The sequence below is a fragment of the Devosia sp. genome, from assembly GCF_030689745.1.
In the GTDB taxonomy this organism is placed as follows: Bacteria; Pseudomonadota; Alphaproteobacteria; order Rhizobiales; family Devosiaceae; genus Devosia; species Devosia alba.
On sequence record NZ_JAUYGL010000212.1, the window covers coordinates 1 to 48997 of the forward strand.

Below are 48997 nucleotides of genomic sequence, written 5' to 3' on the forward strand. Positions count from 1 at the left end.
TCGGCGAACTGCGCGCGCAGCAAGGCCTCGGTATAGAGATTTTCAGCCTGCGGCGGCCCGCCCGTGCCATGCGCCAATTGTTCGGGCCGGTAGCCTTCGAGCAACAGCAACCCGCCCGGTTTGAGCGTCCGCACCATGCCGGCGAACATCGCGTCGCGCAGCGCCGGCGGGGCAAACTGGACAAAAATCGCCACCACCACGTCGAACTGCGCCGCCGGCCAGTCATAGCTGCCAATGTCCAGGCAATGCGTGGTCAGCCGCACGCCACGTTTCCTGGCCAGCTGGTCAGCCTTGACCAGCCCGACCGGCGAGGCATCAATCGCCAGCACGTCCAGCCCCTGCTCGGCCAGAAACACCCCGTTGCGCCCCTCGCCATCGGCCACCGCCAGCGCTGTCTGATAGCCCTTCAACCGGTGCGCATTGGCAGCCAGAAAGGCGTTGGGGGCCTCGCCAAAGACATAGTCAGGCCGGTCATACCGTTCATCCCAAAAGCTCATCATGCCCTCGACTGACCGTGCTGGCCTAATAATCCCGCTCGTAATAGACGCCGACGCTGGAATCGCCATCCTGTGCCGCCGACCCGGTCAGCTTGAGGTCGCTGGTGACATCAAGGTTGATCGTCACCTTGCTTTGCCCGCCAGCCCCGGCCTGCACGCCCAGATATACATTGTCCTGCAGATAGGTACCCGCCTGCACCGCCACATTGCCCTGGCTGTCGGTGACGATATCGAGATCGTCCAGCCCGGCGGCGCTGCGCAGATTGTCCACCAGCCCATTGCCGCTCCCGCCACCCACCAGTTCGGCGGCCGCTCCGGCCAGCTTGGCCAGCTGCAGCGGCGACAAATCGCTGATCGAGCGCTTGAAGATCAGCTGGCTGAGCACTTCGTCCTGCGGCAGGGCCGGGCTCGAACTGAAGCTCACATCAATATTGGAAGCACGGCCCGAAACGGTGACGAACACGGTAATACCCTCACCCTCGGTGCGCGCCACCAGGTTCAGCACCGGGTCCAGATCGCCCACCAGTGTCACCGTACCGCTGTCAAAGGTCACCCGCTGGCCCAGGATCGCCAATCGGCCCCGATTGAGCGAGAACGCACCTACCGGCTGGATATCGCCGATCGGCCCGGTGATCCGCACTGAACCGCCCAATTCGGCATCCAGCCCGCGGCCGCGCACGAAAATCTGGTTGGGCGCGTTCACCGTGATATCGAGCACCACCCCGCTCGGTCGCTGCTGCGGGATCGGCGCACCGCTTCTGTCGTCAATCTTGGCACGCACCAGTGTCTGCGCCACCGCGGCGGGCTCATGGATATGCTCGACATCGATCAGAACGGCGCCACCGCCGAAATTCTCCGGCACCGTGATATTGGCCCGCTCCACCTGTACCGTGCCGGCCAGCAGTGGCGAGCCGGTCAGATTGCCGGTCAGCGCCAGATCGCCCGATACGGTCGCCACAAACAGATTGCCATCGGCATAGCGCACCGCATTGAGCGCCACCCGCAGATCCGCCGGGAACCCGCCACTCAGCCCGACTGAGCCGGAGGCCGAAGCCGAGCCGCCCCGCGCCAGATTGGTCGACAATTGCTCGATGACCAGCCGGTCGCCATCGAGGCGCGCCGAGCCGGCAATCCCCTGCAGCCGCACATTCAGTTCAGGATCGATATAGCCAGCCCCGCTGGTTGAGACCCGGCCGCCGAATTGCGGGTTGCTCAGGCTACCACTCACCTGCGCATCCAGTGTAATCAGGCCGGTCATCTGGCCGCCACGATCGGCAACAAACCGGTTGGCCAGCACCAGTGGCGCCGAGCCGGTCACGGCAACATTGAGCCCATTGCCACTCAGCGGCACCGTACCGGACCCGTTGATCGTCAATCCGCCCGCCCCGTCGGCACTGAACGACGCTAGGGTGGCAGTGCCATCAGCAAAGCTGCCAGCAGCGTTCACGCTGAGCGGGGTAATGCCAAATGGGTTGATTGCTGTCGCGGCAACTCCCTGCGCCTGAGCGGTAAAACTCACCTGCGGATCGGCGCTACTTCCCGCGATCTGCGCCTGCCCGCTCAGCGTGCCCGCCAGACCCAGATCGGGCGCCACCGCATTGGCGATCGACAGCGGGAGCGCGGTGATGTCGAGAACGATATCCAGCACGTCGCCTGCCGAGCCGCTGGCCGTAATCGAGCCCGAGCCGACATCAAACCGCACCGAATCCAGCGTCACGTCCGACCCCACAACCTGCAATACACTGGGCTGGGCCAGCCGTGCCGACAGCGTCCCCTGCTGCAACTGGGCGCGGTCCAGCGCCAGCCGATAGCCTTGCTCGACCGGGGTCAGCGATCCGGCGAGATCGATATCGGTGCCGGTCGCCAGCGCCGCCTGCGCATCAAACGCCGTCGTCTCGCCCGTCTGCGTTGCCCGGGCATTCAGCGTCTCGATATCGATGCCCGCCGCCGAGACGGCGCTGGCGTTGATCGTTCCGTTGATTGCCGGCACGCCGAACAGATCGGCCACGCTGGCGCTGATATCGGCCGCGCCGATCCTGATATCATTCACACTCAGCGCCCGCACATCGCTGCGCAGGCTGGCACTCTGTTTGGCATCGACCGGGGTCAGTTTGACCTCGGCATTGATCGCGCCCGAAGCATCGAGCAGGGCCAGCGCGGCCGCCACCGACACATCCGGCGACACCACGCTCAGCCCGCCATTGATCAGCCCGGTCAGCATGGTCCGGGTCAGCCCGCCACTGATCCGCGTCCCGGCAGCCTGAAAATCAATATTGTCCAGCGCCTGTTCGGATGGCGTCACAGCGACATCGGCCGCCAGCGTGGTGCGATGGCCGTCCAGTTCTGCCGCGCCGGCAATCTTGCCGCTCAACTGGTCGCCGGCATATTGCCCGGCAAAACCCAGCGTGCCGTTGCGCAATGGGCGATCCACCAGCTGGCCACTGGCCACACTGGCCTGCAAGTCCAGCCCGATCACGTCGTCCGCACCCTTGGCCGTGCCTACCACCCTGAGCGGGCCGCTGGCCTGGTCAGACAGCAGGGCCAAATCACTGAGGTCGAGATCGAAGGCAAAATCGGCCAGCGTGCTGGAATAGGTGCCGTCCGCCAGCAACTGCATCTGCGTATTGGCAATGGCGAACTGGTCCGCCGTCAGCCCGGTCGTGTCACGTGCTACCCGTCCCGACAGTTTGACCTCGCCTGCCAGGAGCCCATCGGCAATTTCGTCGTCGATCCGCAGATCGCGCCCGGTACCGTCCAGCGTCAGGTCAAACCCGCCGGTCAGTGGCTTGATGCTGCCATTGGCCTTTAGCGCCAGCCCACCCGACAGGCTACGCCCGGCCAGTCCGGAGAACGGCGCGATGCTGGAGGTATCCAGCCCGATGTCGCCAGTGAAATCCAGCCCATCCAGTTGCCCGGACAAGGCCGCCGTCAGCGCCGCGCCAACCACGCGCAATTGCGCCAGCTGTACCGGCTGCCCGGCCTTATATACCCCGGCGATGCCGACCCCTATTTCATCGCCCAGCGCCGCTTCGATCCCCGGATCAGCCGAGATGCCGCTCAACGCGCCATCGCCATTGAAGGTCACCATGCGGCTGGCCGGATCATCCAGTGCCGTCGCCACCCCATCCACGGTCAGCACCAGCGCATCGGCACTCAGCCCCGGCTGCGCAAAGCCGCTGACATTGAGATTGGCGCGCCAGTTCTGCGGCGCCGCGCCGCCCACAGCGCCGCCAAAATCCACCATCAACTGGCCCGCATTGACCCGCGTTGAGGCCCCCGGCACCGGCAACGTCACGGTCCCACCGGCCGGATCGCTCACCATGGCATTCAGGCTCAACTGGCGCAGGAAATTATCCGCTGTCGTCTCGGCCGCCGCTTCGAGCTGCAATTGTCCGCCGCTCAGCTTGAGTCCGCTGATCGACAGGCCACCCGCCTGGCGCACCAGAGCCCGGGCGGTCAGTGCCGTTTCCGGGCCAAAGAATGGGCGATAGGCCTCCGCCATCAGCGTCGACAGCGGTCCGCGCAGATCGGCGTCAATGGCGAAGCCATCGGCCTGCTGGCGCACCGTGGCCACGCCGCCCAGCGCGGTCTGGCCATTGGCCTGCAATTCCAGCGTGGTGCGCAGATCGCTCACCGGACCCGTGCCCGCCAGTGTCAGCGTTACCGCGGGACGGTTCTCGATATTGAGCAGATTGGCGAGCACGCCATCGGCGGGCTCCACCAGCGCCAGACCCAGATCGATACTGTTATCGCCCCTTGTATAGGCCAGATCGAGATTGAGGGTGCCGCCCGGCCCATCGAGCCGGACAATATCCAGATTGGTGTTCAGATTGCCGCCATCAAGACTGAACGCCCCGTCCACCGACACTTCCGAGCCCAGACCAAATACGCCTTCGCCAAAGCTGACCTTGGGCACACTCAACTGATCGAGCTGGATCGCGACCGGAAACTCCGGCACCGTAAAACTGCCTGCTTCCGCTGGCGGCAGGTCCAAATCGTCATTGGGCACTGCATTGCGGATATACTCGATGCTGTCGGCACTCAGTGTGCGCACTTCCAGCCGACCCAGGAACAGTGCTCCCTGGTTCCAGTTCAACTGCGCATTGTTGACCCGCAGCCAGACCCCCTCGGCATCCGAAATGGTGATCTCGCGCACCGACACATCCGAGCCCAGCGCCCCATCAATATTGGAGAGCCGGATCTGCCGCTCGGGCGTCGACAGCTGATCCTGCACAAAGCTGGTCAACCAGTCCTTCTGCTGTTCCTCGCTCATGCTCAGCACGTCCTGCGCCAGCAGGGTGGCGGGCACGCCGAGCCCGACCAGCAACAGCAGTATGACAAGTAAGCGCCGCATCAGAACGCCTGCCCGATGCCGACATAGACGGCATAATTGGCGTCGCCCGGCTTCTTGTTGAGAGGAACCGCCACATCGAGCCGCAATGGTCCCAGACTGGTATAATAGCGCAGACCCGCGCCCGCACCGATCCGCAATTCATCAAGCCCGGGAAACACATCTGCCGCCACATAGCCGCCATCGATGAAACCGACCACGCCAATGGTCTCTGTCACCTTGGCGCGCGCCTCCAGCGAGGCTTCCAGCAGATAGCGCCCTCCGGTCACCTTGCCCGCACCATCATCAACACCGATCGATTTGTAGCCATAGCCGCGCACCGAGCCGCCGCCCCCGGCAAAGAACAGCTTGTCGGGCGAAATTTCCGCCAGGCTCGGTCCGACCACCGCCCCGGCTTTGATGCGGCCCGCCAGCACGAATGGCTCGTCCTCGCCAAAGCCAAAATAGGTCCGCCCCTCAAGGGTGACCCTGGCGCCGGGATTGGCAAATTTGAACTCGTAGAAGGGCTCAAGACTGGCTTTGGCGTACCAGCCACTGGTGGCGTCGACCGCATCATCGCGGAAATCCAGTGTCGCCCCCGTATAGAGACCGGCCGTGGTAAAATCGCGCGACCCGAACGCATCCTCAAACCAACTGCGCTGCAGCGTGGCGCCGCCCTCGAAGGTTATCTCGTCGGAATAAATGTGGGTCAGCCCGACTTTGCCATTCGCCGAGGTCTCGGTATAGGTCGGGTAAATTGTCCGTTCGGCCGATATCGCCGCCACCAGATCTGTGTCGGGCGTAATGATGCCGGGCTTGGTGAAGGTGCCACCAAAGAAATAGTCGAACTGCGCCGTGTCGACCGGATAGGCAATGCTGGCCACCCTTGCATCGAGCCGCAGCCGCTCGGCCTGGCCGAACAGATTGCGCCACAGGTGGAACGCCTCCACGCCCAGCCCGTCAAGGCTCGAATAATTGGCGCCCACGCCAAAGCGCGCGCCCGGCAGTTCCTGCACGATCAGGCCATAGGGCAACAGCCCGTCACTGCCGATCGATTCAGCCGCTTCCAGCCGGGCAGCCCGAAACACTTCGAGCCGGTCCAGCCGCTTCTGCGCCCGCGTCACGGCATCGGGATCATATTCCTCGCCGACCACCAATCCCGTCTGGCGCCGCACGAACTCGGGATCCATCCGCTCGGTGCCGCTGACCGTTACCGCGCCAAACGCCGCCTGCCGGCCGGGATTGACCGTGATGGTCACTTCCACCGTTGAATTGGCATGATCAGCCACCACATCGCGGCTGGCGATCACCGCCTTGGCAAAACCCTGCTGCCGCCAGGCCTCCAGCGCCAGCGCTTCAGCCTTGATGATGGCGCCCGATCTGGCAATTTCGCCGCGGTTCAGCCCGCGGCTTTCCGGCGGCGGCACAAAGTCATCAGGATCACTGGTGAGGGGTGCCGAATTGGCGATAGTGACGCTGCTGAAGCGGAACAGCGGACCGGGCTCGACGCTGAGCACCACATCCACCGGATCGGGCAGATCGACATCCGGCGCCAGCTTGGCCGCTTCCTGCCCGCCGACGCGAATGCTCACCACACCGCCATAATAGCCTTCGCCATAGAGAGCGGCGACAATACGGCGATAATCGCCGCGCGCCTTGGCCAGCAGCCCCGCCGCGCCTGACGCCGGCTGATCGGCATCGGCCACCAGCGCGGAGGCATTGCGCACCACATCGTCCAGCGCCCCATCCCCATTCACCGCCACCACCACGCTATAGGGCTGCGGGTCGGCAATCACTGCTGTCGCATCCACCGCATTGGGGTCTTCAAACAGCTTGAGGCCAAAAATTTCAAACGCAGCAACGGGCGCACCAGCCATGCCCAATGCGCTGGCTGCCACGCACATGGCGCAAAAACTCAATACTCGACGCGCTCTACGCAGTGAACTCATCCCGCCAATTACGCTACAACCAGAAAGGCAGAAGTCCAGAATGTCACAGCGATCACAAGATTGCGTTAAGCAATCCCTGCCCGTTCCGACCCGTCCACCTGCCCGCGTTTTCCCGGCCATTTTAACGTCTGCCGCCCGGCGCACAAGCTCTGGCTGCATTTGATCCAAATCGTGATCAATGTGGCCTCCCCAGCGCCCGCTATTCTCGCCTCAGCGGCGCCACCCGCCCTTCAGCGCCGAGAGCGGCCAGCCCCCCTGTTGACGACGCCCGTCTCGGCGGTCCAACCTGCGGCACGATCGTTTATTCCCAGGACATAGCCATGTACCAGCTGCTTGATGCCAGCCGCTTCGTCGTTTTCATCACCGGGGCCACTTCCGGCTTTGGCGAAGCTGCCGCGCGGCGCTATGCCGCCGCCGGTGGCAAGGTGATCGCCACTGGCCGCCGCTGGGATCGTCTGGTCGATCTGCAGATCGATCTGGGCGCCGAGAACTGCCACATCATCGCGCTCGACGTGCAGGATCGCGCGGCCATCGAGGCCGCCATTGCCGACCTGCCGCCGCCCTTTGCCGGCGTCAATATCGTGCTGGCCAATGCCGGTCTGGCACTCGGCCTGCAGCCGGCCGCCGAGGCCGACATCACTGACTGGGAGACCATGATTGCCACCAATATCACCGGCTTGACCTATACCGTGCGCGCCCTGCTGCCCGGCATGATCAAGCGCGGCGGCGGTCACATCGTGACGCTGGGGTCGGTCGCCGGCGATTATCCCTATCCCGGTGGTTCGGTCTATGGCGCCAGCAAGGCCTTCGTGAAGCAGTTCGCCCTCAATCTGCGTTCAGACCTGCAGGGCAAGAATGTGCGCGTCACCAATATCGAGCCGGGCCTCACCGAAACCGAGTTCTCGCTGGTCCGCTTCAAGGGTGATGAAGACAAGGCCGCCAAGCCCTATGCCGGCACCAAGGCCATGAACGCCGAAGACATTGCCGAAACCATCTTCTGGAGCACCACGCTGCCGGCCCATGTCAACGTCAACCGCCTGCAGGTCATGGCCACCACCCAGGCCTTCGGTCCCTTCGACATCTATCGCGAAGACTGATCTGAAACGCAGCCGGAGCCGCGACATCTGATTCTGCCCATATCTGCCACCGCGTGGTTTTTGTTGTGCAAGGGAAACCACGTGGTCGGGCGCATAGGCCGCTACAATCCCAGAAACCGCGCTGTATCGGGATCCGCCGGCACGCCCTCGGCCTGCCGCTGCGCCAAGATGGCCCATTCCCGGTCGCCCGGCGCCATCACCCGCTCGCCACCCGGACGCACCTGGGCGGCGCGCAGATTGGCCAGATAGCGCGTTATCATCATGCCGAATATCTCACGCCCGACGAACTTGTCGGGGTCAACCACCAGCACGAAATGCCCCATATTGCGCGGTGTCGACCTGTCATCGCCGCCATACATCGGGATGAAATCGCTATCCAGCGTAGTGCCGGTCAGCAGGGCGGAAAACAACGTTGCCACCCCGGCCAGCCCGGCGCCCTTGTAACCATAATCCGCCCCGCCCAGCGGCAGCAGCATATCGGCAAACTCCGGGTCGCTGGTCGGCAGTCCCTGCTGGTTCGCCGCCACCCCTTCGGGCAATTCCAGTCCCAGCGAGCGATGCAGCAGCACCCGGTTCATCGGGATCGAGGAGGTCGCCATGTCCAGCAGCCAGGGCTGGCTATCCGGCACCGGCGCCGCAAAGGCCAGCGGATTGGTGCCATGAAACCGCGCCGCGCCGTCAAACAGCGTCACCATGGAATCGGTATTGGTAGTGGCAAAGGTCACAAAACCCTGCTCGGCTCCGGCCAGCGCATAGGCGCCTGCCGCCCCCAGATGGGAGGAATGATCGATTCCCACCGCTCCCACCCCGGCCTCCCGCGCCAGCGCGATCCCCACCTCGACCGCCTTGTAGGCTGCATAATGGCCCAGCCCGTCATCGCCATGCACCATGGCGCTGCCAGAGCCGCGCTGCTCGACCACCAATTGCGGGTCCTTGTTCAGCCGCCCGCCCGCCAGCATGTTGCAGTAGTGCTCGGTCAGCCGCACACCATGGCTGTCCACGCCCAGCATCGAGGCATGCATCATGGCCCTGGTGGCTGCCGCCAGCGAAGATTCGCTCGCCCCTGCCGCCCGCAATGCCGCTGCGACCTTGCCTTCCAGCACTTCTGCCGCAAAGCGTGTGACCTGTGCTTCCATGCCTGTCTCCCTCAAGCCGGCTAAACTATCCACCACGTCATGGCGGCATTCGGGCTCGGGTCAACCGATCGCGAACCAGCCGCAGTTCACACCGTGTCGTCCGCCTCGGGCGGATAGCGATGGGTCTGACCCTGCCAGTCGCGCACGCTGTAGTGCCCTTCGTCTCCGACGATTGTCGCAGCACCAATATCGGCCTTGCCATGCCCACCCGGAATATCGAGGACATAGACCGGCTGGCACAGGCCCGAAATCCGCCCGCGCAACGCGCTGACCAGCGCCTGCCCCTTGGCAATGCTGACCCGGAAATGGCTGGTCCCCGGCGCCAGATCTGGGTGATGCAGATAATAGGGCTGCACCCGGTTCTCGACAAAACCCTGCATCAGTGCCGCCAGCGTCTCGACGTCGTCATTGACCCCGGCCAGCAGCACCGATTGGCTGACCAACGCGATGCCGGCATCGGCAATGCGCGCCATCGCCGCCCGCGCTGCCGGGGTAAATTCGCGCGGGTGATTGGCATGCACGGCCAGATAGGTGGTCTTGCCGCTGGCCTTGAGCGCCCCAATCATCGCCGCATCGACCCGCTCTGGCTCCACCACGGGCACCCGCGTATGAAAGCGCACGATCCTGACATGGGCGATCCCGGCCAGCCGCGCCATCATCTCGGCCAAGCGCCGCGGCGAGAGCACCAGCGGATCGCCGCCGGTCAGGATCACTTCCCAGATATCGTCATGGCTGGCGATATAGTCCACCGCTGCATCCAGTTGTGCCGGTGTCAGCGTGCCCAGCCCCTGCGGCCCCACCATTTCGCGACGGAAGCAGAACCGGCAGTAGACCGGACACACGTGCACCGCCTTGAGCAGCACCCGGTCGGGATAGCGATGCACAATCCCCTCCACCGGAGAATGGCTGAGATCGCCGATCGGGTCAGCACGCTCCTCCAGCGTCGTCTCCAGTTCGGCTGGCGTCGGCACGAACTGCCGCGCCATCGGATCATTGGGGTCATTGGCATCGATCAGCGCCAGTACCGCCGGCGTGATCCCGATGACGTACTTCGCCGCCACCGCATCGAGCGCGGCATCGTCATCCACCAGCCCAGCCGCCACCAGCCCTTCTACGGTCCTTATGTGCACCTTTTGGCCTCCCCACGGAGCGGCACCTCTCCCCTGAGGGAAGATCTGATCGCGCGCCGAGCCGTCATTCCGCCACCGGCGCCCACAGCACCGCCTCGATCCTGGGCGCCGCCGTCGCCAGCATCACCAGCCGGTCAAAGCCCAGCGCCACGCCACTGGCTTGCGGCATCAATGCCAGCGCCCTCAGAAAATCCTCGTCAATCGGATAGCGCTCGCCATAGATCCGTTGTTTTTCATCCATCTCGGCGACAAACCTTCGGCGCTGCTCATCGGCATCGGTCAATTCGCCAAACCCGTTGGCCAGTTCCACGCCGCAGGCATAGAGCTCGAACCGCTCGCTGACGCGCCGGTCATCGGGCGCCCGCCGCGCCAGTGCCGCCTCGGCGGCCGGATAGCGGTCAAGCACGGTGATCGCCCCCATGCCCAGGTGCGGCTCCACTTTCTCGGTCAGAATCAGGCTGAACAGATAGCTCCAACTGGTATCCGCCGGCACCGCCATACCCAGCGCCGCCATCTGCCGCGCCAGCTCCTTGCCATCCGTTACCCCCTCGCCATCCATGCTGGCGAACAGATCAATCCCCGCATAGCGCGCAAAGGCCTCCACCACGCTCAACCGTTCCGGTTGCGCGAAAGGGTCACAGCGCCGCTTCTTGTAGATCAGTGCCTTGACCCCGGTGGTCACCGCCGCCAGCCGCAACAGGGCCACGCAATCGGCGATGATCGCCTCATAGCTATCCCCGGCCCGGTACCATTCCAGCAGGGTAAATTCAGGGTGGTGCAGCGCGCTGCGCTCGCGATTGCGCCACACATGGCCCAGGCTGGCAATCCGCGTCTCACCCGCCGCCAGGAGCTTTTTCATGCTGAATTCCGGCGAGGTGTGCAGATACATTGTCTGCCCCACACCGTCATTGCCGATCATCTGGGTGCCGAATGCATGCAGATGGGCCTCATTGCCCGGCGAGCGCTGCAGCCCCGGCGGATCTACCAGCAAAAACGCCTCGGCCGCCAGATAGCCCCGCACCGCCGCCTCGATCCGGTTGCGCGCCACAAGGATCGGCCGCCGATCCGCATGTACCGACGGGGTCCACCAGGGCGAGGCTGACAGGGGGTGGGGTGAGCTCATGGGACCTTTATGACGGCAAGGCTGGAGATTTGCGCCAAGATAGGATAGTTGGCGCACGAAAGTACATTTCCGCGCGCGGACGGCTCTGCCTCTACGACGCGCCTCCGTTACGAACAAGGAAGAATAATGGTCAAGGTCATCGCCTCTTCGCTGCGCAAGGGCAATGTCGTCGAACAGGACGGCGCATTGCATGTCGTCCTGACGGCAGAGAACGTCCACCCCGGCAAGGGCAACTCCATCACCAACGTCAACATGCGCCGCATTTCCGATGGCGTGAAGGTCGTCGGCCGCTGGCGCACCGTCGAAATGGTCGAGAAGGCCGATGTCGATGACCGCGAATACGATTATCTGTATTCCGATGGCGAAGGCCATCACTTCATGGAGCCGGTCAGCTTCGAGCAGATCACCGTCCGCGATGACGTGATCGGCGATCAGGCCGCCTATCTCACCGACGGCATGAAGGTGCATCTCAAGACCTTTGAAGGCAACGCCCTGTCAATGGAACTGCCCCAGCGCATGACCGTCGAGATCGCCGAGACCGAGCCGGTGGTCAAGGGCCAGACGGCGTCCTCGTCCTACAAGCCAGCTCTGCTCACCAATGGTCTGAAATGCATGGTCCCGCCCCATATCGGCCCCGGCATCCGAATTGTTATCAACACCGAAGATAACTCCTATGTCGAGCGCGCCAAGGACTGATCGCCAGGCCGCCTTCTCGCCAAGCGCGCAGGGCTCATAGCCGCAAGGTGCGCAAAAAACGGGCCCATCTGGGCCCGTTTTCAACTCTCATCGATCCGCCCGGCCGCGGCATTCCAGTGCGCCTCGGCGCGGTCGACAGGGGTGCCTTCCGCCAGCCAGCGGTCATAGGCCATTTGGCGCTGGTGCATATGCTGGGCGCGCAGCCAATGATCGAGGGCGCGACCATGCGGCTGGCCCTCCTGCTGCCACAGAAAATATGCCGTTCGCCGGATTGCCTCGGCCAGTTCGGCGTTCTCGTGCATTGTCTCGCCAGTGCCAGACTGGGCGCGAACCAAGGGGCCCACGCCCAATGCGGTTAGGCTGCCTTCTGATTGACGTCGCTGGTGGCCAACTGGCTCAGCGTCTTGTCGGTGGCCATTTCTTCCTGGAGCGTAGCATCGAGCAACTTGACGGCGTCCGCCATGCCCAACTGGCCGGCCCAGGTCTTGAGCGTGCCATAGCGGGCAATCTCATAGTGTTCCACCGCCTGGGCAGCCGACACCAGACCGGCATCCAGCGCCACGGTGCCCTTGTACTCTTCCATGATCTCCTTGCCTTCATCGATGATGCCCAAAATGGCATCACAGGTCTTGCCGCGCGGCGCCTTGCCCAGCATTTCGAAGATCTGCTCGAGGCGTTCAACCTGGCCATGGGTCTCTTCGAGATGCTTCTCGAAGCCTGCCTTGAGCTCGGGAGAGCTGGCGGCCTTGGCCATTTTCGGCAAGGTCTTCACGATCTGGCGTTCGGCATAGTAGATGTCCTTGAGCGTATCAAGAAACAGGTCATTGAGAGTCTTTTCGGTAGCCATGTGCTTGTCTCCATGCAGGGGTTACGACGCTGGCCGGAGAACGTGCCAGATCGCTCCGGGTTCCCGGCAATCTCGCTCTTGTCGCTACCCTCAAGGATGAAAACGCTGGCTCAGCCAGTTCATTTGCGCCCGGTCCTGAAATGGCCCGCCGCCCTCATGATTGTTGAACTCATATTCCACTATGGTCTTGTCCGACCCGGCATAGGCATTGAATGCGCCGTAGACGGTTGAGGGCGGGCAGGTCTCGTCCATCAGCGCCACGGAGAACAGCGCTGCAGCCCTGGCCTGCCGCGCAAAGCACACGCCGTCAAAATAGCGTAGCGTCTCAAACACCTGGTTTTTCTTGTCGCGATGCTGGGCCAGAAAGCGCACGATCTCGCCATAGGGGTCGCGCAGCGCCTTGGCCACCGCCCGCGGATAATCGCACAGGAACGGCACGTCGGGCATCACCGCCTTGACCCGGCCATCAATCCCGGCCACCGCCAATGCAATGCCGCCACCCTGGCTGCCGCCGCACACCGCGATACGCTCGGCATCAACAAAATCCTGCGCCACCAGCGCATCGATTGCCCGCACGCCATCGGTGAACAGCCGCCGATAGTAGTAGTCGTTCTTGTCCAGCACGCCCTTGGTCATCACGCCCGGGCCGGAAGCGGTCGATCCGACCGGATCGGCCGTCTCACCCATGCTCCAGCCACTGCCCTGCCCGCGCGAATCCATGCGGAAATAGGCGTAGCCCGAGGCCGCCCAGTGCAATTGCTCGTGCGGAAATCCCCGCCCGCCGCCATAGCCCAGATAGTGCACCACCAGCGGCAGTTTTCCGCTGCGCTGGGTCGGCAGCACCAGCCAGCCCCTGATAGGATGCCCGCCAAAGCCGGGAAATGTCACATCAAAAGCCTCGACAGCCTTTAGCGTTGTCGCCACCGGCACCATACTCACCGCGCCGCCGATCGCCCGCGCGTCGGCCAGCGTGCTCTGCCAGAATGTCGAAAAATCCTCGGGCGTCGGCACCCCGCTGGTATAGGCGCCAAGTTCAGGTTGGATCAGATCAGGAAACGGCATTGCATACCCCACAATTCACATGATCGGCACCATGCACCGACCGCCCCTACCATACCAGATCGATCCTTCAGCTTCACACATCCCGATGCAGCCAGCAGGCGACTTAGTACGCCAGAGGTCAACGCCAACTGGCAGTCAGTGACATGCCAACTGCAGGCAGCGCATGGCTGGCCTGTGCAATCGGCCCTAGTACAACCATCGCTGCGGGCCCATTTACCTAATCATGAAAGCGACCCGGCAATTCGGTCTGGTCTTTTGAGGAACTGGAAAATGAGCACCCCACGCAAGTCCATTTTTGCGACACTTGGTACCTTCGTCGAAGTATTTGGCAGCGCTGCTGCTGTTTCGAACGCGGTCGAGAGCGGGCGTACTCCCCACGCCAGGCACCTCAAGAACCTTGGTATCGATGTCGACGCATTCCGTTCGATCGGCAAGCGCTAAACCTGCCGCAGCGCCGCTTCCCCCTGTAAGCGGCGCGCGCAGTGCAGTCGATTGAGCGTCAGAAAGCCCGGATGCCCTAATGGGGTGTCCGGGCTTTTATTTTTGTGCGGCCACAAAGTAGGCGGTGTGGCTAAGCAGCCTTTTTGAGGGCCGCAGGCAGTGGCCATTGCCACACCCGAAAGGGCACCGGCTTGCGGTCTGACTGGCTGTCGATCTGCGCTTTCGTCAGGCCATAGATGCATCGCCATCCGTCATCGCTGATCCGGAAGTCATCGCGCCTTTGGTCGGTTCTGGACGGCACCTTGGTGGCAAGGGCCAGCCGGAGCAAGGCATCGAGATGCACCTTGCTGAAACCGCGATTGCCATCGTCATGGGCGGGGACCTGCTCCTGCTGTGACAGGGTCAGCAAGGCGGCGCGTTCATATTGATTCAGTGCATATGGCTGGGTCATGGTGCACGAAGTGTCACCGCTTGAGGTTAACAAGGCGTTATGACCCGCGTCGTCAGGCGCCGTCGCCAAATCCGGCCGGAGAGCGCAACATTCTCTCCCTGGCTGTCGCCACGCGTGCTTGGCAAACTGTCGCCTTTGCTCTGCACGCATCAATTCCTCGATCTCAAGAACGGCAAACACCACGTCCCGCGGATTGCCTTGTCCTCGATCGGCTGTTGATCGCAGCGGTTGAGATAGTCCTGCGTCTTGAGGCCGACGCCTGAGGGCTCCTGCAACGTCACTAGCGCACCCGGCTCGATGGTCAGCGGCAAATCCTTGTTGGCGGTGAAACTGCCTCCCGCGATACCGCCCGGGCGAATTGGCTGGGCGGCTGGCCGACTTCGCGACTGAATGCCGTGCTGAATGCGCTGGCCGACTGGTAGCCAAGCCGCACAGCGACTTTCTCCAGCGGCACCAAATCGCGGCGCAGCATGTCCTTGGCCAGCGCGATGCGCCACCGAAGGACATACTCCATTGGGGGGATGCCGACCTTGCGTGCAAAGCGGTCGCTGAACACGGAACGTGAAAGCCCGGCACGGCGCGCGAGGTCAGCCACTGTCCATTGATTTGCGGCGTCGGCGTGGATACAGCGGAGCGCCGCGGCAATATGCGGATCAGACATGCCCTGCAACAGCCCCGGTAGCGGGCGAATGCCTGGCTCCTCGCCGGCGAGGCGCAGCGCCTCGACCAGCATGATCTCAACCAGCCGGCTGACAATCAGGTCACACCCGGGCCGTTGGTTCGTGGCTTCGTCGACCAGCAGCTCAATCGTGGCTAGCAGTCGCTGAGAATGAACATCCGCGTTGCGCACGCAAAGAAGTTCCGGAAGCAAATGGGGGAGCAGCGAGGCATTGGTCTGATCGAACCAGAAGTACCCGCCGAGGAGTTTGAACTCCGGATCGGTGTCCGGACGGCCGTGATGCCGCGGCACTGGCGCCTCCTCGATTGACTGAGCGACGAATGGAACGCACTCGGCGTTCGGATCGCTGCTGATGGAGAATTCCGGGCAAGGTGGCATCAGGACGAAGTCGCCCTTCTGCAGTCGGATATGCGGTCCTCCCACGCTCAAATGGCAGTCACCGGCGAGGACGAGGCCGAATCCGGTGGTCTCAATGCGCCCATAGCGCGCACCCCAGCTACCAGACCCCGTGATCAGCTTGGTGTGTACGGCACGTGGGCGGAGCATCGAAACGAGCGACGACAAGGATTCCATTTTCAGGTCCGCTTCCCAGGTCATCTCAATGTGACCGAGTACCGCTCTCTTGCCAACCATCTTCGATTGCCGCTTCTCTCGACATCCCGGATGAATCCCCACCGTTACCCTCAGCCGCACTTCTCACGAAAGTTGGGCCGGCGTGTGACTTTGATTCACGGGCCAGTCTCTGGCAGTCAGAGGTTCCAGACTCCAGGCCCATCCGCCTTGCGGTCCCATGGCAGATGGCGCCCATTTTCACGGCAGAGACAACGAGACTCGCTCTTCCCGGCTCTTCACTCGGCCAACCGGGCACTTCCCGCCATTGGCAGCACGTCCGTACCAAGATGACGGCCCCGCTGCATTCAGCTTTTCCCGACTAAAGTAGGATCATGCAAGTTTCCGGGAGTTTGTTGATAACGCTCGGTGCTGCCGCAGTGTTTAGGTGGCCCCAAGGCGGTCAAGGATCGCTCTAAACTCAAAGGGAAAACACCATGAAGACCGTCATGATTACCGGCTGCTCGTCGGGTTACGGACTTGAAACCGCCCGTCACTTTCTCGCCCAGGGGTGGAACGTCGTCGCCACCATGCGCGCACCGCGTGAAGATCTCCTGCCCCGCTCCGAGCATCTCCGTGTTGTCGCGCTCGACGTTACCGATCCAAAGAGCATAGATGCAGCCTTGGGATCGAGTGGCCGCATTGACGTGCTTGTCAACAATGCGGGGATCGGGGTGGTCGGCGCTTTCGAAGCAACTCCCATGAGCTATATCCGCAAGGTATTTGACACCAACACCTTTGGCGTCATGGCCATGACCCAAGCCGTTGTGCCCCTATTCCGGGAGCAGAACGCGGGCGTTCTGGTCAACGTCACATCAAGCGTTACGCTTGCCCCCATGCCGCTGGCCGCCGCGTACACCGCAAGCAAGATGGCGATCGAGGGGTTCACCGGTTCGCTGGCCCACGAACTTGCGGCATTCAATATCCGGGTGAAGCTTGTCGAGCCCGGCTATGCGCCCACAACTCGCTTTGGCGCGAACACCGAACTGGATATCAGCGATCTGATTCCTCCGGCATACCAGCCTTTTGCCCAGCCGATCTTTGAGGGATTTGCCAAGCCCGCTCTTACAACAAAAGAAAGCGATGTTGCCGAAGCCGTGTGGGCTGCCGCCAATGACCTGTCGGATCGATTGCGTTTCCCGGCGGGGCCGGACGCCGTCGCACTGGCCATGGCGGGCTGACATACGCCTCGTAAACTCAACAAATTCGGGTGCGTGGTGCGCACCCGGATTTCGCGTGAGATCAGGCGCCGGAGACGACCAGCCCTCGACCACTTGCACAATTCTGCTTTCAGTGAGAGGTATTGTGGTTCAAGATCGTGCAATTGCTGCGACTGCCTAACTGATTGGAGTGGAACATTGGGCATACCTATTGAGGAGATCCGGCACCTAATCGACCGGCACGCCAGATCGGACATGGGAACGCCTATTCCCGGCATCATGCTTGCGCGACACGACATATCGGCGCACGAACAATCGATGTCGGGTACGGTGATGGCGCTTGTGGCCCAGGGCACCAAGCGCATCGCCCTTGGCGACAGGGTCTATGAATATGGCCCGGGGCAGTATCTGGTCGCCTCGATAGACCTGCCCGTAACCGGCCAGTTTCTGGATGCCAGTCCAGATCATCCTGCGCTTGGATTTGGATTCGTGCTTGATCCCATGCTGGTGGCTGAACTGCTGCTTCAGGCAGGTTCTGACCGGGTCCGGCACGGCTATGGGCCGCCGCCTTCCAGTATGCTGGTCAGCAACGCACCCGCAGCGATGACAGACGCGGTATTGCGTCTGCTGCGTTTGCTGGATTCCCCAAGTGACATCGCGGTTTTGGCTCCTCTTATCAAGCGAGAAATCCTCTGGTGGCTCATTGTCGGAGAGCAAGGCAGTGCGGTGCGCCAGCTGGGGCTCGCTGACAGCCACCTCAGCCATATCTCCCGTGCTGTTCGCTGGATCCGCGAACACCATGCGAGATCCTTCAAGGTGGAAGATGTGGCTGAGTTTGTGGGCATGAGCGCCTCCGCGTTCTACCGCAACTTCCAGGCAGTTACGGCCATGAGCCCGATCCAGTTCCAGAAGCAAATTCGATTGCAGGAGGCGAGGCTGCTGCTTGCAACGCACCCCAACGAAGTGACCTGGGTCGGCTTCAAAGTGGGCTACGAGAGCGCTTCACAGTTCAGCCGAGAATATCGCCGTCACTTCGGTACCGCGCCGAGTCAGGATGCGCTTGCTCTGCGGAGCAGGTCGACGCCGGGGGGCACTATGCTCGTCTGAGGACCAATCCCAGAAAAGCGCGGGCAATCGGATAGCTTTCATCTTGAGCCTGAGCTGGTCACATCGACCATGCGCAGTCTTGCAGCGAGGTGCTTGGATGGGCCTGCGAGCCAGACGCGAAGCTTGCCAGCCTCAACGATTGATATCGCTGGGAACGTCAATATCGGCAAGTTCAGAAGGCTTGGCAAACACCACCTCGCCAGCGCTGAGGAGTTTGCGAGCGCCGAGGTCGCCTTCCAGCGAGCGCAACTCAGAGAAATAGCGACCCGAGAATGCGGCTGGGGGACACCGCACGAGGTCATGCCCAGCGGAAGATGAGACGATACCGGCCGGCCCGAGAGCCTCAACCACTTTCAGCAGGTGCTGTTCTGTTACAAACGGCATGTCTGCAAGGCACACTAGGATGGCAGAAGTGTCGCCTGCAGCCGCTAGCCCGGTCAGAATGGAACTGGAAATGCCGCGCTCGGGCACGGCGTTAACGGCGATCTCGTACCCCTCGGTCGCCAGGAGGCGTGCAACCCCGCCGTCGGATTCGCGACAGACAGCGATATGCTTGGCGCAAGAAAGCCGACGTAAAGTTCTTGCAGCGTGCAAAGCGAGAGGCTGCCCTGCCAAGCCTGTGAGCAGCTTGTTCGCCCCGAAGCGCCGGGACATGCCCGCCGCGAGAAAGATGGCAGTCGTGGAACTCAGGTCGGACATTGCTCGTGCTTCACTATTGCGGACTCGGGCCAGTGTGCGTCGAGGCTTGCCTCCCGTTTCGCTTATATTGCCCGTGGCACCGGGATCGAAGGTCACCAAATTCGCTACCCTCGAAAGGCCCCGGTTGCAACGAGGTGAGCGCCGGCCATCGACAAAGACGGACGGTCAAGCACGTTTTTCGGACACCGGCGTATGGCTGGCTGATTGATTTGAGCGGTAGCGTCTGGGACCCAGAGAAGTGGATCTCCAGATGAAACCGTCCGACATCAAAGTTTCAAGACGCACCGTCCTCATCGGCACCGCAGCGACCGCGGCCATTGCATCCGTGAGGCCCTCCTTGGGGGCCACCGGCGATGAAGTCGCTGCAGCCAGGATGCCGCTCTCACTTTCCATCAATCGGCGCAGCTATGACGTGGAGGTCGATCCGCGCACTACTTTGCTCGACTTGCTCCGAGAAAACCTCAAGCTCACCGGAACCAAGAAAGGCTGTGATCATGGCCAATGCGGCGCGTGCACGGTCATCGTCAACGGCCGGCGGATCAATTCGTGCCTGTCCCTTGCGCTGATGCACCAGGGCGACGAGTGCACGACAATCGAGGGGCTGGGCGAACCGGATCAGTTGCACGAGGTGCAGAGCGCGTTCATCAAGCACGATGCCTTTCAGTGCGGTTACTGCACGCCGGGGCAGATCTGCTCGTCGGTCGCTGTGATGGACGAGATCAAGCGCGGCGTTCCCAGCCACGTGATGGCCGACGTCGCCGCCCAACCTGGCTTTACCGAAACAGAAGTGCGCGAACGGATGAGTGGTAATATCTGCCGTTGCGGCGCCTATTCCAACATCCTGGACGCAATCATGGACGTTGGAGGAGCCACGTCATGAGGCCATTTAGCTACCAACGAGCAACATCCGCAGCGGAGGCACTACGGCTCGCTTCCGAACTCCCAGGCGCCAGATTCATCGCCGGTGGCACCAACCTTCTCGATCTGATGAAGCTGAGCATTGAGCGTCCGTCCCACCTGATAGACATCAATCGCATTGGCCTCGATCGCATCGAGGACACGCCGGAAGGCGGACTGCGTATCGGTGCATTGGTTCGAAACACCGATCTGGCTTCTCACAAGCGTGTCCGCAAGGAATATGCGGTTCTGACCAAGGCAGTGGTCGCGGGTGCCTCGGGCCAGATCCGAAACAAGGCCTCGACCGCCGGCAATCTGTTGCAGCGCACACGCTGCCCCTATTTTTACAACACCGACCAGCCGTGCAACAAACGCAATCCCGGCAGCGGGTGCTCGGCCATTGGCGGGTTCAGTCGCAGTCTCGCCATCATCGGCGCCAGCGACACTTGCATTGCTACCCAACCCAGCGACATGGCCGTCGCTCTGCGCCTGCTCGACGCTATCATCGAAATCGAACGTCAGGATGGATCAGGCCGAACCATCCCCATTGCCGACCTCTACAAGGCACCCGGTACGTCACCTGATGTGGAGACAACGCTCGCGGCAGGAGAATTGATCACAGCGGTCGTGCTTCCACCGCCATCGGGTGGCAAACATTTTTACCACAAGGTCCGCGACCGGGCCTCTTACGCCTTCGCGCTGGTCTCGGTCGCAGTAATTGTCCACGACAATGGCAGTGGCAAAGTTGCCCTGGGCGGTGTGGCCCCAAAGCCCTGGCGCCTGGAAACTGCCGACGCCGCTCTCCCCCTTGGTGCAGAAGCGGCCACCGCCACTCTGCTGGCTAGCGCCACTCCAACCCACGAGAATGCGTACAAGATCCCGCTTGTTGAACGCACTCTAGGCTCCATTCTCTCCCAGGCGAGGAGTTGAAGAATGCGCTTTGACACTCCAGCTACGACCAACCCAATCGATCAACTTCGGGTCATCGGCAAACCCCATGATCGTATCGACGGCCCACTCAAGACAACCGGCAACGCGACCTATGCCTATGAGCAACATGCGGCCGCGCCGAATGCGGCCTATGGCTTCATACTTGGAGCGGGCATCGCCAAGGGAACCATCAAGAGCATCGACCTTGATGAGGCACGCCGTGCTCCCGGCACCCTCGAAATCATCACCTATGAGAATGCGGGCCCCCTGGGATTTGCGCCCTTCATCCCTCGCACTGCGGCCTTGGCCGGTCCCAGGGTTACCCATTACCACCAGGCGATTGCACTCGTCGTGGCTGAGACTTTCGAACAGGCCCGCGACGCAGCAAGCCATATAAGGATCACCTACAGCGAGGAAGCCGGCAGATACGACCTCGCGGCCCAATACGACACAGCTCCGATAGCGCCGGACTATATTCTTGGTCCCTCCGAGATGAGGATCAATGACTTCGACGGGGCCTTCGCATCTGCGCCCTTTCAACTGGACGAGACGTATACAACTCCACCTGAGAGTCACGCGATGATGGAACCACAGGCCACGACGGCCGTGTGGGAGGGAGACCAGCTCATCTGCTGGACTTCGACCCAGGGCATCGCAGTCGCCCTGGGCGACCTAGCCGCCGTGACCGGCATACCGCCGGAAAATATCCGGGTGGTGTCCCCGTTCATCGGTGGGGGGTTCGGCTCCAAGAGCTTCAACCATGCCGACATCAGCCTGGCAGCGATCGCCGCCCGCATGGTGGGTCGCCCCGTCAAGGTGGCGATGCAGCGGCCTCTGGTCATCAACAACACCACACATCGGCCGGCCACCATCCAACGGATCAAGCTCGGCGCCAATGCTGATGGCAAGATTACCGCGATCGGCCATGAAGCTCTGTTCGGCAATGTCGAGAACGGCTGGCAGGAAAGCGCCATCGTGCCGACACGCCACCTTTATGCCGGGGCAAACCGGATGACGCTTGCACGAATGGCAACGCTGGACCTCCCCGAGGGCAGCACCATGCGGGCCCCTTGCGAGGCCGCGGGCATGATGGCCCTCGAGATCGCCATGGATGAGATGGCCGAAAAACTGGGCATGGATCCGGTAGAGTTCCGTATCGTGAACGACACCCAGGTCAGTCCCGATCACCCCGAGCGGCCTTTCTCGTTACGCAAGCTCAATGAGTGCTTCCGGCTCGGTGCCGATCGATTTGGCTGGCAGGATCGCCCCTCGCGGCCGCGGGCGGTGCAGGAGGATGGCTGGTATATCGGAATGGGAACAGCGGCAGCTATTCGGGGGGCCTTGGCTTTCCCTTCAGCGGCACGCGTTCGCCTGGCCTCGGACGGCATCGTAACGGTCGAGTGCGACATGACCGACATCGGCACCGGCACCTACACCGTCCTGGCCCAGACGGCGGCGGAGATGATGGGCGTGGATATCGATCAGGTCGCTGTCTCGCTGGGGGACAGCAACCTGCCGGCGACTGCCGGCTCGGGCGGTCAGTATGGCTGCGCTTCATCGACGGGCGCAGTCTACGCGGCCTGCGTGAAGTTGCGCGAACTGGTTGCGGAAACCTTGGGCTTTCCGGGTGGCGAGGCCATCTTCGAGGGCGGAATGGTTCGCCATGGCGAGACCTCCTTGCCACTGGCAATTGCTGCAGCAAATGGCGAACTGGCGGCCGAAGACCTGATGGAATATGGCGATCTGTTCCAGACCTTCGATCAGCAGACTTTTGGCGCCCACTTTGTGAAGGTCGCCGTGAACTCGGCGACTGCTGAAGTGCGCGTCCGCAGCATGCTGATGGTGTGCGCGGCCGGCCGAATCCTCAATCCCAAGACTGCACGCAGCCAGGTCATTGGCGGCATGACCATGGGTCTCGGTGGCGCTTTGATGGAGGAGTTGGTGGTCGACAAAAATCGCGGCTTTTTCGTCAACCACGACCTGGCCAGCTACGAAGTACCGGTTCACGCGGATATCCCTCATCAGGAGGTGGTCTTCCTTGACGAAGTGGACCCCTATACTTCTCCGCTGAAGGCCAAAGGCGTTGGCGAGCTTGGAATTTCAGGTGTCGCAGCCGCAATAGCAAACGCGATCTACAATGCCACCGGTGTCCGAGTGCGTCAGTATCCGATGACCCTTGAAAAATACCTATCCGAACTCCCGCAGATTTAGGTGGTTGGGACGGAATAGCATGGGCGCAGGAATGTTGGCCAACATCGAGCCGGTCAGCTCAAGCGAGCTCTTCGATCTGCCAGACGCCTATCGCACCATCGGGGTGGCCAGAAATGTCGACTACTCACCGCTTCGGGCAATCATGGACTGGAGGCGTCAAGGCAAGAGGATTTGCCTGGTCACTCTGGTCAATGTGGAAGGTAGCGGCCCCCGTTCGGTCGGGTCGCAACTTGCAGTATCGGATGCTGGAGATATCGCCGGCTATCTTACCGGGGGTTGCCTCGAGCGAGAGCTGGCGCTGGTCGCTTACCAGACCATGCAAACTGGTAGGCGCCGGATCGAGCGATACGGGAGGGGGTCGCGCTATATCGACTTGCGGTTACCCTGCGGATCCGGAATCGATGTGTTGTTCGACCCGCTCATCTCTGATGGCGTGATAGGCACCGCAGTGGACCACCTTTCGAAACGCCAACCATTTGAACTCGTTACCGACTTTGGTGGCGAGACCGCTGTTCTGGCGTGGCAACACCCTGCTGAGTTTGCAAGGCAAGACGCCATTGGCGATGGCCGTTTCACGAAGCTCTATCTCCCGCCCGTCCAGGTAAACCTGTTCGGCGAGGGTTTCACACCGATCCAACTCGCTAAACTGCTTGACGGTCTTGGCATCCTTTGCCGCGTCCACAGCGACGAGAGACTAACATTGCTGGCTGCTGAGGCCATTGGCATTCCCGTGCTCCCAATGTCCAGTTACGGCATCCATTCCGAGGACCCCTGGACTGCTTCGGCGACGCTGTTCCATTCCCACGATCGGGAGGCACTCCTGCTCATGCAGCTGTTGCGGGGACAGTCGTTCTACGTTGGCGCGATCGGCGGCAGGCAGGCAGCAGCTCGTCGCGCTGCTCAAATGCTGGCAAAGGGCCTGGACAAAAAGGACCTCGATCGTCTGGTCGCACCGGCCGGCTCAATATCAAGCGCACGGACCGCTACAGAATTGGCCCTCGGTCTCACTACTCAAATACTTGATACTGCACGCCGGCTTCGGCGAGTGCTGTAAGGCGATCGCGAGGGCGCTGGAGCCTGGAAGTGACGTGAGGAAATCGGTCGCGTGAGCTGATCGCCAGAACTCAGCGACTCGCTGTGCGACCGCAGCTCAAACCTACGAAGGCCATGGCTCCTGTATTAGTCGGACGACCTGGGTCCCTTGCGGGTGCTCAGGTCGTCCGAAATCATGGCCCTGTCGCTATGTTACGACATGGCTGTTGTCTCGCTGCACAGCTCAGGAGTTCGAGCCGTCTGCAACGGGGCGCAGGGTGTTCTTGTCCACGAGGACCGTACGATTGGCGCCGTTCTGGTCTTGCGTATGAACAACGATATTGTCGCCCCAGGCTTCGACCCGGTTCACATCGATACCAGAATACTCAGCCAGATCGGCGGTGATCGACGGGATGGAGCGGCCATGGATATCGTGATTGTCGGACGCGTTTTCCGAGCCGATGGCGACGGACGAGAGAAGAACGAGGGCGACGGGGACGACGCTGATATTGCGAAACATGGTGATTTCCTTTCGAGGTTGCTTCGGCTTCTGTTGTTCGCCGATGACCTCACTTAATCACCACCCCCTCCCACGCCGTTAGGGCGATCCTCCCTTCAACTTGCTCAATTCTATCAAATAGGAGAATTATAGATTTCCCGCCGCGTCACCTGGAAGCGACCGCCCAGTCACTTCGTCCCTAGCACCCACCCCCAAGTTTGGCTGCCAGATCGGCATAGCCCCGCGTCCGCGTTGGGCGAGAGACATCAGACTCTGTCGTACGACATAAAATACCGGCGCCCGCTGCCGCCATGAGCCGACTTTTTATTCTCGTCCACTCGAAACACAGAAAAACCCAGCCGGTTGTAAAGTGCGAATGCTGAGGCATTGCGTTCCAAAACATCAAGCTCCAGATAGTTATTGTGTTCCATGGCGTATCTCATCATCGTCGTGGCAATTCCTTGCCCCCTGTGATGTTTGGAGACTGCAACGGCCTCGATCCGGCAACCTTCCTTCTGGAGGGCGCTGGTGCGTTGGAATTCTGCCTTCAATGCAAGATAGGTGAAAAACCCGCTTATAGGGCCAAGGTGCTTGAGGAAGAGCCCCAGTTGCAGCCTCATGAACCACTCACGTGAGTCAGTCAGGGCAAATATGCCGACAAGCTCGCCCTCCGCGAAAGTTCCATAAAAGTGGTCAAACAGGAGAGAATTATGAAACAATGCAGTCAGTACAGACCTGTCGGGTGTTATCTGTTTTAGATCGTCATAGTAGTCATCGACAAAAATCGCTGTAACATTGGTCTTTGTTCGTCCTTTGGACCAATTTTTTGTATTGATATACTTGGCATTGGGGTCCACTCCATTGTTCACGATTCACCCATCGCCAGAAGATCCAGGGGGCTGGGAGATTCCCTCGAGAGCAGAGTGCACGTCCTCCGGGTCGGTGTGAATATCGAACGCGCGACCGATCGGGACAGTAGCGACCTGGCTGCGGCGCACAGCTTTCCGCAGTTTACGGGTCTCACAGCACGCCCAAACCAAAAAACCCTCAGAAACCGTTCGGTCTCCAAGGGTCTTGAATTGGTAGCGAAGCCCAGATTTGAACTGGGGACACGCGGATTATGATTCCGCTGCTCTAACCAACTGAGCTACTTCGCCAAAAGCCTTGCGCGCGCCCGATCGGGACGCGGTGCAATTGCCGACTATTTAGGTTTGGCGACCGCCACTGTCAAGCGGCTTGCCGCCTTGCTTCTGCGATCACACGCGCGCTGTTCAAATATTGACACCAGTCTGTCCTGATAGCGCTGCTGCCAAATCCTGGCGCGATGCACTACATCTAGGCCAACAGGCACGACGCCCCCCGCGTCGGCCAACAGGAGACAGTACCCATGACGCTCGAACTCGGAGGCATCCATCACCTCACGGCGGTCACCGCCGAGGCGAAAAAGAACCTGGCCTTTTACACCCAGACCCTGGGCATGCGGCTGATCAAGAAAACCGTCAACCAGGACGACACCACTGCCTATCACCTGTTCTATGGCGATGGCGTGGCCTCGCCCGGCGCCGATCTGACTTTCTTTGATTTCGACACGGTCCGCGAGCAGCGCGGCAATCACACGGTCAGCCGCACTGGCCTGCGCGTCGATAGCCGCGACAGCCTGAACTGGTGGAAAGACCATTTGCAGTCCAGCAATGTCGGCACCAGCGCGATCAAGGAACGCAATGGTCAGCTCTCGCTCGATTTCGAGGATTTCGAGGGCCAGCGCTTCCGCATGGTGATTGACGAGGCCAACAAGGCAATGCCCTGGGCCAAGTCGCCCGTGCCCGCCGAACGCCAGATCATTGGCCTGGGTCCCATCTCCCTGGCTGTGCCCCGGCTGGATCGGACCGAGGCGGTGCTCACCCAGGTGATGAACATGCGCAAGACCCGCTCTTATGCCGCCACCAGCCACACGGCCGAAACCCATGTCTTTGAAATGGGACCTGGCGGCCCCGGCGCCGAGCTTCATGTCGTGGTTGATCCTGGCATGGGCCCGGCTCGCCCCGGAGCTGGCGGCGTGCATCACGTCGCCTTCCGCACCCCTGACCAGGACAGTCTACGGCAATGGATCGACCGCGTGACCAGGGCCGGCATTCGTTCGAGCGGCGAAGTGGAGCGCTACTACTTCACCTCGCTGTATTTCCGCGAACCCAATGGCATCCTGTTCGAGATTGCCACCGATGTACCCGGCTTTACCGCCGACGAGCCGCTGGAAACCCTGGGCGAAAGCCTGGCTTTGCCACCGTTCCTGGAAGGGCGGCGGGCCAGCATCGAAGCCGGTCTCAAGCCGCTGGTTTAGGCCACTTTCTTCCCCTCTCCCCTTGTGGGAGAGGGGAATCTGGCGCGTTGAGCGCCAGGTCAGAGCAAGGGCTGCGGAACCTTTCCATCCCCGTCGCTTTCGGGAGCAGACCTGGCCCCATCGGGCTTCAACAAGCTCGCCGTCCTCACCAGTTGGATGAACTCGGCGCGATAGCCGCTCTCATCGCTGCCCATGCCCGACCGGGCCAGTGCCTCAATCGCATCCCAGCCCATCGCCGAACCATAATCCGACCCCTTCAGCTTCTGCCCGAACGCGGCCACCGCAGCGGCAAATTTCTGGTCCACGCCCACTTCGGCAATGTCGCCATAGACCACGTCTGCCGTCACGGGCTGCTCGATCAACTGGCTCACATCGCTATCGGGCAGCTTGTAGCGCATCTTGAGGAAGGCGATTTCCCCGCCCGCCTCCGGCGCCACCGTCGTCTGTCCATAGCGCAGCGGATCAATCAGCCCGGCGCCCGAGCCAGCCGGCGTGATTTCGTAGATCGCTGTTACCGTGTGGCCCGCGCCGATATCGCCGGCATCCACCGCGTCATTGTTGAAATCCTCGCGGTTGAGCGCCCGCGTCTCGTAGCCAACCAGCCGATACTCGCTGACTACGGCCGGATTGAACTCGACCTGGATCTTCACATCCTTGGCGATCATGTCCAGCGTACCCCCGATTTCCTCGACCAGCACCTTCTGCGCTTCGCGGAAGCTGGAGATATAACTGGCATTGCCATTGCCGGTCTGTGCCAGCGCCTGCATCGTTGCATCATCGAGATTGCCCCGGCCAAAGCCCAGCACCGAAAGGGTCACCCCACCATCGCGCTTGCTCTTGATGAAGTCTTCCAGCGCGTCGGGGTCGTCGATGCCGACATTGAAATCGCCATCAGTGGCCAGGATCACCCGATTGGTGCCACCCTCGACCCTGCTCTGCTCGGCCAGTCGATAGGCCAGCGCGATGCCCGCCGCCCCCGCCGTGCTGCCGCCGGCGGACAACTGATCCAGCGCGCCGAGAATTTTTGCCTTTTGCGTCGCCACAGTCGGCTCCAGCACCACCCCGGCCGAACCGGCATACACCACAATGGACACCGTATCATTGGCCGAAAGCTGATCGACCAGCAGGGCGAACGCGCGCTTCAGCAGCGGCAGCTTGTCGGGCTCGTCCATCGACCCCGAGCTGTCGATCAGAAACACCAGATTGCTCGCCTTGTCCGCGCCGCCAGCGGGCTCATAGCCCTTGATGCCGATCTGCAGCAATTGCGTCCTGGCGTTCCACGGCGTCGGATAGACTGCCAGGCTCGGCCTGAACGGCGCCGCAGCGCTCTCGGCAGCGCGATAGTCATATGAGAAATAGTTCAGCAACTCCTCGATACGCACCGCGTCGGGCTCGGGCACATAGCCATCCTCCAGCATGCGCCGGACATAGGAATAGCTCGCGGTATCGACATCGATCGAGAAGGTGGAGACCGGCTCATCCACCACGGACTTCAGCCGCTGTTCGTCAAATCCGGCGAAGGTGTCGCCGCTCGGCTGGCTCGGTAGCGCCACCATGGACGACTGCGGCGCCGGCATGGCGAGCGCATCACTTTCGGCCGTGGCCGCAGGCGTCATCACCCGCATGGTCTGCAGCGGCGCTGGCTCAGGCGCCGCGATCGACTGGTCGCGCCCCGCAATGGGCGCCACGCTTTTGCGGACCGTCTCCGGCACCGTGACCTGCCCCTCCGTAGCGGCAAGTTCAGCTGGCGGCTGAACAATTACCGCCGGCGGCTGTTCTGCCAAATCGGCGGGCGTCATCGAGGTGCTCGTATAAAGCTGATAGCCAAGCGGCAGCACCAGCAGTGCAATGGCGGCAGTACCAATGGGGATACGCAGATCCATGATCGTTTTCCCTTTCCAGGAAGTGATGATGGCAGTCAGACGCTGCCCCCAGCCGCTTCCTTGGGTCGGTGCACTCGATTTATTCTGCTGCGCTGCAAAGGCCGCCATGCCGGCTGCCAGCGCCTGTTGCCGCGCATCAGCATGCGGCGCTGGCGCCTGGGCGTCGCGCAATTGTTCGAATGGATCGTTTGGAAACTCATTGCTCATAGCAATTCCCTCAGGGTCTTGCGCGCCTGATGCACATGAAATGACACGGTGGCCTCGGCAATACCCATGATCTCGGCCGCCGCCGCGTGGCTCAGTTCTTCAGCATAAACCAGCAGCACTGCATCGCGCTGTTTCTCGGGCAGACGCCGCACCGCCGTCCATAACTGGGCGCTGGTCGCCGCCTCTTCCTGCTCGGCAGGGTGGTCCGCTGGCGCCACTTCGGCATAGGCATCGACATGGCGCGCCTGCCGCATCGACTGGCGCTGCATGTCGCGCACCGCATTGATGGTGATGCGGTACACCCAGCTCGAAAATGCCGAACGCCCGTCAAAGCCGGCAATCGCCCGGCCCAGCTTGACGCAGACATCCTGCGCGACGTCTTCAGCGTCACTGGCATTGCCGCTCCATTTCCAGGCCGCCCGGTGGATCAGCTCATAATGGGCTGCAATCAAGGTGCTGAACGCCGCCGCATCACCATTCTGCGCGCGCACGACCAGCGCCCGCGTCACGGCGCTGGCGTCCTCCTTGGCCAATGCGGCAGTCAGTCCCATCACCGGAGCGTACACTCGTGCTTACCTTTGGTCTCACCTTAGTGGTAAGACGCCGGTGCGCCGCCTATCCTTTGGGTGGCGTCCGCAGTTTTTTATGAAGGCCAATCCAATGGACGAACCCAAGCAAAGACCTTTCGCCCTCAACCAGGGGCGTGTGATCATGCTCATCCTGGGGGCTGTATTGGTGCTGATCGCCATCTCCACTGCCATGGGCGGTCTCAGCTCCTATCAGCAGCTCAAACAAGCTGCCAACGAAGCCAAGGCTGAAGCAGAAGCCGCTCCCGGCGCGACGCCAGCCCAGTAATTGCCTTAGGCAGCGGCGAACACCTGCGGCACGGCTTCGGCGATAAACCCGCCACCCCAGACTTCCGAGGTGGCGCTGTCATCGGCATAGAACACGCAGGCCTGGCCCGGTGACACGCCATATTCGCCGCTGACCAGCGTGACGAACACCTCGCCATCCCGGCTCTGGATCACCGCCGCTTGCGGCCCGGTGGTGGAACGGATTTTGACCTCGACCGGCGCCCCGTTGCCAGCACTGAGTTCAGCCAGTGGCGTGCCGCCCAGCCAGTTCACATCGCGCAGCCGCACCGTATGGGTCTTGAGCGCCTCACGCGGCCCGACGATGACCTGGCGTGTCTTGTGCTCCAGCTTGATCACATAGAGCGGCTCGGCCGCCGCAATGCCCAGTCCCTTGCGCTGACCAATGGTGTAATTGAAGATCCCGGCATGGCTGCCCAGGACGCGGCCATCCAGATGCACGATCTCGCCACCTTCCACCGCCTCGGGATGCATTTTGCGGATGATATCGGCGTATTTGCCCTGCGGCACGAAGCAGATATCCTGGCTGTCATGCTTTTCCGCAATTTCCAGCCCCATCTCGCGCGCCATTTCGCGCACCGCAGCCTTGCTCATGCCGCCCAGCGGGAAGCGCAGGTAGTCGAGCTGCTCCTGCGTGGTGGCAAACAGGAAATAGGTCTGGTCGCGCTCCCCATCTACCGGCCGGAATAGCTGCCGGCGTCCGTCAGCGCCCAGCCGTGACTGCACATAATGGCCCGTCGCCAGCACGTCGGCGCCCAGATCCCGGGCCACCGTCATCAGGTCAACGAACTTGACCGACTGGTTGCAGGCGATGCATGGCACGGGCGTTTCGCCCTGCTGATAGGCATTGGCGAACGGCGCGATCACGCTCTGCTTGAAGCGCTCTTCATAATCGAGCACGTAATGGGGAATATTGAGCGCTGCCGCCACCCGGCGCGCATCGTGAATATCCTGCCCGGCGCAACAGGCGCCCTTGCGATGGGTGGCCTCACCATGATCGTAGAGCTGCAGCGTGACGCCGACAACGTCATAACCCTGTTGGGCCAGCAGGCCCGCCACGACCGAGGAATCCACGCCACCAGACATCGCGACAACAACGCGCGTGTCCTCCGGGCGCTTGGCAATATCAAGCGAGTTCATTTTTGTCCTGTATCCGGTTGGGTTCAAGGGCCAGCGGACCAAATTTTGGTGGCCGCTAGATACTCCTTTCGTCCCCTGCCCGCAACAATTGCCCGGCAACATTTGCCGTCCCGCCCCGTTCTGCTGCCCGGACCACGTCCACATACCTTCTATAACCATCTGACAAATCAAGGATTTTTGAGCAAAATCCGACTTGGCAAGGCACTTGCATTGTTAAGGGTGGATTGGTCTATTTTTGCGAGCCTCTGTCGTGGCATCTCATCTCACCGTTACCTCGAAACCGCCAACGGGCGCCCCGGCCTCCAAGCCGTTCGGCAACCCCAATGGAGCGGAAGCCGACAACGGTACCACCGATACCTTTGCCGCCTTGCTCGGCGGGGCGAGTCAGGCCATCAGCGGTCCAACTGCTGGCAAGAAGTCCGAGCAGAACGCGGACAAGATCGTCGACCTGCTGCAAGGTCTAGGCGAGGGCACGGGCGATGCCGAGGATCCCGACGCCATCGCTGCACTCACGGACGGCACCCAGACCGTTCAGACCACTGCCGAGACCAAGGCGCTGCTGACCGATCTGATCAACGACCTGGCCAGCCTCAAGCAGGCGTTGGATGCCGGCGAAACGCTCGATCCCGAATTACTCGCTGACATCAACACCGCCCTCGATGGCCTGGCCGAACAGCTCGGCCTCGATCTGTCGGCAATACCTGATCTGGCGGCCCTGACCGCCGCCGATCAGACCGATGCGGCCGCACAACTGACCAATGCCCTGGTCCCGCTGGCGCAGACCCTGCTCGGCGGCGAGGCTGCTCCCTCAGCCAGCACCGAGCTTTCCGCCCAGATCAAGGCGATCGGCGACAAACTGGCAGCACTGCTCCAGGCCCTCAACAATGACGCGCTCAGCACTGACAAGCTGGCGGCCCTCGGTCTCGGCAAAGCCGCCAGCTTTGATGCCGATCTCGAAGCCGCCCTGGCCAAACTGCTCAACGCGACACCCAAGCTTGCCAGCACGGCCGATGCAACAATATTGGCCACCCCAGCCCTCAAACTGACCGAGCCGGTTCTGACCGGCAAGGCCGATACCGGCGCCATCGGCACGCCCGCTCAACCCGCCGCCAGCGCTGATTCCAGCACGACCGGCAGCGGTTCCAAGACAAGTGGCGACACTGGCGACGCGGCAATCAAGCTCGCGGCAACCGGCGGCAATGCCGACAAGTCCGATGGCCAGCCAGCCGATAGCAACAAGCGCGACAACAAGCCGCTCGCAGCCCCAGCCACGCCCAGCGATGCCCGTACCGAGGCGCCGGCGATGACGGCAACAGCGCCCCAGGCCGCCCGCGTTGACGCCGTCGCGCCGCGCGTCATTCAGGCCGGCTACCAGACCAGCCAGCAACAGCTGAACCTGCCGCAACTGGCCTTTGAGCTGGTGCGTCAGGTCACTGATGGCAATACAAGATTCCAGCTCCGGCTTGATCCGGCCGAACTGGGCCGGATCGACGTCCGTCTCGACATCGACAAGTCCGGCCAGATCAATGCTCGCCTGGTGGTGGAAAAGTCCGAAACCCTCGATCTGATGCAACGCGACCAGCGGGCGCTGGAAAAGGCACTGCAGCAGGCCGGGCTCGATTCCAGCAAGACCAATCTCGAATTCTCGCTCAAGCAGAGCCCCTTCAGCGGCGGCCAGCAGCAGGGCCGGGATGATCAGGGCCAGCAGTTCAGCCTGAACGGAAACGGAGCCGACGATCTCGACGAGGCTCCACCCATCATCAACCTGTATCGCGGCAGCCTCACGGCGAGCGGCGTCAACATCATCGCGTAAGGAGTAGATGTCATGGCAGTCAGTGGCGTATCCGGATCCAGCAGCACAACACAGGCGGCATCAGCGCGTGCCGGCATTGCTGACAATTTCGACACCTTCCTGAGCATTCTGACCACCCAGCTCAAGAACCAGAACCCGCTCGATCCGCTCGACACCAACCAGTTCACCCAGCAATTGGTGCAGTTCTCCGGCGTCGAGCAGCAGCTCAAGACCAATGATTTCCTGGAAACCCTGATGCTGGCGGGCCAGAATACCGCCAAGTCCGATGCCGTCTCCTATATCGGCAAGGAAGTAACCTCATCGGGCAAGACGGGCGAGCTTACCGATGATGACGCCGTGTTCTGGGCTTATAGCGCCGACGCCAATGCGACCAACGCCAACGTGACCATCAAGGATGCCAATGGCCAGGTCGTCTACACCCAGAACGGTCCGCTCAATGTGGGCCCGGGCACGTTCCGCTGGGACGGTATCGGCGGCGATGGCAGTGCCAAACCGAACGGCGTCTATACCATCGATATCAAGGGCACCGACGCCAATGGCAAGGCCGTCAAAATCAGCACCGCCTCGATCGGTGTCGTCACGGCTGTAGATTTCACCGGCGACATACCGATCCTCACCGTGGGCAGCCGCAGGGTCGCCATCACGGATGTGACCGATGTGCGCATTCCTGACGTGACCGCCGTGCCGAACCCCGATACCGATACCGATACCGATACCGAAGCCGAAACCGAGACGGACGCTTAGCGCACCCCGCTCCGGACAAACTACGCACACCCTCAGGCACCAGCTGAGGGTGTTTTGTTGACCGCGAGCCAGTCAAATCCGCGCGCCGCCAATACCCAAAAAGTCAGGACAGCCCTTAACCTGTTGTAAGCTTTGCCTTAGTCGAATTTTAAGGCAGTTGCCCTAGTCTACTCAACATATGGTCAGGTTTGAGTAGAGAGTAAAATGACCGTACAGATGCGACCTCGCGTTAAGTACGTTATCGGGCCGGACGGAAGTCCGCTCACGATTGCAGATCTTCCCCCCGCCAATACGCGGAGGTGGGTCATTCGCCGCAAAGCCGAAGTCGTCGCTGCCGTGCGCGGCGGTTTGCTCAGCCTCGAGGAGGCCTGCGACCGCTATACACTCAGCGTCGATGAGTTTTTGAATTGGCAAGCGGCTATCGATAAGCATGGCCTGGCTGGATTGCGGACCACCTGGATCCAGCACTATCGCGAAGGCTGAGCGCACGCGCTCATAGCTCAGATATCCAAAGCCCGCCCGGCTCGCCGGGCGGGCTTTGCTGTTATGGCGCGTTGGTGGTCAGCCATGCCATGGCGGCCGGGCGTTGCGCCATGGCCTGATAATAGGCCTCTGCGGCGGGCATCGGCGCATGCTCGAACGGAATGGCAAACCAGCGGTGCAGGCCCAGCGTGATGGCGATATCGGCCAGCGAGAACTGGTTTCCGACGACAAACGCACCGCCCTTGGCCAGATGCGCCTCGATGATTTCCATCTTGCCCGTCCAAGCCGCGATACTGTTCGCGAGTTTCTGCGGATCATCAAAGCCCGGCGCCCGGCGCGCGATCGACATCAACGGGTAACCCCAATGGCTGCCCATCTCGTTGCTCTGCCACTGCACCCATTGCATCGCCAACGCCTGTTCCCGCACATTGCCCGGGGTCAGCGCGCCCTTGCCATGCGCCTGGTTGATGTAGCCCATGATGGCGATACTGTCCCACAGCACGAAGTCGTCCTCGACGAGCACGGGAACCTGCGCGTTCGGATTGAGCGCCATAAATGCCGGCACCTTGGGATCGCGCAGCGGCATGCCCCAATCTTCGCGCTCATAGGCGATGTTTAATTCATCGAGTGCCCACAGCACCTTGCGCACATTGATCGATGTTACCCGCCCGAGGACTTTGAGCATGTTCGAGAACCCTTCATTCACTGTGCCCGGCAATATCTGCCGAGAATTGCATTATGCAACAATTCGTTAACCCTCTGTTTACCACCAGCTAGGTAATTTTTGCCCAGCGATCAGCGTGCATTGTTGCGTTGGCATGAGTCCCGTTTGAATCGAGTGCCGGCTTGGATAATTTCACACAGTTGATGAACCGCATAGGATTGCCGCGCTTGGCAGCCATGGCGACTGTCGCTGTCCTCATGCTGGGCTTTTTTGCCTTCCTTGTCATGCGTGCCCAGACGCCGAACCTGGCGCCGCTCTATACCGGCCTGAGCCTGGAAGACTCCTCCTCGATCATCAGCGAGTTGCAGACCCTTAACGTGCCCTATGAATTGCGCGGCGAGGGCGACACCATTCTGGTGCCACGCGACCAGATCACCACCCTGCGCATGACCCTGGCCGGCTCTGGCCTGCCCCAGCGCGGCCAGGTCGGCTACGAGATATTCGACCAGCAGTCCACGCTGGGCGCCACCAGCTTCGTGCAGAACATCAACAATGTGCGCGCCCTTGAAGGCGAACTGGCTCGTACCATCAATTCGCTAACCCGTATCAAGTCGGCACGCGTTCATCTCGTGCTGCCCGAGCGCGAACTGTTCCGCCGCGAACGCAAGGACCCTAGTGCCTCCATCGTGCTCTCAGTCCGGGGCGAACTGTCGAGCAGCGAAATTCGCGCTATCCAGCACATGGTCGCTTCGGCCATCGAAGGCATGACCCCATCCCATGTTGCCGTTGTCGATGATCAGGGCAATCTGCTCGCTTCGGGCTCCGGCGACGAGGGCGAGGGCGCCCTGTCGGGCCAGAGCGCCGAGCGCCGCCTGAATTACGAGAACCGCCTGCGCACGCGTGTCGAGGACATGCTGTCCAATATTGTCGGGGTCGGTCGGGCCCGCGTTGAAGTCAGCGCCGAAATTGACTTCAATCGCTCCACCACGACCCAGGAGACCTTCGACCCCGAATCCCAGGTGGTTCGTTCGAGCCAGATCCGCGAAACCGAGAATCTCACCGCTGGCGCCAATGGCCAGGTGACCGTGGCCAATGAACTGCCCGGCGCCTCCGCCAATGGCGGTGCCGGCGGCACCGAGCAGGGCACCTCCACCGAGGAAGTGACCAATTACGAAATCTCCAAAACCACCCAGACCGCCGTCACCGAAGCCGGTCAGGTCAAGCGCCTCTCGGTCGCTGTGGTGGTTGATGGCACCTATGTTGAAGATGGCGCCGGCAATGTCACCTACACCCCCCGCAGTGCCGAGGACGTCACCCAGATACTGACCCTGGTTCGCTCCGCGGTGGGCTACTCGGAAACCCGCGGCGACAGCGTCGAGGTGGTCAACCTGCAGTTTGCCGAACGTCCTGAACTGGCCACACCCGGTACGGATGCCAGCGGTGGCCTGTTCGACTTCACCCGTGATGATCTGATGAATGGCGCCCAGATGGCTGTCACCCTGCTGATCGCCCTGGCCCTCGTCTTCTTCGTGATGCGGCCATTGCTCAAGAAGGTGCTGACCCCTGAAATCAAGCCATTGTCGCTGCCACCAGCAGCCGAAGTCGGCCACCAGGGCGTACTCGGCCCCAATGGGCAGATCATCACCGCGCCCCCTGAAGAACCCAGGGACAAGACCCCCGCCTGGGTCTCCAACGCCAAATCCATGGGCGAAACCCAGCTCCAGACCCTTAAAATGGTCGGCGAGCTTGTCGAAGAGAACCCCAAACAGGCCGGGCTGATTGTGCGCGACTGGCTTGGTAGCGCGGCGTAACCCCGATGGCCCTCGTATCTCAATCCGGCGAAACACCCCCCGAGGCTGCCAAGGCAGCCGCCCAGCTCATTGTCAGCGAGACAACCGAGGCGCGCGTCCTTAAGGGCGACGAAAAAGCGGCAGCGCTGCTGCTGGCGCTCGGCCCTGACTACGGCAAGCCCATTTTTGACGAACTCGACGAGCTCGAGATCAAGCAACTCAGCCGCGCCATGGTACGCCTGGGTCCGATCACCCAGGAAATGCTCGACGATCTGATGATCGAGTTCGTCACCGCCGTGTCGTCCAATGGTTCACTGGCGGGCAATACCGATACGACCGAACGCCTGCTGCTCAGCTTCCTGAGCCAGGACAAGGTGGATTCCATCATGGAAGAGATCCGTGGCCCGGCCGGTCGCAACATGTGGGAAAAGCTTTCCAATGTGCAGGCCGACGTGCTGGCTGCCTATCTCAAGAATGAATACCCCCAGACCATCGCTGTGGTGCTTTCCAAGATTGCCACCGACCATGCCTCGCAGGTCCTGGCCGTGCTGCCAGAAGAGCTCGCCATGGACGTCGTCCAGCGCATGCTTGGCCTTGATCCGGTGCAGAAGGAAATCCTCGAAAAGATCGAATCCACGCTGCGCACCGAGTTCATGTCCACGCTCAACCACTCCAAGCGACGCGACAGCCACGAACAGATGGCCGAGATCTTCAACTCCTTCGACCGCCAGACCGAAGCGCGCTTCATCACCACGCTCGAAGAGAATAATCGCGATGACGCCGAACGCATCAAGGCGCTGATGTTCACCTTCGAAGACCTGGCCAAGCTCGAATCCTCGGCGATCCAGACCCTGCTGGCGCGGATGGACAAGAAGGAACTGGCCATGGCGCTCAAGGGCGCCAACGACGCCGTCAAGGCTACCTTCTTCGAGAACATGGCCACCCGCACAGGCAGGCTGCTACGCGACGATATGGAGGCCATGGGCCCGGTTCGCCTCAAGGATGTCGACGAAGCCCAGGGCCGCATGGTCTCCACCGCCAAGGATCTCGCCGCCAAGGGTGAGATCATGATCATGAAGACCAAGGCTGACGATCAGATGGTGGCATAATGGCACAACCCGCTCGTTTCACCTTTGATCTGGATATGGGGCAGAAGACCGTCGCTGCTGCGCCCAAGCCCACCGTACCCGAGGAACTGGTCGCCCAACTGGTTGCCCAAGCGCGCGAGGATGCCTATGCGGAAGGTCTGGCTGCTGGCGAACGCAGTGCTGTCAGCCAGGCGGCTCAGACGCTGGCCTCGGCGGCTGGCACCTTGGCCACGCAGAGCGCCGAAATGGCGGCAGCGCTGGATGACGCCATCAACCAGGCCCAGCACGACGCCATCGAACTTGCCGCTGCGATTGGCCGCAAGCTGGCCCTGCACCTGCTGGCCCGCTACCCCACCGCCGAACTGGATGCCCTGATTGCCGAATGCATGCAGAGTCTTGGTAGCGTGCCCCACCTGGTGGTTCGCTGCCATCCCAAGATTGCCGATGGCATCCGTGACATCGCCACTGCCCATATGCAGACCTCCGGCTTTTCCGGCCGTCTGGTGGTCATGGGCGATCCCGATCAGCGGATGAGTGATGGCAAGCTGGAATGGGTCGATGGCGGTCTGGTCCGCAATATCGGCGCCACGTCCAAGGATATCGACAACAAGATCACCACCTATCTCGCCGCCAAGTCCGGCAAGCCCGTTGCACAGGAGAGTGGCCATTGAGCGATTCTGATAATGACACCGAAGAAGCCATCAACTTCGAAGAGATGCTGGCCAGCGTCCGCGAGGAAACGCCCGAGGCCTATGTTGAACGCAGCGCTGCCGATCTGGAGGCGGTGTTTGACGTTCCTGTGCGGATCTCGGTCGTGCTGGGGCGCACCAAGATGGCCGTTTCCGATCTGCTCAAGCTCGACACCGGCACGGTTATCGAGCTCGACCGCCAGGTTGGTGAGGCCGTCGAGATCTTTATCAATGAACGGTTGGTGGCGCGGGGCGAGATCGTGCTGGTCGAATCCAAGCTGGGTGTCACCATGACCGAAATCATCAAGCCGCAGTAGGGAGAACTCAAGATGCGTTTGCTCATCGTCGGGGCCCTCGAAGGCCAGCTCAGCACCGCCACCAAGATGGCCATGAATGGCGGCGCCAAAGTCGCGCACGCCCCGTCAGTCGAGATCGCGCTGGCGGCCCTGCGCGCCGGGCGTGGCGCCGACCTCTTGCTGGTCGATGTGGTCATGGACATTGCCGGCCTGATTGCCGGGCTTGAAGCCGAGCGCATTGCCATTCCCGTGGTCGCCTGCGGCGTCGAGGCCAATGCCGCTGCAGCGGTCAATGCCATCCGCGCCGGCGCCAAGGAATATATCCCCCTGCCGCCCGATGCCGAGTTGATCGCCGCCGTCATCGCCGCCGTGGCCCGCGACAGTTCAGAATTCCTGTTCCGCGATCCAGCCATGGAGCGCGTCGTCAAAATGGCCGACCAGATCGCCGGTTCTGATGCCTCGATCCTGATTACCGGCGAAAGCGGCACGGGTAAGGAAGTCCTGGCCAAATATGTTCACGCCCGCTCCAAGCGCGCCAACAAGCCCTTCATCTCGATCAACTGCGCCGCTATTCCCGAAGCGCTGCTGGAATCGGAACTGTTCGGCCACGAAAAGGGTGCCTTTACCGGCGCCATCGCCCGCCGTATCGGCAAGTTCGAGGAAGCCTCGGGGGGCACCCTGCTGCTCGATGAAATCAGCGAGATGGATGTGCGCCTGCAGGCCAAGCTGCTGCGCGCCATTCAGGAACGTCTGATTGACCGCGTCGGCGGCAGCAAGCCCGTTCCCGTCGACATTCGCATTCTTGCCACCTCTAACCGCAATCTCAACGAGGCCGTCCGCGAGGGCAGCTTCCGCGAAGACCTGCTGTTCCGTCTCAACGTCGTCAATCTCAAGCTCCCGCCCCTGCGCGATCGTCCCGGCGACATCGCTGCGCTGTCCGAGCATTTTGTCGGCAAATATGCCAAGGCCAATGGCCTGCCACCGCGCGTCCTTTCCCCTGACGCTCGTGCTGCCCTGCTCAAGGCCCCCTGGCCGGGAAATGTCCGTGAGCTGGAAAACACGTTGCATCGCGCGGTGTTGCTCTCTTCAGGCGATGTCATCGGTTCCGATGCCATTGTCCTGCCCGATGGCATGGGTCTCAACGAAGTGGCTGCCGCCAGCTCGCTCTCCTCCCAGCTGGCCCACACCGCTCAAACCATGTCGGCGGCCCTGGTCGGCCGCACCGTGGCCGATGTCGAACGCGATCTGATTCTCGATACCCTGGATCATACCTTGGGCAACCGCACCCATGCCGCCACTATCCTGGGCATCTCGATCCGCACGCTGCGCAATAAGCTCAACCAATATGCCGATGAAGGCACGCCCGTGCCCGATCCCGGCGAACGCCGCAGCGTGGCGTAGTTGGAACATTTGACCAGCCAATCCTCCTCCCCAACCCTCCCCGCACGGGGGAGGGTTGGCGGTTTGACACAATCTAGGATTGCGGCATGACCGACCTGCCCACCGGCCGCCAGCATTCGCCCTTCAAGATCCCGACCCCCGCATCGGTCGTGGACATGCTGCGTTCAGGCGACATCGCCTTGGCGACCGGCGTCATGGGCCTCATCGTCATCCTGATCGTGCCGATGCCGCCCTTCCTGCTCGATGGGTTGCTGGCCATCTCCATCGTGTTTTCAGTGATGATCCTGATGACGGCGCTGTTCATTCAGAAGCCGCTGGAATTCTCGTCTTTCCCCACAGTTCTGCTGATCGCCACCATGTTGCGCCTCGGTCTGAACCTGGCCACCACCCGCCTGATCCTGTCTGATGGTCACACCGGCACCGCAGCGGCGGGCCACGTCATCGAAGCCTTCGGCAATTTCGTCATGCGGGGTAATTTCGTCATCGGCGTGGTGGTGTTCGCCATCCTGGTGCTGGTCAATTTCATCGTCATCACCAAGGGTTCGGGCCGTATCGCCGAAGTGGCCGCACGCTTCAACCTCGACGCCATGCCCGGCAAGCAGATGGCCATCGACGCCGATCTCAGTGCCGGTCTGATCGACGAAGACGCTGCCAAGAAGCGCCGCGCCGAGCTCGAAGGCGAGAGCGCCTTTTTCGGCAATATGGACGGCGCCTCCAAATTCGTGCGCGGCGACGCCATTGCCGGCTTGATCATCACCTTCATCAACGTCATTGCCGGCATCTTCATCGGCATGATGCAGGAGGGGCTGACGATCCAGGAGGCCGGCAATGTCTATACCCTGCTCACCATCGGTGATGGTCTTGTCTCCCAGATCCCGGCGCTGATCGTCTCGACCGCGGCCGGTATCCTCGTGTCAAAATCCGGCGTTACCGGTTCAGCGGACAAGGCCCTGTCGGCCCAGTTCACCGGCTATCCCCGGGCCTTGGGCATGTCCGCGGCCGTCATGGGCGTGCTGGCTTTCCTGCCCGGCATGCCCATCGCTCCGTTCCTCTCCATCGCCTGCTTTGTCGGCTATGTCGCCTGGCGTTCGGCCCGCACCAAGGATGAGCACCGCGAGGACGCCAGCCTCGCTGCCGCCGCCAATGCGCCAGCCCTGCCCGGCGGGCCGCACGGGCAATCTGACGAACAGCCCATCACCGACAGCCTCAAGATCGATGAGCTCAAGCTTGAACTCGGCTATGGTCTGCTCAGCCTGGTCAAGGAAGACGAGAACGGCTCCGATCGTCTCACCGAACAGATCAAGGCACTGCGCCGCCAACTGGCGACCGAGCTTGGCTTCATCATGCCGCCGGTGCGTATTCTCGACAACATGCAGCTCGAGCCCAACAGCTACAAGGTGCGGATCAAGGAAGTCGAAGCCGGTGCCGGCGAGATTTTCGCCAGCCAGCTCATGGTCATGGACCCCTATGGCAACCAGATCGACCTGCCGGGCCACCACACCACCGAGCCGACCTTTGGCCTGCCCGCCACCTGGATCGAACCGGCGCTGCGCGACGAGGCCGAACTGCGTGGGCTCTCCATCATCGATCCCTCGACGGTCATCTCCACCCATCTGACCGAAGTACTCAAGACCAATGTGGCCGACCTGCTCAGCTACGCCAATGTTCAGTCCCTGCTGTCGGGTCTGCCCAAGGAACAGCAGAAGCTGGTCGAGGATATCGTGCCCGGCCTGATCACGGTCTCGGGTGTGCAGCGCGTGCTACAGACCCTGCTCAACGAGCGCATCTCCATCCGCGACCTCTCGACCATTCTCGAAGGCATTGCCGAAATCGCCGGCAATGGCCGCTCGGTGCAGACCATTGCCGAGCATGTCCGCAGCCGCCTGGCGCGCCAGCTCTGCGCCGCCAATCTGGGCCCCGACGGCAATCTGCCGCTGCTGACACTGGGCCCCCAATGGGAGCGCGACTTCGCCGAAGCCATGGTTGGCGAAGGCGACAGCCGCCATCTGGCCATGGCGCCGTCACGCCTGCAGCAGTTTATCGGCGCCGTCCAGGTAGCCTATGAGAAGGCCGCCCAGACGGGCGAAATTCCGGTCCTCATCACCTCCCCGGGCATTCGCTCCCACGTCCGCGCCATCATCGAGCGCTTCCGGCCGCAAACCGTGGTCATGAGCCAGAATGAAGTGCATCCGCGCATTCGTCTCAAGACCGTCGGCAGCGTCTAGAAGTGGGCAGGGTTCGGCTTGAAGGCTATCTTGAGGTGCCGCCGGAGCGGATTGCTCAGGTCGTTGCCGCCCTGCCCGCCCACATCGCCCTCACCCGTGCAGAACCCGGGTGCCTGGCCTTTGAGGTGAGCCAGAGCACAACCACGCTCGGACATTTTCTGGTCGCTGAGACCTTTGTCGATCAGGCCGCCTTCGACCTGCACCAGGCCCGCACCAGAGCGTCGGCCTGGGCCGAAGTCACTGCGGGCCTCAACCGGCACTACACCGTGACGGTTGCTGACGGGCCAGACCACTAGGCAGTAGGGCGCCCGCTCGGCTATCGTGGCGCCATGACCATCTCGATCCTTATCGTCCCGCCGTTCTCGACCCTGTGCAATGCCGCATTCGCGCTGCGCCGCGAAGTCTTTGTCTGGGAGCAGAAGGTCCCCGAGGCCGAGGAACACGATGCCGATGATCTGACGGCGACCCATTTTGTCGCTATCGCTGTCGGGGAAGTCGTGGGCACGCTGCGCCTGCTCGACCGGCCTGAGCACGTCAAAATTGGCCGCGTCGCCGTGCGCCAGGCCTTTCGCGGTCAGGGCATCGCCAAGGCGATGATCCATGCCGCCATGGCCCACGCCCGCGCCGCTGGGCGTGATCGCTTCTATCTGACAGCACAGTCCGACAAGCTGGATTTTTACCAGCGGCTGGGCTTTGTCGCCTTCGGCCCTGAATTCCAGGATGGCGGCATGCCGCACCGGGCCATGCGCACCTATGATCGCGACAGCGCCCAACTGACCGGTTGACCGGCATCCCGGCAGGGCGACCCCACGGGGCGACTTTATTGGGAACGTCTCGGCGAGTCGTCGCGTTGTTGTGACATCATGGGCCGCACGATGCGCCACCTGCAAGTTTTGCATCGCACGGCCCGTTCACCACAAGAATGAACATACGGAGCTTACTATGATCCGCACCCTTTTGGCCACTACGGCCCTTGCTGCCCTGATGTCGACCGGCGCCATTGCCCAGGATGCCACTCCTGCCACCGATCCGGCTGCGCCAGCCACCAGCACTGAAGCCCCGGCCACCGATGCCATGGGCGCCACCCATAGCGCTGCACCATTCGATATGGCCACCGGCTACACTGCAGTCGACACCGACAATCTGGCCACACGCCTGATCAACCAGCCCGTCTATTCCAGTTCGGGCGATGACGCCGAGGAAATTGGCAACGTCACCGATCTGGTGTTCAGCGATGACGGTCAGATCACCGCAGTGGTGATCGGCGTTGGCGGTTTCCTGGGCATTGGCGAGAAGTCAGTGGCCGTGGATTTCGCGTCGCTTGAATTCACCGTCGCTACCGACAACACCGAGCGCTGGGTCCTGCCCACCTCCGCTGACGCGCTGAATGCCGCTCCAGACTTCGTCTGGCAGGAAGATGAGCCGGCTGATGCGATGGCGCCGGTTGACAACATGGCCCCAGCCGATGCCATGGCCCCGGCTGATGGCATGACCCCAGCCGATCCAGCCGTCGCCCCGGCTGATGCCACCGGTGCCTCTGCCACTGACGGTGCAGCAACGACGACGCTGCCCCGTGAAGGCTACGCACCAATCGAGTATGAGGCCCTCACGGCCGAAAACCTGACCGGCGCGACCGTTGTCGGCCCCAATGGCGAAGACATCGGCGAAGTCGGCGACATCCTGCTGACCGCCGATGGCGAGATCGATGCCATGGTTGTCGACTTCGGTGGCTTCCTCGGCCTCGGCCAGAAGCGTGTGGCCGTGACCCTGGACAATCTCGACTTTGCTGCCAATGAGAGTGGCGACCTGGTGATCTACAGCGACTTCACCCGCGAGCAGCTTGAAAGCCAGCCCGACTACGACGAAGCCACTTACGCGAACGATCCGACCCAGCGCGCCACCGATATGTAATCGCGCGCAACGATAACAGGTCCTTCGCGGATCAACCCCGAAGGGCCGGCACCGCCGGCCCTTCTTTTGCGTCTTGTTGGAGGATTGATTTATGCGCCGTCTGCTCACCCTATCCATGTTTGCCAGCTTGCTGGTCCCTGCCGGTTTTGCCCAGGATGCCCCGGTGATCGCGCCCGGCAGCGAACTCGCCCGCACCGGCCTCGCCACGCCGCTGCTGCTGTCGGATGGCTATTCCATCACCGGCAATGACACGTTGGTCACCAAGCTTCTCAACGCCACCGTTTTCACCGCCACGACCGATGATGCCGACGAAATCGGCACCATCACCGACCTTGTGGTCACCCCCGGCCTGGGCCTGTCCGCCGCCATCATCAGCGTCGGCGGCTTTCTCGGCGTCGGCGCCAAGGATGTCGCTGTCGACTTCGCCCAGCTCGAATGGGCCGAGCGTCCCGATGGCAGCTATCGCTGGGTATTGCCAACCACGGCCGAGGCCCTCTCGTCAGCCCCCGCTTTTATCTGGGCCGATAGCGAAGAGGTTACGGGCACGCCCGCCCTCACCAATTCCGAGGAAGAAGCCCAACTGGTCGACGGCAATCCGAATGCTATGGCGGTCGATCCCGATCTCACCACCGACCAGCCCGAACGCCAGGACGCCGTCAGCCCCGCCGCCGATATCGTTGAGCTGACCGACGAGCAGATGACCGGCGTGGCCGTCTATGGCATGGATGATCAGCAGATCGGCACGATTGGCGATGTACTGCGCCAACCCGATGGCGGAATCGACGCCGTCATCGTCGATGTCGGCGGCTTTCTTGGCCTGGGCGCCAAGCCCGTGGCGGTGGCCGGTGACAGCCTCATCTTTTCCACCGACACCACCGATAGCCGCTACCTCTTCCTCAACACCACGCGTGCCCAGCTTGAAGCTCAGCCGGTTTATGATCCAGCTACCTATTCCCAGGAGCGCGATGCTCAGCGCATGATCGTCAGCCCCTGAGCAAAAAAAAGGCGGGCCCGGGGCCCGCCTTTTTCAATACCGATCAGCGCCACTCAGGCGGCGGTTGCTGCTTCGCGCACCGCTTCCTGCACCTTTTCAAAGGCCCGCACTTCGATCTGCCGGATCCGCTCGCGGCTGACGTCATATTGCTGCGCCAGCTCTTCCAGCGTCGATGGGCTTTCCTGCAGACGACGGGCGTGGAAGATCGCCTTTTCGCGCTCATTGAGCACATCCATGGCGTTGTTCAGCAAGCCCATGCGCTCGGAATATTCTTCGCTTTCGCCCAGCGCGGTTTCCTGGCTCGGCGTGTCATCTACCAGCCAGTCCTGCCATTCCGACGTGCCTTCGTCGGCCCGCATCGGTGAGTTGAGCGAGGCATCGCCCGACAGCCGCGCATTCATCGACACCACATCGGCCTCGGTTACCTTGAGCGTTGTGGCGATCTGCTTGATCTGGTCGGGATGCAGCCCATTGTCGTCCAGCGCTGCAATCTGCCCCTTCACCTTGCGCAGGTTGAAGAACAACCGCTTCTGGGCGGCCGTGGTGCCGATTTTGACCAGGCTCCAGGAGCGCAGGACATATTCCTGAATCGCCGCGCGGATCCACCACATGGCATAGGTCGCCAGACGGAAGCCCTTATCGGGCTCGAACCGCTTGACCGCATGCATCAGGCCAACATTGCCCTCCGAAATCACTTCCGAAATCGGCAGGCCGTAGCCGCGATAGCCCATGGCGATCTTGGCAACCAGCCGCAGATGCGAGGTGATCAGCTTCTGCGCTGCCTCGGTATCTTCATGTTCCTTGTAGCGCTTGGCCAGCATGAACTCTTCGTCCGGTTCCAGCATGGGGAACTTGCGGATGTCCTGCAGATAACGGCTCAGGCCGCCTTCGGCCGAGAGCACTGGCAAATTTGTTTGGGCCATTGATGCACCCCTTTCCCTGTTCCCCCGCATGCCGCGGGCGGAATCTCCAAATCCGCCACTGCCCAACCTGAGCCATCGGCAGATTACGATGAATGGTATATATAGTTGGCAATTGGGCGAATGTAAGACGTGCCAACCCCGGCAAACGTTACAAATAGGCAATGGTTGCGTGTCGTACCAGTGCACTGCCCAAATAACATTACAGCGGGCCGGAACGCTCCATCACCATGTGGTGACGCTAACGCGCAAACGCCTTGTTATAGTCGCCCAGCGCCTCGTCGAGCGCTTCGAGATCTGGCGGCAGCGGCGCTTCGAAAAACATCTCTTCCTTGGTCACGGGATGCTCAAAGCCCAACTCGGCAGCGTGCAGCGCCTGCCGGCCCAGCGCCTGAATGGGCGCCGCTACTTCGGGTGGCAACCGATTGATCTTTGTGGCGTATCCCGAAGCATACACACTGTCAGCCACCAGTGGATGGCCGATATGGGCCATATGCACGCGGATCTGATGGGTCCGGCCAGTTTCGAGCTGACACTGGATACGGGTGATGTCCCAGCCCTCACCGCCGAAGCGCGCCTCGACCAGATAATGGGTAATCGCCTCGCGACCATCCTTGCGCACGGTCTGCTTCAACCGATTGTTCTGGTCGCGTCCCAGCGGCGCATCAATGCTGCCCTTGGCCGTCTCGGTCGAGCCCCAGACATAGGCGATATAGGCCCGATGCAGCGGACCGGTGCGGCCATGATCGGCAAACTGCGCCGACAGGTGCCGGTGGGCCCGCTCGGTCTTGGCCGCCACCATCACCCCCGAAGTGTCGCGGTCGAGCCGATGCACGATCCCGGGACGTTTGACCCCGCCAATCCCCTGCAGGCTTTCCCCGCAATGGTAGATCAGCGCATTGACCAGCGTGCCATTGGGCGATCCTGGTGCCGGGTGCACCACCATGCCCACCGGCTTGTTGATGACGATCAGCTGATCGTCCTCATAGAGGATATCGAGCGGAATGTTTTCGGCCTGTGGCTCAGGGTCTTCTGGGGGCGGCGCCAGAAGAATGATTGTTTCGCCGACGTTAAGCCGGTATTTGGGCTCACTGACGGGTTTGCCGTCGATGCTGACCGCGCCGGTCAGGATCAGATCCTTGATCCGGCTGCGACTGAGCACACTATGTGCCTTGGCCAGCGTGGCATCAAGCCGCCCGCCGGCCATCCCGGCATCGACCACGACTTCAACCTCGTCGCCCTCAAACTCTAGTGCGGTATTTTCGGCCATGGACAATCCTAACGAAACTGGGCCCAGCGAGCCAAAAGCGGATGCGCCGCTGACGCCAGAAGCTCTTGCCATGCTGGGGAAGGCACGCCGCTCGTTCGGTATCTCGATCGGCATCCTGTTGCTGGGCTTTATGGCGATTGGCTTCGCCCTTGTCTATCGCGTGATGCGTGATGCCCCGCCGCCGCCCGTGGCCGAGGCCGTAACTCTTCCTGCCGGTGCCGTGGTAATCGGCGCTTCCGTCAATGAGGGCGCCATCAACGTAACCTACACCATTGACGGCGTGACCACACTCTCCCTGTTCAATCAGGAGACCGGTGAACTCACCCGCAGCGTCACGATCCGCTAGCTGGCTCGCCCCGCCAGTCCGCAGCTGGCACCCTTAGCCAGCGCACGCCAAAGCGTTTTCAGCAAAAGTGGCGCCGCTTTTGCGGCTCGAAAAACGCGACCGATGAAAGTTCTGGCGATCTAGCGCTGCTGGATCTCCCGGAGCGCCGTCATGCGATCGGTTACCGAGCCGCCCCGCCCTTGCGGCACCGGGTCCATCGGCAGCGCATCGCTGCCTTCGCCGTCATCGGCAAACCGCTGCACCCGGTCAAACAGGCTTTCGCCATCAGTTGCTGGCACGGGCGTGTCGGTATCAACCGCATAGACCAGCCGGCTGACGCTGGCCGCAATATCGTTCAGCTTCTCGCGCAGATAGGCCTCTTCGACACGCTCGCTGTCCCAGTCCGCCATGATGGTCGATTCTACACTGGTCACCTTCCGGCGCAGTGTCTCGACCTCGGCATCCAGCGCCAGCTTGTCGGCCAGCAATTGCCCGGCGCGCCCTGCCGCCTTGTCGACGACCTGATTGCCCTCGGCCAGAATGGCGTTGAGCCGGTTTTCCGCGCTGGCAATGCGCGCTTCGGCCGTCGCCAGATTGTCGGCGGCAGCAACCTTCTGGTCATCCTGCCCGGCCAGGGCGGTGCGCATCTGGGCAATTGCCGTCGTGGTTTCGGCACTGCGCCGGTCAGAAGATTCGAGCCGCGCCAGCAGGCTTCTGGCCTGTTCCTCAAGAAAGCCCGCCCGCTTCTGCTCGATTGCCAGCGCCGTGCTTAACCGCTCCACATCCTGCGCGTCATCGCCGGTCAACACGACGCCATCGCCTCTGGTGGCTTCAGGCAACCCGCTCCTGACGGCCTTGCGCAGCATTTCCAGTTCGTCGCCGCGGGCATCCAGATCACGTTCGCGCATCCGCAGCCGCTGCGTCAGATCGGTGGCCTCGCGTTCCAGCTCGGGCACCCGACTACGCAGTTCGGCCTCGCGAAGTTCTAGCTCCTTGACGATTTCGAGGTTCTTGTCGCGCTCGGCCTGGAGCAGTGCCAGGTCACTGCGCTTCTGGTTGACGTCACCGAGTTGTTCCGCCAGCCGCGCGCGCAGCGTTTCGACATGTGTCTCCAGCCGCCGCGTGGACAAGGCGAACTCGGCGCGCAACTGGTCCTTGTCAGCGCGGAACTCAGCCATGGTAATCGGCGTGGCCGCCTGGATGCGGCGCTTGGTCAGGCGCACGGCGCGCTTCCACACCGCCGGCAGGATGATCAGCGCCACTAGGCCAGCAATCAGCAAGCCCAGCGCAAAATACATGATGTTCTCAATGAGCATCGGCCGAACTCCGAAACCACGCGGCCTGAACCGGCATGGACTCCTC

At 62.0% G+C, this 48997-nt stretch carries 46 protein-coding genes and 1 tRNA gene; 25 read left to right on the forward strand and 22 right to left on the reverse strand.

What is annotated here, in order from left to right:
• The 3 genes from Q8O80_RS18275 to Q8O80_RS18285 all read right to left on the reverse strand — a co-directional run.
• Positions 1–497: class I SAM-dependent methyltransferase (locus Q8O80_RS18275; RefSeq protein WP_305581916.1), on the reverse strand; the 497-nt coding region annotated here is incomplete at its 3' end.
• A 25-nt stretch (positions 498–522) separates the two neighbouring features.
• On the reverse strand, positions 523–4851 hold the full coding sequence (locus tag Q8O80_RS18280) for a translocation/assembly module TamB domain-containing protein (protein WP_305581918.1): 4329 nt from the start codon (positions 4849–4851) through the stop codon (positions 523–525).
• A complete protein-coding gene (locus tag Q8O80_RS18285) occupies positions 4851–6731 on the reverse strand; it encodes an autotransporter assembly complex family protein (protein ID WP_305581920.1) in 1881 nt (626 codons plus the stop codon). Before Q8O80_RS18285 ends, Q8O80_RS18280 begins: the two co-directional genes overlap by 1 nt.
• Positions 6732–7096: 365 nt before the next feature.
• On the opposite strand from Q8O80_RS18285, the gene Q8O80_RS18290 reads away from it, so the two are divergent.
• The gene (locus Q8O80_RS18290; RefSeq protein WP_305581922.1) at positions 7097–7873 is read left to right on the forward strand and encodes an SDR family NAD(P)-dependent oxidoreductase; all 777 of its coding nucleotides are present in this window, start codon (positions 7097–7099) and stop codon (positions 7871–7873) included.
• Positions 7874–7974: 101 nt separating this feature from the next.
• On the opposite strand, the gene Q8O80_RS18295 is transcribed toward Q8O80_RS18290, so the two are convergent.
• The 3 genes from Q8O80_RS18295 to epmA all read right to left on the reverse strand — a co-directional run bounded on the left by Q8O80_RS18295 (position 7975) and on the right by epmA (position 11262).
• The gene (locus Q8O80_RS18295) at positions 7975–9009 is read right to left on the reverse strand and encodes an Ldh family oxidoreductase (RefSeq protein WP_305581924.1); all 1035 of its coding nucleotides are present in this window, start codon (positions 9007–9009) and stop codon (positions 7975–7977) included.
• 86 nt (positions 9010–9095) lie between these two features.
• The gene (locus Q8O80_RS18300; RefSeq protein ID WP_305581926.1) at positions 9096–10139 is read right to left on the reverse strand and encodes a lysine-2,3-aminomutase-like protein; all 1044 of its coding nucleotides are present in this window, start codon (positions 10137–10139) and stop codon (positions 9096–9098) included.
• Positions 10140–10203: 64 nt separating this feature from the next.
• Positions 10204–11262, reverse strand: a complete 1059-nt coding sequence (epmA, locus tag Q8O80_RS18305) for an EF-P lysine aminoacylase EpmA (protein ID WP_305581928.1) — start codon at positions 11260–11262, stop codon at positions 10204–10206.
• A gap of 126 nt (positions 11263–11388) precedes the next feature.
• On the opposite strand from epmA, the gene efp reads away from it, so the two are divergent.
• A complete protein-coding gene (gene efp / locus Q8O80_RS18310; RefSeq protein WP_305581930.1) occupies positions 11389–11958 on the forward strand; it encodes an elongation factor P in 570 nt (189 codons plus the stop codon).
• 80 nt (positions 11959–12038) lie between these two features.
• Here the strand turns inward: efp and Q8O80_RS18315 are convergent, their stop codons facing one another.
• From Q8O80_RS18315 to Q8O80_RS18325, 3 genes are all read right to left on the reverse strand, one after another.
• The gene (locus Q8O80_RS18315) at positions 12039–12260 is read right to left on the reverse strand and encodes a DUF2934 domain-containing protein (protein ID WP_305581932.1); all 222 of its coding nucleotides are present in this window, start codon (positions 12258–12260) and stop codon (positions 12039–12041) included.
• 53 nt (positions 12261–12313) lie between these two features.
• Complete coding sequence (locus tag Q8O80_RS18320; RefSeq protein WP_305581934.1) at positions 12314–12805, reverse strand: ferritin-like domain-containing protein; 492 nt, start codon at positions 12803–12805, stop codon at positions 12314–12316.
• Between the two features lie 90 nt (positions 12806–12895).
• Positions 12896–13867: an acetylxylan esterase gene (locus Q8O80_RS18325; RefSeq protein WP_305581936.1), complete on the reverse strand. Its 972-nt coding sequence runs from the start codon at positions 13865–13867 to the stop codon at positions 12896–12898.
• Between the two features lie 270 nt (positions 13868–14137).
• On the opposite strand from Q8O80_RS18325, the gene Q8O80_RS18330 reads away from it, so the two are divergent.
• Positions 14138–14308: a hypothetical protein gene (locus Q8O80_RS18330; protein WP_305581938.1), complete on the forward strand. Its 171-nt coding sequence runs from the start codon at positions 14138–14140 to the stop codon at positions 14306–14308.
• Positions 14309–14438: 130 nt separating this feature from the next.
• Here Q8O80_RS18330 and Q8O80_RS18335 read toward each other — a convergent pair whose 3' ends face one another.
• Together Q8O80_RS18335 and Q8O80_RS18340 are read right to left on the reverse strand one after the other, a co-directional pair.
• On the reverse strand, positions 14439–14759 hold the full coding sequence (locus tag Q8O80_RS18335) for a hypothetical protein (protein ID WP_305581940.1): 321 nt from the start codon (positions 14757–14759) through the stop codon (positions 14439–14441).
• 301 nt (positions 14760–15060) lie between these two features.
• Positions 15061–16035: an AraC family transcriptional regulator gene (locus Q8O80_RS18340; protein ID WP_305581942.1), complete on the reverse strand. Its 975-nt coding sequence runs from the start codon at positions 16033–16035 to the stop codon at positions 15061–15063.
• 449 nt (positions 16036–16484) lie between these two features.
• Between Q8O80_RS18340 and Q8O80_RS18345 the strand changes: the two genes are divergently transcribed.
• Both Q8O80_RS18345 and Q8O80_RS18350 read left to right on the forward strand, forming a co-directional pair.
• Complete coding sequence (locus tag Q8O80_RS18345; protein ID WP_305581944.1) at positions 16485–17228, forward strand: SDR family oxidoreductase; 744 nt, start codon at positions 16485–16487, stop codon at positions 17226–17228.
• 177 nt (positions 17229–17405) lie between these two features.
• Complete coding sequence (locus tag Q8O80_RS18350; protein ID WP_305581946.1) at positions 17406–18314, forward strand: AraC family transcriptional regulator; 909 nt, start codon at positions 17406–17408, stop codon at positions 18312–18314.
• Between the two features lie 132 nt (positions 18315–18446).
• On the opposite strand, the gene Q8O80_RS18355 is transcribed toward Q8O80_RS18350, so the two are convergent.
• Entirely contained in the window at positions 18447–19013 is a 567-nt protein-coding gene (locus Q8O80_RS18355) for a nucleotidyltransferase family protein (protein WP_305581948.1), read from the reverse strand.
• A gap of 250 nt (positions 19014–19263) precedes the next feature.
• On the opposite strand from Q8O80_RS18355, the gene paoA reads away from it, so the two are divergent.
• The 4 genes from paoA to Q8O80_RS18375 are packed head-to-tail and all read left to right on the forward strand — an operon-like array spanning position 19264 to position 24105.
• Positions 19264–19893, forward strand: a complete 630-nt coding sequence (paoA, locus tag Q8O80_RS18360) for an aldehyde dehydrogenase iron-sulfur subunit PaoA (protein WP_305581950.1) — start codon at positions 19264–19266, stop codon at positions 19891–19893.
• On the forward strand, positions 19890–20840 hold the full coding sequence (locus Q8O80_RS18365) for a xanthine dehydrogenase family protein subunit M (protein WP_305581952.1): 951 nt from the start codon (positions 19890–19892) through the stop codon (positions 20838–20840). The genes paoA and Q8O80_RS18365 overlap by 4 nt, the downstream gene beginning before the upstream one ends.
• 3 nt (positions 20841–20843) lie before the next feature.
• On the forward strand, positions 20844–23051 hold the full coding sequence (paoC, locus tag Q8O80_RS18370; RefSeq protein WP_305581955.1) for an aldehyde oxidoreductase molybdenum-binding subunit PaoC: 2208 nt from the start codon (positions 20844–20846) through the stop codon (positions 23049–23051).
• 19 nt (positions 23052–23070) lie between these two features.
• Positions 23071–24105 (forward strand): XdhC family protein, encoded by a 1035-nt coding sequence (locus Q8O80_RS18375; protein WP_305581957.1) that lies wholly within the window; start codon positions 23071–23073, stop codon positions 24103–24105.
• 222 nt (positions 24106–24327) lie between these two features.
• Here the strand turns inward: Q8O80_RS18375 and Q8O80_RS18380 are convergent, their stop codons facing one another.
• From Q8O80_RS18380 to Q8O80_RS18390, 3 genes are all read right to left on the reverse strand, one after another.
• On the reverse strand, positions 24328–24603 hold the full coding sequence (locus Q8O80_RS18380) for a hypothetical protein (protein WP_305581959.1): 276 nt from the start codon (positions 24601–24603) through the stop codon (positions 24328–24330).
• 245 nt (positions 24604–24848) lie between these two features.
• Entirely contained in the window at positions 24849–25439 is a 591-nt protein-coding gene (locus Q8O80_RS18385; RefSeq protein WP_305581961.1) for an N-acetyltransferase, read from the reverse strand.
• 223 nt (positions 25440–25662) lie between these two features.
• Positions 25663–25739 (reverse strand) — tRNA-Met (locus Q8O80_RS18390).
• A gap of 230 nt (positions 25740–25969) precedes the next feature.
• Between Q8O80_RS18390 and Q8O80_RS18395 the strand changes: the two genes are divergently transcribed.
• Positions 25970–26920 (forward strand): ring-cleaving dioxygenase, encoded by a 951-nt coding sequence (locus tag Q8O80_RS18395; RefSeq protein ID WP_305581964.1) that lies wholly within the window; start codon positions 25970–25972, stop codon positions 26918–26920.
• Between the two features lie 59 nt (positions 26921–26979).
• On the opposite strand, the gene Q8O80_RS18400 is transcribed toward Q8O80_RS18395, so the two are convergent.
• Both Q8O80_RS18400 and Q8O80_RS18405 read right to left on the reverse strand, forming a co-directional pair.
• Positions 26980–29010 carry a VWA domain-containing protein gene (locus Q8O80_RS18400; RefSeq protein WP_305581966.1) on the reverse strand — a complete coding sequence of 677 codons (2031 nt, stop codon included), beginning with the start codon at positions 29008–29010 and terminating at the stop codon, positions 26980–26982.
• Positions 29007–29576, reverse strand: a complete 570-nt coding sequence (locus tag Q8O80_RS18405) for an RNA polymerase sigma factor (protein ID WP_371136236.1) — start codon at positions 29574–29576, stop codon at positions 29007–29009. The genes Q8O80_RS18400 and Q8O80_RS18405 overlap by 4 nt, the downstream gene beginning before the upstream one ends.
• A 79-nt stretch (positions 29577–29655) precedes the next feature.
• Between Q8O80_RS18405 and Q8O80_RS18410 the strand changes: the two genes are divergently transcribed.
• Positions 29656–29865, forward strand: a complete 210-nt coding sequence (locus Q8O80_RS18410) for a hypothetical protein (RefSeq protein WP_305581968.1) — start codon at positions 29656–29658, stop codon at positions 29863–29865.
• A gap of 5 nt (positions 29866–29870) precedes the next feature.
• Here the strand turns inward: Q8O80_RS18410 and mnmA are convergent, their stop codons facing one another.
• Positions 29871–31022 (reverse strand): tRNA 2-thiouridine(34) synthase MnmA, encoded by a 1152-nt coding sequence (gene mnmA, locus Q8O80_RS18415; protein ID WP_305581970.1) that lies wholly within the window; start codon positions 31020–31022, stop codon positions 29871–29873.
• A gap of 250 nt (positions 31023–31272) precedes the next feature.
• On the opposite strand from mnmA, the gene Q8O80_RS18420 reads away from it, so the two are divergent.
• From Q8O80_RS18420 to Q8O80_RS18430, 3 genes are all read left to right on the forward strand, one after another.
• On the forward strand, positions 31273–32835 hold the full coding sequence (locus Q8O80_RS18420) for a flagellar hook-length control protein FliK (RefSeq protein ID WP_305581972.1): 1563 nt from the start codon (positions 31273–31275) through the stop codon (positions 32833–32835).
• Between the two features lie 12 nt (positions 32836–32847).
• The gene (locus Q8O80_RS18425) at positions 32848–33579 is read left to right on the forward strand and encodes a flagellar hook assembly protein FlgD (RefSeq protein WP_305581974.1); all 732 of its coding nucleotides are present in this window, start codon (positions 32848–32850) and stop codon (positions 33577–33579) included.
• A gap of 204 nt (positions 33580–33783) precedes the next feature.
• Positions 33784–34062, forward strand: coding sequence for a DUF1153 domain-containing protein (locus tag Q8O80_RS18430; protein WP_035102845.1), 279 nt, complete (start codon positions 33784–33786; stop codon positions 34060–34062).
• A 61-nt stretch (positions 34063–34123) separates the two neighbouring features.
• Here Q8O80_RS18430 and Q8O80_RS18435 read toward each other — a convergent pair whose 3' ends face one another.
• Complete coding sequence (locus Q8O80_RS18435; RefSeq protein WP_305581986.1) at positions 34124–34747, reverse strand: glutathione S-transferase family protein; 624 nt, start codon at positions 34745–34747, stop codon at positions 34124–34126.
• Between the two features lie 161 nt (positions 34748–34908).
• On the opposite strand from Q8O80_RS18435, the gene fliF reads away from it, so the two are divergent.
• The 10 genes from fliF (at position 34909) to Q8O80_RS18485 (ending at position 45120) form a co-directional block, all read left to right on the forward strand.
• Positions 34909–36537: a flagellar basal-body MS-ring/collar protein FliF gene (fliF, locus tag Q8O80_RS18440; RefSeq protein WP_347947081.1), complete on the forward strand. Its 1629-nt coding sequence runs from the start codon at positions 34909–34911 to the stop codon at positions 36535–36537.
• Between the two features lie 5 nt (positions 36538–36542).
• A complete protein-coding gene (gene fliG / locus Q8O80_RS18445; RefSeq protein WP_305581988.1) occupies positions 36543–37625 on the forward strand; it encodes a flagellar motor switch protein FliG in 1083 nt (360 codons plus the stop codon).
• Complete coding sequence (locus Q8O80_RS18450) at positions 37625–38275, forward strand: hypothetical protein (RefSeq protein ID WP_305581990.1); 651 nt, start codon at positions 37625–37627, stop codon at positions 38273–38275. Before fliG ends, Q8O80_RS18450 begins: the two co-directional genes overlap by 1 nt.
• Positions 38276–38319: 44 nt before the next feature.
• A complete protein-coding gene (fliN, locus tag Q8O80_RS18455; protein ID WP_305582016.1) occupies positions 38320–38610 on the forward strand; it encodes a flagellar motor switch protein FliN in 291 nt (96 codons plus the stop codon).
• 12 nt (positions 38611–38622) lie between these two features.
• Entirely contained in the window at positions 38623–39990 is a 1368-nt protein-coding gene (locus tag Q8O80_RS18460) for a sigma-54 dependent transcriptional regulator (RefSeq protein WP_305581992.1), read from the forward strand.
• A gap of 86 nt (positions 39991–40076) precedes the next feature.
• Positions 40077–42215 carry a flagellar biosynthesis protein FlhA gene (gene flhA, locus Q8O80_RS18465; protein ID WP_305581994.1) on the forward strand — a complete coding sequence of 713 codons (2139 nt, stop codon included), beginning with the start codon at positions 40077–40079 and terminating at the stop codon, positions 42213–42215.
• A gap of 2 nt (positions 42216–42217) precedes the next feature.
• The gene (locus Q8O80_RS18470; protein WP_305581996.1) at positions 42218–42511 is read left to right on the forward strand and encodes a putative quinol monooxygenase; all 294 of its coding nucleotides are present in this window, start codon (positions 42218–42220) and stop codon (positions 42509–42511) included.
• 33 nt (positions 42512–42544) lie between these two features.
• Positions 42545–43000, forward strand: a complete 456-nt coding sequence (locus Q8O80_RS18475) for a GNAT family N-acetyltransferase (RefSeq protein ID WP_305581998.1) — start codon at positions 42545–42547, stop codon at positions 42998–43000.
• A gap of 157 nt (positions 43001–43157) precedes the next feature.
• Positions 43158–44126, forward strand: coding sequence for a PRC-barrel domain-containing protein (locus Q8O80_RS18480; protein ID WP_305582000.1), 969 nt, complete (start codon positions 43158–43160; stop codon positions 44124–44126).
• A 91-nt stretch (positions 44127–44217) separates the two neighbouring features.
• On the forward strand, positions 44218–45120 hold the full coding sequence (locus Q8O80_RS18485) for a PRC-barrel domain-containing protein (RefSeq protein WP_305582002.1): 903 nt from the start codon (positions 44218–44220) through the stop codon (positions 45118–45120).
• A 53-nt stretch (positions 45121–45173) separates the two neighbouring features.
• Here the strand turns inward: Q8O80_RS18485 and rpoH are convergent, their stop codons facing one another.
• Positions 45174–46043: an RNA polymerase sigma factor RpoH gene (gene rpoH / locus Q8O80_RS18490; protein WP_305582004.1), complete on the reverse strand. Its 870-nt coding sequence runs from the start codon at positions 46041–46043 to the stop codon at positions 45174–45176.
• 238 nt (positions 46044–46281) lie between these two features.
• The gene (locus tag Q8O80_RS18495) at positions 46282–47310 is read right to left on the reverse strand and encodes an RluA family pseudouridine synthase (RefSeq protein ID WP_305582006.1); all 1029 of its coding nucleotides are present in this window, start codon (positions 47308–47310) and stop codon (positions 46282–46284) included.
• 70 nt (positions 47311–47380) lie between these two features.
• Between Q8O80_RS18495 and Q8O80_RS18500 the strand changes: the two genes are divergently transcribed.
• The gene (locus Q8O80_RS18500; protein WP_305582008.1) at positions 47381–47656 is read left to right on the forward strand and encodes a DUF6476 family protein; all 276 of its coding nucleotides are present in this window, start codon (positions 47381–47383) and stop codon (positions 47654–47656) included.
• A 119-nt stretch (positions 47657–47775) separates the two neighbouring features.
• Here the strand turns inward: Q8O80_RS18500 and Q8O80_RS18505 are convergent, their stop codons facing one another.
• Positions 47776–48951, reverse strand: a complete 1176-nt coding sequence (locus Q8O80_RS18505) for a hypothetical protein (RefSeq protein WP_305582010.1) — start codon at positions 48949–48951, stop codon at positions 47776–47778.
• Between the last annotated feature and the right edge of the window lie 46 nt (positions 48952–48997).

What these genes read in the sequence shown, in the direction of transcription:
- Q8O80_RS18330 (WP_305581938.1), top strand. Translation starts at nt 14,138, where the DNA reads ATGAGCACCCCACGCAAGTCCATTTTTGCGACACTTGGTACCTTCGTC.
- Q8O80_RS18485 (WP_305582002.1), top strand. Translation starts at nt 44,218, where the DNA reads ATGCGCCGTCTGCTCACCCTATCCATGTTTGCCAGCTTGCTGGTCCCT.
- Q8O80_RS18340 (WP_305581942.1), bottom strand. Translation starts at nt 16,035, where the DNA reads ATGACCTGGGAAGCGGACCTGAAAATGGAATCCTTGTCGTCGCTCGTT.
- Q8O80_RS18380 (WP_305581959.1), bottom strand. Translation starts at nt 24,603, where the DNA reads ATGTTTCGCAATATCAGCGTCGTCCCCGTCGCCCTCGTTCTTCTCTCG.
- Q8O80_RS18290 (WP_305581922.1), top strand. Translation starts at nt 7,097, where the DNA reads ATGTACCAGCTGCTTGATGCCAGCCGCTTCGTCGTTTTCATCACCGGG.
- Q8O80_RS18410 (WP_305581968.1), top strand. Translation starts at nt 29,656, where the DNA reads ATGAAGGCCAATCCAATGGACGAACCCAAGCAAAGACCTTTCGCCCTC.
- fliN (WP_305582016.1), top strand. Translation starts at nt 38,320, where the DNA reads ATGCTGGCCAGCGTCCGCGAGGAAACGCCCGAGGCCTATGTTGAACGC.
- Q8O80_RS18480 (WP_305582000.1), top strand. Translation starts at nt 43,158, where the DNA reads ATGATCCGCACCCTTTTGGCCACTACGGCCCTTGCTGCCCTGATGTCG.
- Q8O80_RS18285 (WP_305581920.1), bottom strand. Translation starts at nt 6,731, where the DNA reads ATGTGCGTGGCAGCCAGCGCATTGGGCATGGCTGGTGCGCCCGTTGCT.
- flhA (WP_305581994.1), top strand. Translation starts at nt 40,077, where the DNA reads ATGACCGACCTGCCCACCGGCCGCCAGCATTCGCCCTTCAAGATCCCG.
- fliG (WP_305581988.1), top strand. Translation starts at nt 36,543, where the DNA reads ATGGCCCTCGTATCTCAATCCGGCGAAACACCCCCCGAGGCTGCCAAG.
- Q8O80_RS18435 (WP_305581986.1), bottom strand. Translation starts at nt 34,747, where the DNA reads ATGCTCAAAGTCCTCGGGCGGGTAACATCGATCAATGTGCGCAAGGTG.
- Q8O80_RS18365 (WP_305581952.1), top strand. Translation starts at nt 19,890, where the DNA reads ATGAGGCCATTTAGCTACCAACGAGCAACATCCGCAGCGGAGGCACTA.
- Q8O80_RS18355 (WP_305581948.1), bottom strand. Translation starts at nt 19,013, where the DNA reads ATGTCCGACCTGAGTTCCACGACTGCCATCTTTCTCGCGGCGGGCATG.
- Q8O80_RS18375 (WP_305581957.1), top strand. Translation starts at nt 23,071, where the DNA reads ATGGGCGCAGGAATGTTGGCCAACATCGAGCCGGTCAGCTCAAGCGAG.
- epmA (WP_305581928.1), bottom strand. Translation starts at nt 11,262, where the DNA reads ATGAGCTCACCCCACCCCCTGTCAGCCTCGCCCTGGTGGACCCCGTCG.
- Q8O80_RS18495 (WP_305582006.1), bottom strand. Translation starts at nt 47,310, where the DNA reads ATGGCCGAAAATACCGCACTAGAGTTTGAGGGCGACGAGGTTGAAGTC.
- Q8O80_RS18345 (WP_305581944.1), top strand. Translation starts at nt 16,485, where the DNA reads ATGAAGACCGTCATGATTACCGGCTGCTCGTCGGGTTACGGACTTGAA.
- Q8O80_RS18430 (WP_035102845.1), top strand. Translation starts at nt 33,784, where the DNA reads ATGACCGTACAGATGCGACCTCGCGTTAAGTACGTTATCGGGCCGGAC.
- Q8O80_RS18315 (WP_305581932.1), bottom strand. Translation starts at nt 12,260, where the DNA reads ATGCACGAGAACGCCGAACTGGCCGAGGCAATCCGGCGAACGGCATAT.
- Q8O80_RS18280 (WP_305581918.1), bottom strand. Translation starts at nt 4,851, where the DNA reads ATGCGGCGCTTACTTGTCATACTGCTGTTGCTGGTCGGGCTCGGCGTG.
- Q8O80_RS18460 (WP_305581992.1), top strand. Translation starts at nt 38,623, where the DNA reads ATGCGTTTGCTCATCGTCGGGGCCCTCGAAGGCCAGCTCAGCACCGCC.
- rpoH (WP_305582004.1), bottom strand. Translation starts at nt 46,043, where the DNA reads ATGGCCCAAACAAATTTGCCAGTGCTCTCGGCCGAAGGCGGCCTGAGC.
- Q8O80_RS18450 (WP_305581990.1), top strand. Translation starts at nt 37,625, where the DNA reads ATGGCACAACCCGCTCGTTTCACCTTTGATCTGGATATGGGGCAGAAG.
- mnmA (WP_305581970.1), bottom strand. Translation starts at nt 31,022, where the DNA reads ATGAACTCGCTTGATATTGCCAAGCGCCCGGAGGACACGCGCGTTGTT.
- Q8O80_RS18400 (WP_305581966.1), bottom strand. Translation starts at nt 29,010, where the DNA reads ATGAGCAATGAGTTTCCAAACGATCCATTCGAACAATTGCGCGACGCC.
- Q8O80_RS18425 (WP_305581974.1), top strand. Translation starts at nt 32,848, where the DNA reads ATGGCAGTCAGTGGCGTATCCGGATCCAGCAGCACAACACAGGCGGCA.
- Q8O80_RS18475 (WP_305581998.1), top strand. Translation starts at nt 42,545, where the DNA reads ATGACCATCTCGATCCTTATCGTCCCGCCGTTCTCGACCCTGTGCAAT.
- paoC (WP_305581955.1), top strand. Translation starts at nt 20,844, where the DNA reads ATGCGCTTTGACACTCCAGCTACGACCAACCCAATCGATCAACTTCGG.
- Q8O80_RS18500 (WP_305582008.1), top strand. Translation starts at nt 47,381, where the DNA reads ATGCTGGGGAAGGCACGCCGCTCGTTCGGTATCTCGATCGGCATCCTG.
- Q8O80_RS18395 (WP_305581964.1), top strand. Translation starts at nt 25,970, where the DNA reads ATGACGCTCGAACTCGGAGGCATCCATCACCTCACGGCGGTCACCGCC.
- Q8O80_RS18295 (WP_305581924.1), bottom strand. Translation starts at nt 9,009, where the DNA reads ATGGAAGCACAGGTCACACGCTTTGCGGCAGAAGTGCTGGAAGGCAAG.
- Q8O80_RS18505 (WP_305582010.1), bottom strand. Translation starts at nt 48,951, where the DNA reads ATGCTCATTGAGAACATCATGTATTTTGCGCTGGGCTTGCTGATTGCT.
- Q8O80_RS18320 (WP_305581934.1), bottom strand. Translation starts at nt 12,805, where the DNA reads ATGGCTACCGAAAAGACTCTCAATGACCTGTTTCTTGATACGCTCAAG.
- paoA (WP_305581950.1), top strand. Translation starts at nt 19,264, where the DNA reads ATGAAACCGTCCGACATCAAAGTTTCAAGACGCACCGTCCTCATCGGC.
- Q8O80_RS18335 (WP_305581940.1), bottom strand. Translation starts at nt 14,759, where the DNA reads ATGACCCAGCCATATGCACTGAATCAATATGAACGCGCCGCCTTGCTG.
- Q8O80_RS18325 (WP_305581936.1), bottom strand. Translation starts at nt 13,867, where the DNA reads ATGCCGTTTCCTGATCTGATCCAACCTGAACTTGGCGCCTATACCAGC.
- efp (WP_305581930.1), top strand. Translation starts at nt 11,389, where the DNA reads ATGGTCAAGGTCATCGCCTCTTCGCTGCGCAAGGGCAATGTCGTCGAA.